The 57179-nt window shown below is 65.6% G+C and carries 50 protein-coding genes (1 of these 50 running past the window's edge); 16 read left to right on the forward strand and 34 right to left on the reverse strand.

What is annotated here, in order from left to right; all coding sequences use genetic code 11:
* Positions 1–609, forward strand: a 609-nt coding sequence (locus ABEA06_RS04255; RefSeq protein ID WP_345310668.1) for a transposase, incomplete at its 5' end; no start/stop codon positions are given.
* Positions 610–769: 160 nt separating this feature from the next.
* Here the strand turns inward: ABEA06_RS04255 and ABEA06_RS04260 are convergent.
* The 4 genes from ABEA06_RS04260 to ABEA06_RS04275 form a co-directional block, all read right to left on the reverse strand.
* A complete protein-coding gene (locus ABEA06_RS04260; RefSeq protein ID WP_303382415.1) occupies positions 770–2020 on the reverse strand; it encodes a phenylacetate--CoA ligase family protein in 1251 nt (416 codons plus the stop codon).
* A 247-nt stretch (positions 2021–2267) separates the two neighbouring features.
* Positions 2268–3662 (reverse strand): phenylacetate--CoA ligase family protein, encoded by a 1395-nt coding sequence (locus ABEA06_RS04265; protein ID WP_345310669.1) that lies wholly within the window; start codon positions 3660–3662, stop codon positions 2268–2270.
* Positions 3663–3864: 202 nt separating this feature from the next.
* Positions 3865–5592, reverse strand: a complete 1728-nt coding sequence (locus tag ABEA06_RS04270; protein WP_345310670.1) for an ABC-ATPase domain-containing protein — start codon at positions 5590–5592, stop codon at positions 3865–3867.
* Positions 5593–5619: 27 nt separating this feature from the next.
* Positions 5620–6837 carry an MFS transporter gene (locus tag ABEA06_RS04275; RefSeq protein ID WP_345310671.1) on the reverse strand — a complete coding sequence of 406 codons (1218 nt, stop codon included), beginning with the start codon at positions 6835–6837 and terminating at the stop codon, positions 5620–5622.
* A 110-nt stretch (positions 6838–6947) separates the two neighbouring features.
* Here ABEA06_RS04275 and ABEA06_RS04280 point away from each other — a divergent pair, with 110 nt between their 5' ends.
* Entirely contained in the window at positions 6948–8033 is a 1086-nt protein-coding gene (locus tag ABEA06_RS04280) for a hypothetical protein (RefSeq protein WP_345310672.1), read from the forward strand.
* 107 nt (positions 8034–8140) lie between these two features.
* Here ABEA06_RS04280 and ABEA06_RS04285 read toward each other — a convergent pair whose 3' ends face one another.
* The 4 genes from ABEA06_RS04285 to ABEA06_RS04300 form a co-directional block, all read right to left on the reverse strand.
* On the reverse strand, positions 8141–11755 hold the full coding sequence (locus tag ABEA06_RS04285) for a bifunctional proline dehydrogenase/L-glutamate gamma-semialdehyde dehydrogenase (RefSeq protein WP_345310673.1): 3615 nt from the start codon (positions 11753–11755) through the stop codon (positions 8141–8143).
* Positions 11756–11907: 152 nt separating this feature from the next.
* Positions 11908–12222, reverse strand: a complete 315-nt coding sequence (locus ABEA06_RS04290; RefSeq protein WP_303382869.1) for an AzlD domain-containing protein — start codon at positions 12220–12222, stop codon at positions 11908–11910.
* Positions 12219–12947 (reverse strand): AzlC family ABC transporter permease, encoded by a 729-nt coding sequence (locus ABEA06_RS04295; RefSeq protein WP_345310674.1) that lies wholly within the window; start codon positions 12945–12947, stop codon positions 12219–12221. Before ABEA06_RS04295 ends, ABEA06_RS04290 begins: the two co-directional genes overlap by 4 nt.
* Positions 12944–14944 (reverse strand): glycoside hydrolase family 15 protein, encoded by a 2001-nt coding sequence (locus tag ABEA06_RS04300; RefSeq protein WP_345310675.1) that lies wholly within the window; start codon positions 14942–14944, stop codon positions 12944–12946. Before ABEA06_RS04300 ends, ABEA06_RS04295 begins: the two co-directional genes overlap by 4 nt.
* Positions 14945–15057: 113 nt before the next feature.
* Here ABEA06_RS04300 and ABEA06_RS04305 point away from each other — a divergent pair, with 113 nt between their 5' ends.
* Genes ABEA06_RS04305 through ABEA06_RS04315 form a run of 3 tightly spaced genes read left to right on the forward strand, consistent with a single transcriptional unit; the run spans position 15058 to position 18024 of the window.
* The gene (locus ABEA06_RS04305; RefSeq protein ID WP_345310676.1) at positions 15058–15393 is read left to right on the forward strand and encodes a metal-sensitive transcriptional regulator; all 336 of its coding nucleotides are present in this window, start codon (positions 15058–15060) and stop codon (positions 15391–15393) included.
* A gap of 29 nt (positions 15394–15422) precedes the next feature.
* Positions 15423–15632 (forward strand): heavy-metal-associated domain-containing protein, encoded by a 210-nt coding sequence (locus tag ABEA06_RS04310; protein WP_345310677.1) that lies wholly within the window; start codon positions 15423–15425, stop codon positions 15630–15632.
* Positions 15625–18024, forward strand: coding sequence for a heavy metal translocating P-type ATPase (locus ABEA06_RS04315; protein ID WP_345310678.1), 2400 nt, complete (start codon positions 15625–15627; stop codon positions 18022–18024). The genes ABEA06_RS04310 and ABEA06_RS04315 overlap by 8 nt, the downstream gene beginning before the upstream one ends.
* Before the next feature lie 81 nt (positions 18025–18105).
* Here the strand turns inward: ABEA06_RS04315 and ABEA06_RS04320 are convergent, their stop codons facing one another.
* The 3 genes from ABEA06_RS04320 to pdxR form a co-directional block, all read right to left on the reverse strand.
* Positions 18106–18546 carry a hypothetical protein gene (locus ABEA06_RS04320; RefSeq protein ID WP_345310679.1) on the reverse strand — a complete coding sequence of 147 codons (441 nt, stop codon included), beginning with the start codon at positions 18544–18546 and terminating at the stop codon, positions 18106–18108.
* A 47-nt stretch (positions 18547–18593) separates the two neighbouring features.
* Positions 18594–19247, reverse strand: coding sequence for a DUF308 domain-containing protein (locus ABEA06_RS04325; RefSeq protein ID WP_345310680.1), 654 nt, complete (start codon positions 19245–19247; stop codon positions 18594–18596).
* Positions 19248–19360: 113 nt separating this feature from the next.
* The gene (gene pdxR, locus ABEA06_RS04330; protein WP_345310681.1) at positions 19361–20869 is read right to left on the reverse strand and encodes a MocR-like pyridoxine biosynthesis transcription factor PdxR; all 1509 of its coding nucleotides are present in this window, start codon (positions 20867–20869) and stop codon (positions 19361–19363) included.
* Positions 20870–20949: 80 nt separating this feature from the next.
* Between pdxR and pdxS the strand changes: the two genes are divergently transcribed.
* Positions 20950–21879, forward strand: coding sequence for a pyridoxal 5'-phosphate synthase lyase subunit PdxS (gene pdxS / locus ABEA06_RS04335; RefSeq protein WP_312396439.1), 930 nt, complete (start codon positions 20950–20952; stop codon positions 21877–21879).
* Positions 21876–22586: a pyridoxal 5'-phosphate synthase glutaminase subunit PdxT gene (gene pdxT / locus ABEA06_RS04340; RefSeq protein WP_345310682.1), complete on the forward strand. Its 711-nt coding sequence runs from the start codon at positions 21876–21878 to the stop codon at positions 22584–22586. The genes pdxS and pdxT overlap by 4 nt, the downstream gene beginning before the upstream one ends.
* A gap of 120 nt (positions 22587–22706) precedes the next feature.
* Here pdxT and ABEA06_RS04345 read toward each other — a convergent pair whose 3' ends face one another.
* From ABEA06_RS04345 to ABEA06_RS04365, 5 genes are all read right to left on the reverse strand, one after another.
* Complete coding sequence (locus tag ABEA06_RS04345) at positions 22707–23720, reverse strand: TPM domain-containing protein (RefSeq protein ID WP_345310683.1); 1014 nt, start codon at positions 23718–23720, stop codon at positions 22707–22709.
* 139 nt (positions 23721–23859) lie between these two features.
* Complete coding sequence (locus tag ABEA06_RS04350; RefSeq protein ID WP_303383690.1) at positions 23860–24750, reverse strand: universal stress protein; 891 nt, start codon at positions 24748–24750, stop codon at positions 23860–23862.
* A gap of 48 nt (positions 24751–24798) precedes the next feature.
* Complete coding sequence (locus ABEA06_RS04355) at positions 24799–25794, reverse strand: universal stress protein (protein WP_345310684.1); 996 nt, start codon at positions 25792–25794, stop codon at positions 24799–24801.
* A 129-nt stretch (positions 25795–25923) separates the two neighbouring features.
* Positions 25924–27309, reverse strand: coding sequence for an MATE family efflux transporter (locus ABEA06_RS04360; protein WP_425559492.1), 1386 nt, complete (start codon positions 27307–27309; stop codon positions 25924–25926).
* Between the two features lie 43 nt (positions 27310–27352).
* A complete protein-coding gene (locus ABEA06_RS04365) occupies positions 27353–27703 on the reverse strand; it encodes a universal stress protein (protein WP_345310685.1) in 351 nt (116 codons plus the stop codon).
* Between the two features lie 197 nt (positions 27704–27900).
* Between ABEA06_RS04365 and ABEA06_RS04370 the strand changes: the two genes are divergently transcribed.
* The 3 genes from ABEA06_RS04370 to ABEA06_RS04380 are packed head-to-tail and all read left to right on the forward strand — an operon-like array spanning position 27901 to position 30971.
* Positions 27901–28902, forward strand: coding sequence for a tripartite tricarboxylate transporter substrate binding protein (locus ABEA06_RS04370; RefSeq protein ID WP_345310686.1), 1002 nt, complete (start codon positions 27901–27903; stop codon positions 28900–28902).
* On the forward strand, positions 28899–29465 hold the full coding sequence (locus tag ABEA06_RS04375; RefSeq protein WP_345310687.1) for a tripartite tricarboxylate transporter TctB family protein: 567 nt from the start codon (positions 28899–28901) through the stop codon (positions 29463–29465). The genes ABEA06_RS04370 and ABEA06_RS04375 overlap by 4 nt, the downstream gene beginning before the upstream one ends.
* Entirely contained in the window at positions 29466–30971 is a 1506-nt protein-coding gene (locus ABEA06_RS04380; RefSeq protein WP_345310688.1) for a tripartite tricarboxylate transporter permease, read from the forward strand.
* A 233-nt stretch (positions 30972–31204) separates the two neighbouring features.
* Here ABEA06_RS04380 and ABEA06_RS04385 read toward each other — a convergent pair whose 3' ends face one another.
* From ABEA06_RS04385 to ABEA06_RS04400, 4 genes are all read right to left on the reverse strand, one after another.
* Positions 31205–31993 (reverse strand): PKD domain-containing protein, encoded by a 789-nt coding sequence (locus ABEA06_RS04385; RefSeq protein WP_345310689.1) that lies wholly within the window; start codon positions 31991–31993, stop codon positions 31205–31207.
* Positions 31994–32295: 302 nt separating this feature from the next.
* The gene (locus ABEA06_RS04390; protein WP_345310690.1) at positions 32296–33036 is read right to left on the reverse strand and encodes a DUF6318 family protein; all 741 of its coding nucleotides are present in this window, start codon (positions 33034–33036) and stop codon (positions 32296–32298) included.
* 223 nt (positions 33037–33259) lie between these two features.
* Complete coding sequence (locus ABEA06_RS04395) at positions 33260–34717, reverse strand: benzaldehyde dehydrogenase (RefSeq protein ID WP_345310691.1); 1458 nt, start codon at positions 34715–34717, stop codon at positions 33260–33262.
* A 144-nt stretch (positions 34718–34861) separates the two neighbouring features.
* On the reverse strand, positions 34862–36133 hold the full coding sequence (locus tag ABEA06_RS04400) for an MFS transporter (RefSeq protein WP_345310692.1): 1272 nt from the start codon (positions 36131–36133) through the stop codon (positions 34862–34864).
* Between the two features lie 101 nt (positions 36134–36234).
* Here ABEA06_RS04400 and ABEA06_RS04405 point away from each other — a divergent pair, with 101 nt between their 5' ends.
* Positions 36235–37440, forward strand: coding sequence for a hypothetical protein (locus ABEA06_RS04405; protein ID WP_345310693.1), 1206 nt, complete (start codon positions 36235–36237; stop codon positions 37438–37440).
* A 12-nt stretch (positions 37441–37452) separates the two neighbouring features.
* On the opposite strand, the gene ABEA06_RS04410 is transcribed toward ABEA06_RS04405, so the two are convergent.
* Both ABEA06_RS04410 and ABEA06_RS04415 read right to left on the reverse strand, forming a co-directional pair.
* Positions 37453–38157 carry a hypothetical protein gene (locus ABEA06_RS04410; protein ID WP_303383807.1) on the reverse strand — a complete coding sequence of 235 codons (705 nt, stop codon included), beginning with the start codon at positions 38155–38157 and terminating at the stop codon, positions 37453–37455.
* Positions 38158–38346: 189 nt separating this feature from the next.
* Positions 38347–38946, reverse strand: coding sequence for a TetR/AcrR family transcriptional regulator (locus tag ABEA06_RS04415; RefSeq protein WP_345310694.1), 600 nt, complete (start codon positions 38944–38946; stop codon positions 38347–38349).
* 70 nt (positions 38947–39016) lie between these two features.
* Between ABEA06_RS04415 and ABEA06_RS04420 the strand changes: the two genes are divergently transcribed.
* The gene (locus ABEA06_RS04420; protein ID WP_345310695.1) at positions 39017–39784 is read left to right on the forward strand and encodes a GAP family protein; all 768 of its coding nucleotides are present in this window, start codon (positions 39017–39019) and stop codon (positions 39782–39784) included.
* Between the two features lie 96 nt (positions 39785–39880).
* On the opposite strand, the gene ABEA06_RS04425 is transcribed toward ABEA06_RS04420, so the two are convergent.
* The 4 genes from ABEA06_RS04425 to ABEA06_RS04440 all read right to left on the reverse strand — a co-directional run bounded on the left by ABEA06_RS04425 (position 39881) and on the right by ABEA06_RS04440 (position 44336).
* Positions 39881–40273 carry an RNA-binding S4 domain-containing protein gene (locus ABEA06_RS04425; RefSeq protein ID WP_345310696.1) on the reverse strand — a complete coding sequence of 131 codons (393 nt, stop codon included), beginning with the start codon at positions 40271–40273 and terminating at the stop codon, positions 39881–39883.
* 102 nt (positions 40274–40375) lie between these two features.
* Positions 40376–41881 carry an APC family permease gene (locus tag ABEA06_RS04430; RefSeq protein WP_345310697.1) on the reverse strand — a complete coding sequence of 502 codons (1506 nt, stop codon included), beginning with the start codon at positions 41879–41881 and terminating at the stop codon, positions 40376–40378.
* Positions 41881–42879: a universal stress protein gene (locus tag ABEA06_RS04435; protein WP_345310698.1), complete on the reverse strand. Its 999-nt coding sequence runs from the start codon at positions 42877–42879 to the stop codon at positions 41881–41883. Before ABEA06_RS04435 ends, ABEA06_RS04430 begins: the two co-directional genes overlap by 1 nt.
* The gene (locus ABEA06_RS04440; protein ID WP_345310699.1) at positions 42876–44336 is read right to left on the reverse strand and encodes a flavin monoamine oxidase family protein; all 1461 of its coding nucleotides are present in this window, start codon (positions 44334–44336) and stop codon (positions 42876–42878) included. Before ABEA06_RS04440 ends, ABEA06_RS04435 begins: the two co-directional genes overlap by 4 nt.
* Positions 44337–44516: 180 nt before the next feature.
* Between ABEA06_RS04440 and ABEA06_RS04445 the strand changes: the two genes are divergently transcribed.
* On the forward strand, positions 44517–45197 hold the full coding sequence (locus ABEA06_RS04445) for a TetR/AcrR family transcriptional regulator (RefSeq protein WP_345310783.1): 681 nt from the start codon (positions 44517–44519) through the stop codon (positions 45195–45197).
* Between the two features lie 10 nt (positions 45198–45207).
* On the opposite strand, the gene ABEA06_RS04450 is transcribed toward ABEA06_RS04445, so the two are convergent.
* Positions 45208–46641: an aminobutyraldehyde dehydrogenase gene (locus tag ABEA06_RS04450; protein ID WP_345310700.1), complete on the reverse strand. Its 1434-nt coding sequence runs from the start codon at positions 46639–46641 to the stop codon at positions 45208–45210.
* Between the two features lie 158 nt (positions 46642–46799).
* Positions 46800–48131 carry a hypothetical protein gene (locus tag ABEA06_RS04455; RefSeq protein ID WP_345310701.1) on the reverse strand — a complete coding sequence of 444 codons (1332 nt, stop codon included), beginning with the start codon at positions 48129–48131 and terminating at the stop codon, positions 46800–46802.
* 222 nt (positions 48132–48353) lie between these two features.
* Between ABEA06_RS04455 and ABEA06_RS04460 the strand changes: the two genes are divergently transcribed.
* The gene (locus tag ABEA06_RS04460; protein WP_345310702.1) at positions 48354–49232 is read left to right on the forward strand and encodes an NAD(P)-dependent oxidoreductase; all 879 of its coding nucleotides are present in this window, start codon (positions 48354–48356) and stop codon (positions 49230–49232) included.
* 34 nt (positions 49233–49266) lie between these two features.
* Here ABEA06_RS04460 and ABEA06_RS04465 read toward each other — a convergent pair whose 3' ends face one another.
* Positions 49267–50490, reverse strand: coding sequence for a glycosyltransferase (locus ABEA06_RS04465; RefSeq protein WP_345310703.1), 1224 nt, complete (start codon positions 50488–50490; stop codon positions 49267–49269).
* 133 nt (positions 50491–50623) lie between these two features.
* Between ABEA06_RS04465 and ABEA06_RS04470 the strand changes: the two genes are divergently transcribed.
* Both ABEA06_RS04470 and ABEA06_RS04475 read left to right on the forward strand, forming a co-directional pair.
* On the forward strand, positions 50624–51490 hold the full coding sequence (locus ABEA06_RS04470) for a UbiA family prenyltransferase (RefSeq protein ID WP_345310704.1): 867 nt from the start codon (positions 50624–50626) through the stop codon (positions 51488–51490).
* Positions 51487–52980: a phytoene desaturase family protein gene (locus ABEA06_RS04475; RefSeq protein ID WP_345310705.1), complete on the forward strand. Its 1494-nt coding sequence runs from the start codon at positions 51487–51489 to the stop codon at positions 52978–52980. Before ABEA06_RS04470 ends, ABEA06_RS04475 begins: the two co-directional genes overlap by 4 nt.
* Positions 52981–53057: 77 nt before the next feature.
* Here ABEA06_RS04475 and ABEA06_RS04480 read toward each other — a convergent pair whose 3' ends face one another.
* The 5 genes from ABEA06_RS04480 to ABEA06_RS04500 form a co-directional block, all read right to left on the reverse strand.
* Positions 53058–53621, reverse strand: coding sequence for a hypothetical protein (locus ABEA06_RS04480; protein ID WP_345310706.1), 564 nt, complete (start codon positions 53619–53621; stop codon positions 53058–53060).
* A 394-nt stretch (positions 53622–54015) separates the two neighbouring features.
* On the reverse strand, positions 54016–54477 hold the full coding sequence (locus tag ABEA06_RS04485; protein WP_345310707.1) for a MaoC family dehydratase: 462 nt from the start codon (positions 54475–54477) through the stop codon (positions 54016–54018).
* A gap of 63 nt (positions 54478–54540) precedes the next feature.
* Positions 54541–55710, reverse strand: coding sequence for an acyl-CoA dehydrogenase family protein (locus tag ABEA06_RS04490; RefSeq protein ID WP_345310708.1), 1170 nt, complete (start codon positions 55708–55710; stop codon positions 54541–54543).
* Positions 55707–56690 carry an amidohydrolase family protein gene (locus ABEA06_RS04495; protein WP_345310709.1) on the reverse strand — a complete coding sequence of 328 codons (984 nt, stop codon included), beginning with the start codon at positions 56688–56690 and terminating at the stop codon, positions 55707–55709. The genes ABEA06_RS04490 and ABEA06_RS04495 overlap by 4 nt, the downstream gene beginning before the upstream one ends.
* 38 nt (positions 56691–56728) lie before the next feature.
* A protein-coding gene (locus tag ABEA06_RS04500; protein ID WP_345310710.1) for an SDR family NAD(P)-dependent oxidoreductase crosses the window boundary here: on the reverse strand, positions 56729–57179 show its 3' end. The gene runs 485 nt beyond the window's last position; 451 of the gene's 936 nt are visible here — the last part of the coding sequence; its start codon lies beyond the right edge, outside the window; its stop codon occupies positions 56729–56731.

The raw sequence follows: 57179 nt of genomic DNA on the forward strand, positions 1-57179 counted from the left end.
GACGAGAAAGCGTGGACCGGCATCAGGTACCCGCAGGCGATCTTCGACGAGGACACCGGCACGTGGATCTCCAAGGCGGAGGTGGCCGAGGTCCCCTTCACCGCGTTCACCTCAAGGAAGAAAACCGAACGGGTCCCCGGTCGACTGGTGGTGCGCCGAATCCCCGAGCTGAACCCCCAGGACACGGACCAGCCGACACTGTTCGACACCCACCGGTTCCACGCCTTCTTCACCACCACCGACCCGGAGGTGCTGGACACGGTGACCGCGGACCAGACCCACCGGGGCCACGCGGTCATCGAGCAGGTCAACGCCGATTTGAAGGACAGCGCCCTGGCCCACCTGCCCTCCGGCCGTTTCGGGGCCAACGGCGCCTGGCTGGTCTGCGCGGTGATGGCCTACAACCTCACCCGCACCGCCGGGATCCTCGCTGCCGGAGAGTTCGCCCGGGCCCGGACCGGGACCATCCGGGCCAGGCTCGTGAATCTGCCAGCCCGGATCGCCTCCAGCGCCCGCAGGATCCGCATCCGCCTGCCCCAGGCATGGCCCTGGCAACAGGGATTCGAGCGGCTCTTCACCGCCGTCCACCCGCCACCGCAACCGGCATAACCACCCGACCACCCGCCGGGCATCGGCACAACCGAAAGAACATCAGTGGAACACCACCGGTAGCGAGGCCGGCCACCACGTCACGCCAAAAAACGGCTCAGTGCCGATCCGGGATATCGGCCGCCGGCCCTAACCTGAGTCGGTGGATCGAGGCTTAGNCCTAGGCCCAGGTGGACGGAGCGTCGGGGATGCGCTGATCCAGCATTACTTCCTTGCCGCTGGCGGTCGGCTCGAACCGGTCGATGACTTCCAATTCGAGTTCCACATGATGCTCGCCACGGAGCGACATTTCTCTGAAGAACTCGGCAATGTCGGACTCGCTGGCGCCCGGCGAGGGCTGAACCTGCAGGACTGCTTTGCCAGGAACCTCTTGTCGGAGCTTGAACCGGCGAATCAACGGGAATTCGTCTCCGTCGAAACCGTAAGACGTGAGCGAGAACATTTTCCCATCCGCTCGGACCAACCCTTCCCGACCCCGCCGGGAGAGAATGTCTTTGAACACCACGGACCCGTTGGGCTCCCGACGGATGAATTCGGCCGAATCACCCGTGTCGTAACGCAACAGCGGCATTCCTCGGCCGTCCAAGCTCGTGGTCACCACACGGCCGCGTTCACCAACTCCCACCGGGGTGCCCTCCGGGTCCACCAGCTCCACGTACCCGTACAGCGGGTACGAGTGGTAGTTATGGTCCCGATCCATTCGTGCGAATGCGGTTTTCTCACTGAGCCCGTAGAACACTGAAATGACAGCCTGCGGGAAAACCCGCCCAAGTATTTCCTCCTGCGCAGCCGTGAACTGCTCCGAAACGGGGAACAGACCTCTGATCTCATGTCGCCATGATGTATCGAAATCGGATTCCTCGATCAATTGCGCCAGATACAGCAATGATGACGCGTAACCATGCAAGAACTGTATTTTTCGCTTCTCGATAAGGTCCCAGAACATGTGAATTGATTCCGGCTGCACGGCCTGGAGTCGAATCAATAATTCCCTGATACTGGGCATCAGAATAAAAGGACGGTTCCGGGACAGCGTTTGGCCCCTGAAGAAAGCACGCCACTGTCCGAGTTCGTAACCGGAATCCGACCAGGCATCCACCACGTACGCCCATTCCCTGGCCCCGCGATTGCGGTCCAGGAAGAACCGGACCGGCTCACCCGATGTCCCGGACGTCCCGGAAATTTCGACCTGGGACTCATCCACCACGAGCATGTCCCTGTTGTGATCGGTGACATCTCGCCTGGTCAAGATGGGAAGTGACCGCAGCCCCTCATGGGCACCCAGCTCTCCCCGAGCTACCCGTTCGAGAACACGGTAGGCGGGGCCCTCGGAGTAGTAGGGGGCCCGCCGCGCGGTGGTCAACGTTTCGCCGAGACGCTTGGTAGCTTCTTGCCTGGACCACCACGGCACGGTGCGCGCTTTCTGGATATCCCTGTATGTGCTTTCGTAAACTGGGCCGTAAAGAACCTTGGGCGGAAGTAATCTTGCCGGGGCAGCCAGAAGCTCCCTTTGTTCGACCGGAAGATGTCCCACATACTCACGGACAGATACCATCACTGCTCCCCCTTATGCGAGTTTAGCTTGAATCACACTACCTTGACCGCCTGGTCACAGGGGAATTGGAAGGGGATCCTGCCCAATTTGCAAACGCTACGGTTCACGCCCACATCGATGGTGCGTTGGGGATTCTCTGGTCCAGCAGCGTGAACTTCCCGTTCAATGTGGCCGGCAGCTCATCCACCAGTTCGAAGTCCAGCTCCACCTGATTCTGCGTTCGGCGGATCATCAGCTGACGGAATTGCTCCAGATCTTCCTCGGTCGCCTTCTGGGAAGGCTGGACGAGCAGCACTGCCTTACCGGGGACCTCTTGACGGATTTTGAACCGGTGCACGCACTCGAACTCATGCCCGTGCACATTGAACGGGGTGGTCGAGAAGGTCTCGCCGTCAGCTTTGACGAGTCCCTCGCGACCTCTGCGAGCCAGGATGTTCTTGAACAGCGGCGTGCCCACGTTGTCATGGCCTACGAGTTCGGCGGAATCGCCCGTGTCATAGCGAATCAGGGGCATACCGCGCCCGTCCAGCGTGGTGGTCACGATGCGCCCGCGCTCCCCCAGCTCCACAGGCTGACCATCCCGGTGCAGTAGCTCCACGTGCCCGTAGAGCGGGTACGGGTGATAGACGAAGTTTTCATCGAGCGTGGCGAAGGCCGATTTTTCGCTCAAACCGTAGAAAACGGCCTGCTTGGCGTTGGGGAACAAACGCTGCAGGAGATCCCTCTGTCCGGTGCTGTACTGCTCCGACACCGGCAACACACCGCGGATACGGTATCGCCATGACGTATCGAAATCAGCGTCCTCAAGGAGCCTGGCCAGGTATATCAGGGTGGAGGGATACCCGTGAAGGTATTCGATACCTCGCTTCTCGATCAGTTCCCAGTACTCCCGGACGGTGTCCGGGCCGAGGGTCTGGATCCGAACCACGATTTCGCCGGTGCTGTTCATCACGAAATACGGCCGGTCCTGCGGCAGGTCCAAGCCGCGGAAGAACACCCGCCATTGACCCAGCTGATACCCGGTGCTCGACCATGAATCCACCACGTAGGCCCACTCCCGCGCACCGCGATCACGGTCCAGCAGGAAGAAGATGGGATCACCCGAGGTACCGGAACTCGCTGAGAGCTCTACCGTCCTCTCGGGGGCCGCAAGCATGTCTCGGCAGTGCGCGGACAAATTCTCACGCGTGAGGATCGGCAACTGCGCCAGGGCCTCCCGCGGGCTCACGTCCCCCGTGGCCACCCTGTTCAGCACGTCGTAATGCTGGCCCTTGCCGTAATAAGGCGTCTTACGCGCAGTACGGAACGTCTCGGCCAGGCGCTCGTCCACGGTGTTTTTCGCCCACGACGGCGCTGTACGCGCCGTATGGATCTCGCGAGCCGTGCGCTCGTAGACCGGCCCGTAACGCATCTTGGCCGGCAGTAACCGCGCCGGCGCAGCCAGAAGTTCGCGCTTGTCAGGTGGCAAATGTGCGACAAACTCACGGACCGAAACCACGAAATCACTCCCCTTTGTTTCACCCTCAATTTCACGGCGCAGCCATGTCTCTCCCCCCGGAGCACAGGGTTGCGCACTCCCTCAGTCTTCCCTTAAGTGACCACAACGTCACGCCGACGCGGCGGAACGTTTCTCATTCGTGACTTATTACCCGATTGCTCTCCGGCCCATGTCCGTCCCGCGCGCCGCCATGACACAGAAGTCACCGCCTCCGGTGATACGCGGCGTGCACCTCCTGTCGGCGCGGCAATGCCAAATGCCCGGGGTGCCCCCGGTGGTGAGCGAGCACGTCCAGTCCGTCGCGCTCCACGTGCGTCATGAGTCGATCCACCAGCTCGTTCAGGCTCTGCTGCCCGACCGCCGTGCGGTCGATTTGATCCAACAGCCGCGCAATCGCCTCGGTCTGTGAGGGGTCCACGAGCTGCGACAGGGCGGACACGTCCACGTCCTCCCGGCCTCGCTGGATTGTCCCCAGACCTCGCCCTCGGGCCGGTTTTTCCCGCAACCCGCCCCGCTCACCACCGCGACCATCCGCGCGGGTGCCGCGAGCGCCGTCGTCCTTCGCCGCCGCCGGGACGTGCTCCCGCAACTCCCCGAAAATCTTGGTGGGCCGGGTCTGCTCCCCGGACGGGAAATCCGCGGACACCTGACGCGCCCGGGCGGTGGCGTCCGAGGCCCGGTAGGCGTCCATGGCGATGACCAGGTCCGCGACGTCCAGGAACGCCCCGGAACCGCCCGTGACAAGCACCGTGGACACGCCCCTGTCCCGATACAGGGCCCGAACCCGCTCGACGAAGGGCGTGATGGGCTCGTGCTCGTCGGGCACCAGGGCGCGCATGCGCTGATCGCGGACCATGAGGTTGGTGGCGCAGGTGTCCTCGTCCAGGAGCAACACCTTTGCTCCGGATTCCACGGCCTCCGTGGTTGAGGCCGCCTGCGACGTGGAACCCGAGGCATTCGTGGTACTGAATTGCTTCGTGTCCGCGCCCGTGGGGAGGTTGGTGATGAACGGGGAAACGTCCGTTCCCGTGACCGCGCGGCCGTCCTCCGCGCGCACGGCCATGGCATCGACCCGAGTGATCACCAGTTCGCGGCCGTCACCGGGCACGTGGTCGTACACCCCGCGCTCGAGTGCCTGCAACAGCGTGGACTTGCCGTGATAGCCCCCGCCCACGATCACGGTCACGCCCTCGGGGATGCCCAGGCCTGAGACCTCCGTACCATTGCTGAGTGTGAGCGTGACCCGCAGGTTGTCGGGTGACTCTAACGGTACGGCGTGATCGGTGAGCGGCTCATCCCGGTGCCCGGACGCGCGAGGGAGCACGGCGCCGTCGGCGACGAAGGCCACCAGAGCCCGCGTGGCGAGCTGCGCACGCACGTGCTCGGCGTCGCGATAGCTGCGCACGTGGAGATCGAACGCCGCGGCGTCCAGGTTGTGGAAAATCAGGGAACGGTCGACGACGCTCGGCAGCACCTCGGTCAGCAACCGTTGCGCGGCGCGGGCCTTGATGCGGCGGCCCGCGGCGGGAAAGGCGATTTCGCAGCGAACCTCGATGGCGGCGTGGTCGATGAGCACCGACGAGCGCTGCAGAATCTCCTGACCCACGCGCACCATGAAGATCCCCCCGGAACCCTTGCCCCCGTCCGGACTGAGATTCCGTGCGGCTCGGCCGAAGGCGCGCGTGAGGAAATCACCGGCGGCAATCCGTCCGGCCGCGGAATCCACAAGATGCTCCGGGATGCCCGCGACCCGCCTCGGCACTCGGATCCGCACCATGGACGGTGGTGCGTACGGATCCGATTGCACGCGATCAACGATCAGTTCGAAGTCGCCCACGCGCCAGTCACCCTTGAGCTGTTTGTAGGCGCCGTAGCTGTTGCCCTCCAGGCGCGTGAGGACGTGTGCGAGGTCTGTGCGTGGGGTGCCCATGCTTCCATAGGACCACACGCGGCAACCTCAGGCCGAACGCTTGTGCAGCCGGCTCAGGATGATCGCGACCACCACACTGGCCACGTACGTGACGCCCACGGCGATCCACCCCGCGGTGAAGCTCCCGGTCAGGTCCACCAGTTGCCCCACGATCAGCGGTCCCGCGCCGAACCCCAGGTACATGCCGGTGGCCACCAGACCCGACGCCGCTCCCACCTTGGCTGCCGGGGCTGCCGCCACCGTGCCGGAATTGATGATCACGTTGGCGGCCAGGGGAAGGGCGGCGTGGAACAGGATGCCCACCCACATCAGCCACCCCTGGTGGAACATCTCGGCGGCGATCAGGAACAGTAACCCGACCACGCCACCCAGGCTCATGATTTGAATGAGTACGGACGGCCGCGCCATTCGGCCGGCCACGCGCCCCCAGCCCACACGGCTCAGGATGCCGAACACGCCGATCACCCCGATGATCATTCCCGCCACGGTCAAGGGGAAATCCAGCGCGCGCACCGCGAACAGCGACGAGTACACGGTGACCCCCTGGGTTCCCACGGCATTGAGGAAAGCAACCAGGGAGAACAGCCAGACCGCCGTCGGCAATTTTCCGCGATCGGGCGCCGCGGACTGGGCGGGAGAGGTCGGGCGGGAGGCGACGTCGCGCTCAACCTTGGTGATGATCAGCCACGCGATCACCAACGCGAGAACGCATGCCGCCGCGCCGATCAGTGCGGAGGTCTGCCAGCCCAGAGCCACACCCAGGAACGGGAACGTGAGCCCCGAGATCAGCAGGCCCATTTGCACCCCGGACTGTTTCCAACCCATCCACCGGGCACGCTGGGTGAAACTGGTGCGCTGGGCAATCAGACGGTTGGTGGCGGGATTCGAGAAGGACTGCGCGACGCCAGCGATCAGAGCAGCGGCCAGCAACACCACAAAGGACTGCCACATTGCGCTCACCAGGAACGCGACCACAATGCCCGAGAAGATCAACGCGATCTGGAAGCGCGGGGTAAGCCTGTCCGCGAGCACCCCGAGGAACGTGGCCGTGAGCCCGGCGGAAAGATACACGGTGGCCAGGATTAACCCGTATTGGCCCTCGGTGATGCCGTACTCGTCCACGATCAGCGCGCTCAGGGACCCCAGCGCGTAATTGAACATCGGCCCGATGGCCATGGCCCCCATCAGCACCACCAGCAGCGCTCCGGGTGCTCCGCTCGACGCATTAGATGTGGGACGTGTCACCCACAGCACATTAGCGGGCCTAACTGAATCGCGACAGGGGCGGTCCGGAGAGCGAGACGCTGCGGGCATCCTCACGTAGGCTCGTAGAACGGACTACGGAGGCGATCGATATGAGTGAAGACCTTGACCCGGACCTTGCCCGCGCCTTGAGCGAGCCCGCCCGGTTCGTGCGTGCGGACCCTGCATTGTTGGAGGTTGTGCACGATGCCGGAGCGCCGGCTCAACGACAATTGCTCACGCAAAGTTCCGAGGCCTCTTCGATCGAAGACCGCTACGCATCGGCGGCCATGCTTGCCGCGCTGTTCAACGACCGCGGACCCCTGGATCAGGCGGCCCGCAGCTACGGTTCCACCCCGCCGCGCGAACTCGTAGCGCTGTCCGAGGTGGAAGCCCTGCGCCCCGCGCTCAAGAAGTCACTGTCCAGCCCCGTACTGACCGGTTTGCTGGAATGGGCCACCAAGCCCAACCCCGCCGATCCCCCGCTCGAACTCGCCATGGCCGCCCGGGATCTGGAACTCCAGGACGCCTCCGTGCTGCGTTCCGTGGCCAGCCGCGCCGAGCAGGTTGCACAGCAGACCACCAAGCGCACTCAACGCGGCCCGCTCGAACGGGTTGCGGAGGTGCTGCGGCAGGCTGCGGATCGTGTGAGCGAAACGGATGGCGCGACGTCTGCGGTTGCGGAACCCGCATCGAAGCCCTCCCCGCATGACCCGGTGAATTCCTCGGGCAGTTCGGAACCGTCCGTGACCACCAGCGGCATTCCCGAGTCGGAGCTGGTCGGCGAGGACGAGCCGGATCCGTTCGCGAATGACGGCTCGCACAAGAACCCGCGCGGCCATGAGTATCCCGGTACCGGCGTACCCGTGCGCGATTCGCTCAATGGTCCGCGCACGGACGCCCAGGATCAGCCCAAGCGGGACAGGATCTTCGACGCCGACCGCTTCTGGCCGATGGGTCCCCGCAAGACCGACGACGCCGCCGGTGCGCCTCCCGCACACCAACCTCCTGCCGAGCCGGTTCCGCCGCGCGAACCCTCCACGTCCGAGCTGTATTACGGCGTGGGCAGTGACCGTTACGCGGACCGGGACCCCAACAGCCAGGAAACCCGCGACAGCGACAAGCATGTGCTGCGCAACTGGGGCATTGTGTTCCTGGTGATCATCGCGATCATTTTCGTGCTGACTCTCGTGCTGTAGGGCCCCCCGAGCCCCATGAACATCTGAGTCCGTAAAACTGCACTTCAGTAGCGCGAAGCGGCGGTTTCACGGACCCAGATGTTTCGGCCGAGAACTGAGAGTCAGGACTACCTGTTGGTCCGGAGCTCCGTGACCACCCGATCCATGGACGGGCTGTGGTTGCCGAAGCGGTGCATGGTGATGGACACGGCCTGCTCTGAGAGCATGTACATCAACTCGATGCGCCCGGTGCCCACCACGTCGTCGGTGATCAGGGCAATGTCCGGGTGCTCGGCACGGACCTCGTAGAGCGGCTTGAGGTCATCGTCGCTGCCGTCCCACGGTTGAATCACACGCACGCGGGCGCCGTGGTCCACGTTTAGAGCGGCGTCGTGGAGGGCCTCCCGGTCGGAGAGCTCCGCGAACGCACCCAGCGAACCCGCACCCAGCGCGTGCGCGAAGTCCACGTCCGACGCCGGGGAGAGCACGGTGGTGAACAGCCGGCCCACCCGCTCCGGCAGTTCCTCCGCCGGGCTGAGGATGACCTCGGACCCGGAACGGGAGGCAGCCAGTCCCACGCGCAGCACATCGGTCAGCGATGCCCTCTCCGCCGCGCGCACAATCACGGTGCGGGGGCGGTAACGGAACAGGTTGGCCTCACTGATCAGCGCCGTGGGGTCCTTGACCTGGCCGAACTCGCGCTGCCACTCGGACTGGTCGGAGAGGGCGGCCCGGCGCAGCCACACCTGATCCTCCTGGTCCACCAGCGGCAGGACGGCGTCCAGCCCACGGTGCACGCGGGGCTCGAGAACCCAGGCGCCGGCGGCTCCGCGGTCCGAACTCGAGGAGGTGAAGCCTTCGCGGCACCAGCGACCCAGCGACGCCAGGTAGTTGGGGCCACCGGCCTTGGCGCCCAGGCCCACGGAGGAACGCTTCCAGCCGCCGAAGGGCTGACGCTGCACGATCGCCCCGGTGATGCCGCGGTTCACATACAGGTTGCCCGCCTGAACCCGGTCCACCCAGTGCAGGATCTCGTCCGCGTCCAGGGAATGAATGCCGGCGGTCAGGCCGTAGTCCACGGCGTTCTGCAGTTCCAGGGCGTGGTCCAGGTCGTCCGCGCGCATCAGGCCCAGCACCGGGCCGAAGCACTCGGTCAAGTGGAAGAACGAGCCGGGTTTCACACCCGCGCGGATACCGGGGCGCCACAGCTTGCCGGAATCGTCCAGCTGCTCGGGCTCGATCAGCCATTCCTCGCCGGGCTCGAGCTCGGTGAGTGCCTTGAGCAGCTTGCCCTGGGGCTTCTCCACGGTGGGGCCCACGGAAGCCTGAAGGTCATCGGGCCACGCGACCACCATGGAGGACGCGGCGTCGATGAGCTGGCGGCGGAACCGATCGGAGGTCGCCACGGAACCGACCAGGATACCCAGCGACGCCGCCGAACATTTCTGGCCCGCATGACCGAACGCGCTGGACACCAGGTCCCACACGGCCTGGTCGCGGTCCGAGCTGGGGGTGATCACCAGGGAGTTCTTACCCGAGGTCTCCGCGGTGAGCGGGCGCTCGGGGAACCAGTTGGCGAAGAGCTGAGCGGTCTCGTACGCACCGGTCAGCACCACGCGCTCCACGTCCGGATGGGAGATGAGTGCCTTACCGGCGTCACCTTCCACGGCGTCCACCAGTTGCAGGACGTCGCGGGGCACACCGGCCTCCCACAGGGCCTCGCACATGGCCGCAGAGCAGCGGCGGGTCTCCGGGGACGGCTTGTGGATCACGGCAGAACCGGTGGCCAGCGGCGCCACGGTGGTGCCGGTGGGAATCGCGATCGGGAAGTTCCACGGCGGGGTCACCACGGTCACGTGATGCGGGATGAACTGACCGCCGTCCACGAATTCCAGCTCCAGGGCGCGGCGCGCGTAGTAGCGGCAGAAATCCACAGCCTCCGAAATTTCCGGGTCGCCCTGTTCGAGCACCTTGCCGGTCTCGGCACCGGCAACGGCCAGGAGGTGACCGCGGCGAGCCGCCAGGATGTCCCCGGCGCGGTTGAGGATCTCGGCGCGTTCACGGGCGGGGGTGGCCGCCCAGGTCTTGCCGGCGGCCTTGGCCCGCGCGACGACGTCGTTCACGGCCTCGACAGCCTCGCTCGAGTCGTCCCCGACGTCCGTGAGTACCTCTGGAACGGGCAGGTTCTCGAACCATTCCTTGTCCGCAATGCGAGCGGCGATCTTCTCGGCCCACGCCTGATTGGCGCGGGTGGAGATGTCCGTGTCCGGCTCGTTCACGAACGGCTCGTCCAGGGGTTGGGTGGGCTCTTCTCCCACGGTCTCCCGCGAGCGGTCCTGCGTGCGGGACGGTGAGATGACCTCCGGCTCGGCTTCCAGATCCTGGAGGGCGGCGCGGAACCGGCTCTCTTCACGCTTGAAGATGCGGTTGTCCGGTGCAAGATCGAAGATCCCGGACATGAAGTTCTCGCTCGCGGAGTTCTCCTCGAGGCGGCGCACCAGGTAGGACACGGCCACGTCGAACTCGGTGGGACGTACCGCCGGAACGTAAAGCAACAGCTGACCCACGTCCGTGGAGACGGCCTCGCTTTGTTCCGTGGCCATGCCCTGGAGCATTTCGAATTCGATGCGCCCGGTCACCCCGCGCTGCTCGGCGAGCAGGTGGGCGAAAGCGATGTCGAACAAGTTGTGTCCGGCCACACCCAAGGCCAGCCCGCTCATGCGCGCCGGGGTGAACAACCAACTCAGCACGCGCTTGTAATTGGTGTCCGTGGCCTGTTTGGAGGCCATGGTGGCGCTGGGCCAGCCGTGCATCTCGGCGTCCACGCGTTCCAGTGCCAGGTTGGCGCCCTTGACCAGGCGGACCTTGATCTGCGCGCCGCCGTCAGCTACGCGCTTGGCGGACCACTCGGAGAGCCGCTCCACGGCACCCAGTGCGTCCGGGAGATAGGCCTGCACCACGATGCCGGCTTCCAGGTTCTTCAGCTGCGGCTTGTCGAGCAGACGCCGGAAGACCTCCATGGTCAGTTCCAGGTCCGAGTAGATCTCCATGTCCAGGTTGATGAACATGGCGCCGGCTTCCTTGGACGCGGCGGCCTCGTACAGCGGCAGCAACCGCTCGACCACGCGATCCGCGGTGCGGTCGAAGCCCCAGTGGGACAGCTGCGGCACCACGGAGGAGACCTTGAGGGAGACGTAGTCCACATCCGGGCGGTGCAGCAGGTCCTTGGCGTCCTGCAGGTGCTTCTCGGCTTCCTGTTCGCCGAGCACCTCTTCGCCCAGGAGGTTGATGTTCAGGCGGTGGCCCTGTTCTTTCATGGTCTTCACGGACTTGCCGAAGGGGCCCGGGCGGGCATCCACCACCATGTGTCCCACCATTTGGCGGAGGCGGGTACGCGCGGCCGGAACCACAATGGATGGGAGCTTGTCCGAGAGCGCGGTACCGGCCTTGATCTGGGCGCGGTCCACCGCGGACATGGACTCCGGGGTCAGCTTGGCGATGTCCTGCAGTGCCTTGGCCGCGGCCTTGGTGTCTTCCGTGCGGACCACACGGTCCACGAAGCCCACGGTGAACTCCAGCCCGTGCGGATCTTGTAACACGGTGGCCAGACGATCTTCGGCGGGGTTCTTCTGAGAACTACGTTTCTTGTTGTCCTTGGCCCGGCCTAGCCACTGGCGTACCAGGTCCACGGATGCATCCGCGAGTTCGCGGGGATCGGTCACAGCGGTGATGTTGCTGGTCATCGCAGCACCTCCAGAATCTCGGCCCGGCTGAGATACCGAGGCATTCCCTCGGCCACCAGCCGAGGTGATCCGGGCCCTGCATGGCTGGTCCATCAACGCTAACGTGTTCAGCGCCCTGATGAGTAGTTGGGAGCACGGGATGACGGCGCCGCTCACACCGCCCAACCGGCCCACCGCAGCAGTGCCGCGGTCAGGGCGCCAAGAATCACCACCGCAAGGAATGGGGCCCGCAGCCACAGGGCCACACCGGCCACGACGAGCGCACCCACGCGGGCGTCCAGAACCAGCTCCGTGCCGGACGCAAACGTGTTCATGACCACGAGTGCGGCGAGGAGGCCCGCGGTGACCAGCCCGGCCAGTCGAGGCACGAGCGGGTGGTCCAGAACGGCGTCGGGAACCAAGTACCCCACGAGCTTGGTGACGTAGGCGATGGCGGCGGCCGTGAGCACCCAGAACCACATGCTCATAAGCGCACCCTCTTGCGTGCGGATCGCGCACCCATCAGACCCCAGGTCAACGCCACCACCGCGGCGACCAGCACCGGAATGCCCGATGGGACCAGCGGAATGCTGATGGCGGTGACCACCCCGCACACCACGGCGACGGCCAGTGGTTCGCGTTCGCGTAACCGCGGCCAGAGCAGCCCCAGGAAAGCGGCCACGGCGGCGCCGTCGAGACCCCACTGACCGGGGTCTCCCACCGCGTCACCCAGGAGAGCGCCGACCGCCGTGAACAAATTCCACAGCAGGAACACACTCACCCCGGCCACCCAGAAACCGCGTTTGCGCTCCAAAGAAGTGGACTGCGCGGAGGCTGCGGCATTGGATTCGTCGATGGTGACCTGGGCGGCCACCACCTTGCGCCACGACCGTGGCCGCAGCAACGCATTCATGGTCATGCCGTACACGGTGTTGCGCACACCCAACAGCGACGCCGCTCCCAGGGCCGCCGCGCCCGTTCCGCCCCCGGAAAGCACCCCGATGAACGCGAACTGGGACCCACCCGTGAACATCAACGCGGACAGCGCCTGCGTTTGCCAGAACGTGAGCCCCGCGGCGATCGAGAGCGCACCGAACGAGATGCCGTACAGCCCCGTGGCGATGCCCAGGGACAGTCCCACGCGCACGGCGGGCGAGGATCGCCAGGGGATGACCGACTCGGAGTCCGCCGTGACCGAAGAGAAACCACTCACGATTGCGCGGCACCCCTGCCCTGCACGACCTTCAGGGTGTCCAGCACACGGATCAGGTTCAAATGCGACTCGGACTGCGGGAAGTTGCCCGTGGCCCGCTGCTCGGACGTGGAATAGGTGGTGGACAGCAGGCCCAGCTCGTTGGCCGTACCGAGCACGGTGTCCAACAGTTTCACGGCCTCTTCCACGCGCTCGCACCGCGCCAACTGATCCGCCAGCTGCAACGTTGCGGACACCGACGGCGCCGCCTGGCCGGCAAAACCGTCCTGACCGATCGAGGACGCGAATGCCTCGACATCATCCAGGTCCGTGAGCTGCGGGAGGTTGCGGTAGCGGTGCAGCAGCCCGGAACGGTCGGTGAGTTCCCTCTGGATCCGGGCGGCGGTGCCCAGCATGCGCTCATCGTCATACGCGACGAAACCGACCTTGGGCAGTTGCAACAGCGCGGCGTCCACGGCGGTGGAACCGTAGTACTGCACGAAGGAACCGACCTCGGGGTCGTAACCGTTGGTCCAGATCTCATGGGCCAACTGGTCACGGTGTTCCTCCCAGGTCTCCACGTCCCCGGGCAGCCCGTGGATGCGCACGGCGTCCACACCGGCCTGCAGCGCGGCCCACATCATCACGCGGGTATAGGTGTAGTACTGGGGCTCACCGCGCATCTCCCACACGCCCTGGTCCTTGTCCTCGTAGTTGGCCACCACGGCGCGCAGCAGACCCTGCTGCAACGGCCAGGACAGGTGATCCTCCTGGACGCCGCGGCGTCGGAGGCCTTCGAAGACCACCAGCACGTGACCGGCCACGTCCGCCTGGTACTGCGAACCGGCGGTGTTGCCCTCGCGCACGGGTCGGGCGCGCTCGTAACCGGGCAGGTCCACGAGCCGCTCGCGGCCCACCACGGAACCGTCCAGGCCGTAGACGTTGGAAGGGTGGTCCACGTCCCCGGCGACCGCGCGCAGCAACCAATTGCGCAGCTGGGCGGCCTCACGGTCGTGGCCGTGGTCGAGCATGATTTCAAGAGCGAATGCGGCGTCGCGAGGCCACGACAAACGGTGGTCCCACGTGCGGTTTCCGCCCAGCACCTCGGGCAGGGAGGTGGTGGGCGAGGCGATCAAACCACCGGTGGCCTGGTGCATCAACCCGCGCACCACCAGCAGGCTGCGGCGAATGATGTCCTCACGGGCGTCCTGGGTGACGGGCAGTTCCACGGCGTGTTCGGCGGGCGTGGGCGCACGCCTGGTCTCTTCCCGTTCTGCGAGCCTGGCCTCGGTGGCGGCGGGATCGTAGAGTCCGGACCATTCCTGCCACAAATTGACCGTGGCGGTGAGCGTCTCGTTGACATTCACGGCTTCCGGTGGCGTGCTGTGGGACGGGAACCAGGTGAGCGAGAAGTCCTTGGTCTGACCCGCAGCCACGGTGAACGTGCCGGCGTGCCGGCGCTTGGAACGGTCCTCGTCCGCTTCGGGCAGGGGATCCCCGCGGAAGACGACGGCGTCCGGGCCGGCCATACCCACCAGCACACCGTCCGTGCGCTCCCCGGACTCATCGTTTTCCGCCACGTCGAAACGGCTCAGCCACGGCACCGATGCGCCAAAGTTGAAGCGCAGACGCACGTCCTGGAAGAGCTCCACCTCGCCGGTGAGACCTTCGACCCGTCGGATCAGCGCGGTGCGGGAGGTCAGCGGCATGAAGTCCGTGACGCGGACGGTTCCGGTCCCGGTGGTCCACACGGTGTGCAGCACAAAGGTGTTCTCCGCGTAGAAACGCTCAACGGCCGTACCTGCCCCGCGGTCAAGGACCACCTCACTGTCCTCGTCCACCGCGCAGACCGGCGCCAGCAACCACCGCCCGTGATCCGGCCCACCCAGCAGTGAGGCGAACATCGCCGGGGAATCAAAGCGGGGAGCGCACCACCAATCGATGGAACCCGTGCGGGACACCAGCGGGCCGCTGCGCATGTTGGACAGCAGCGCGTAATCCTCGATCCATGAAGCCATGGGTCCAGAATTTCATACTCGCCGGGTGGATCCGGCATGCCCGTCCAGCAGCACCGGGGGAAGACATCGCCGGCCGTCTTGATGTATACCCCCGGAGGGTATACATTGACATCATGAGCATCGAGCAACCAGTCCACCCCGACCCTCTCGTGACCCGCGGGTACACCCAGGACAAAGCCGCGTACGGCCGCCGCCTCAAGCGTATCGAGGGTCAGGTGCGCGGTATCCAACGCATGATCGATGAGGACACCTACTGCATTGATGTGCTCACCCAAATTTCCGCCATCCAGTCGGCCCTGAAATCAGTGAGTCTGGGGCTGATGGAGGAACACCTGGGGCATTGCGTGCGCCACGCGGTGGAGCACGCCCATGACACCGGTGACACCACCGAACTGGATACCAAGCTCGCGGAGGCTAACGCCGCCATCGCCCGCCTGGTCAAAAGCTGACCCGCCCCCAAGGACCAAGGAGTATCCCCATGAACACCACCATCACCGTCTCCGGCATGACCTGCGGCCACTGCGTTTCCTCCGTCAAGGAAGAGCTCGCGGAGGTCCCCGGCGTGGAGTCCGTCTCCGTGGACCTCAACACCGGTGGGGTTTCCCCCGTGATCATTGAAAGCACCCGCGAGCTGACCTCAGAGGAGATCGCCGCGGCCGTCGAAGAAGCTGGTTACACAGTTGTCTGATCAATCCACTCAGTCACCCGTCACAGACACCCAGGTTCGCGGGCCGCTGCGTGAACTGGACCTCCAGATCAGCGGGATGACCTGCGCCTCGTGCGTGGGTCGCATTGAGCGCAAGCTGCGCAAGATCGACGGCGTGGATCCCGCGGTCAACCTGGCCCTCGAGTCCGCGTCCGTGAAGGTCCCGGGCAGCGTCTCGGACCACCAGATCGTCGAGACAATCGAGAAAGCCGGTTACGGCGCGAAAATCACGGGCGGGTCCCGTTCCTCGGGTCGCGACGAGTCTGGCGCGACGGCCGACGACGCCGCTGCCTCGAGTTCTAACCGCAGCGACCGCACTGCACCGGCGGATCCGGCACCCGCGGAACGGGAACTGGAACGCACCACCGACTCCACGGACCCCGCCGCCGATTTGTCCCCCGCGGACGAGCGCCGCCGGGACCTGGGGATCCGACTGATCGTGGCCGCGTTCCTCTCCGTGCCCGTATTCGTCATGTCGATGATCCCGGGCGCGCAGTTCCCGCATTGGGGCTGGGTTGCCGCGGCGCTGACCCTGCCGGTCGTGACGTGGAGTGCGTGGCCGTTCCACAGGGCCACCGCCATCAACGCACGGCATTTCTCCTCCACCATGGACACGTTGGTGTCCATGGGCGTGGCCGCCGCCTACCTGTTCTCGCTGTGGCACCTGATCGCGGACCCGGGGGTGACCGCGCACGCGCACCCCGGCCAGGCCATGGACATGTCCAGCCACCAGCTGTACTTCGAATCCGCGGCCATCATCACCACGTTCTTGCTGCTCGGACGCTGGCTCGAGGCCCGCGCAAAGGCTCGCTCCGGTGAAGCGCTGAAGGCGCTGCTGAATCTCGGGGCGCAACAGGCCACCGTGCTCACCGGGGACGGAACCGAGCGTTCCGTCCCCGTGGAACAGCTCACGGTGGGTGATCGATTCGTGGTGCGTCCGGGCGAGAAGATTGCCACGGACTCCGTGGTCGTGACCGGCGAATCCGCCGTGGACGCATCCATGCTGACCGGCGAATCACTGCCCGTGGAGGTCGGCCCGGGTGATGAGCTGACCGGCGCCACCGTGAACACCACCGGGCGACTGGTTGCCGAAGCCACCCGTGTTGGGTCGGACACCGTACTGGCCTCGATGGGTCGCACCGTGGCTCGCGCTCAGGCGACCAAGGCCCCCGTGGCGCGATTGGCAGATCGCATCTCGGCCGTGTTCGTGCCCGTGGTCATTGGTATCGCACTGTTGACCCTGGTGATCTGGTTGCTTGCGACCGGCAACGTGGATCAGGCCTTCGTGGCTGCGGTCTCCGTTCTGGTCATTGCGTGCCCGTGCGCGTTGGGTCTGGCGACCCCCACCGCCCTGCTGACAGGTACGGGGCGCGGTGCTCAAATGGGCATTCTCATCACCTCCGCGGAGGTCCTCGAAGACTCCCGCAACGTGGACACCATCCTGCTGGACAAGACCGGCACCGTGACCCGCGGTGAGCTGGCCGTGACGGCCGTGAACTCGGTGTCCCAGTGGTCAAAGGACCAGGTGCTGGACTTCGCCGCCGCGGTGGAGGATTACTCCGAGCACCCGATCGCCCGAGCCATTGCGGATGCCTCCTCGCAGCGCTTCCAGGTGGCCCGTTTCGAGTCCGCTCCCGGCGGTGGCGTAAAGGCATATGTCGCGGACGGCATGCAGTCCCGCTCCGTGGTGGTGGGTCGTGAGCAGTGGCTGGCGAAGAACGGTATTCGCTTGTCGGATACCGATCGTGAGGCCCTCGAGCACGCCCGCGCGGACGGTTTCACCACCATTCTCGTGGCCGTGGATGGCAACTTGGCGGGCCTGATCGACCTGCAGGACACCGTTAAGGAGGAGTCCGCCCGGGCGATTGCGCAGCTCAAAAAACTGGGCCTGCGCCCCGTGCTGTTGACCGGTGACCACTCCGCCGTGGCACGTTCCGTGGCCGAGCAGGTGGGTATTGCCCCCGGGGACGTGATTTCCGATGTCACCCCGGACGGCAAGGTCCAGGCCGTGACCGACCTGCAGCGGCAGGCTCGCGTGGTGGCCATGGTGGGCGACGGCGTCAACGACGCCCCCGCACTCACCCAAGCCGATCTGGGCATCGCCATGGGCTCCGGAACGGACGCCGCCATGCAGGCCTCGGACATCACCGTGGTCCGTAGCGAACTGACAGCCATTCCCACGGCGATCAAGCTGTCCCGGAAGACCCTGGGGATCATCAAGTCCAACCTGTTCTGGGCTTTCGCCTACAACGTGGTGGCCATCCCGGTGGCCGCGCTGGGCTTCCTGAATCCCATGATCGCCGGTGCTGCCATGGCTTTCAGCTCCGTGTTCGTGGTGCTGAACTCCCTGCGGTTGAAGCGGTTCGGGCGGTAAATCCGCTTATCGCTCGAACACGCAAGAACGCCCTGGACTGTGATTCACGGTCCGGGGCGTTCTTTGTTGCTGAAACGCTGATCAGCGAGCGCTCGAGCCCGGTTCCTCACCCTGGGTGTCGGGGCGGACGCGCTGCCCGTACTGGGGTTCTCCGTTGTCCTGGGCGCCGGCAGCACCGGACGGCGTCGTCCCTGAACCCCCGCCGCGGGCCTGTTCCGCTTGGCGGCGGGCCTTGTTCTCGGCAAACAGCTTGGCCGAGGAACGGTTCACGCCGGTGCCCTGACCGAGTTCGGGTTCGTTGGGCTTTTCCAGGAGCATGAGAGTGGAACACACGATCACGGATGCGATGAAGGCAATGCCCGCGGCGATCAGCCCCAGCCCCACACGGGCGGCGTTATCGGTGCCGCCGGCGGCTGCCACCGAGACCACCACGAAGGCGACGACTGCCAGCACGGCTGAGATGACAAGGGGACCCTTGATATCAGTCTTGCGACGGCCGTTGTGCTCGGTGCGCTGGGCCACGTGAATCCTCCTACGAAAACAAGCGAAATATGGTTGAAATCAACTGGTCAGTCTACGCTCTTCGGCTGGCCGTTATCCGGGGAGCCCGCGCGGTCCGCTGCGAGCGCATCGTGACGCAAGCTCAGGGCGGCAATGAACTGGGTGACGCCAATGATGACGGCCGCGCCACCCACCACACCCAGCTCCGCTTTGGCACCCAGAGCCTCAACGAGCATCATGCCCATACCCGCTCCCACGGTCACCAGACCGCTGAGGGTCCAGTCCCTACCGAGCGGGAAGCTCTGGCGGAAACGCAGTCCCAGGGCGAGTTCCAGGATGCCGCAGAGCCCGAGCACCATGGCGGCCAGCAAGACGAACAGCCAGTTCTGCTGCGCCATGATCGCCATGAGCGCACCGCCCAGGATGTAGAGGATTCCCGCAAGCTGAGGGATATTGGCCAACGACCCGAGGTCGACGTCCTCGCGGGCCTTCATGCGAAAGTGCAGGAAAAGCCACGCGGCACCCGTGCCCACCAGGAACAGGCCCAGGGCCCACGGTGCCGCGTTCTGAGTGGGTTCTTGCCAGAAGATCGTGACCGCGCCGAACACCAGCGCGACCAGGGACCGAACCAGCGTGGGCACCCACAGATCGTGTCGCACATCCGTTCCGCTGCGGTGGCCGCCGGATGCTCCGCCACGGGGGGACGGGATCTGCTGAGACACGCGAAATGCTCCTCGTTGGCGGGGTGGGACCGGGCCAGTCTAGTGGAGACAACTGCGGGCCGTCCGGGAACAGAACTTGGTGTTCGCTGACGTCCGTGCCGGGCCCCGCGTGACTATGAGCCCGGCTTGAGTACGTCCCACAGCACTTGCATTCCTCGCTCAAGGTGCGCGTCCGACGCCGTCAGCCCCAGCACCAGCCCGTCGCGCGGTTCTCTACCGGGCGCGGTGCGTCCGTCTTCTGCCGTGTCCGGCGCATGCGTCATCGCGTGCGTTCTCGCCCGGCTCGCCGACGCCGCCCAGTACTCTCCCAGTCCACTGACCAGTACCCCGCGCCGGGCCGCAGCCGTGACCGCCGCTGCTTCGTCCGGCACTTCGATCACGGCATGCGAACCACCAGCCATGGGCAGCACGGCCACACCGGGAAGGTGTGCGAGCGCGCGGCCGATGAGGGAGCGGCGTCGGCGGTAGGCGCGGCGCATCCGGGCCGTGTGGCGTTGCAAGTGACCCAGGTCCATGAACCGCCCGATCGCCCGCTGCGCCACGGCCGAAACCGGTGACCCCAGCTCCGCGCGCAGGGTGCGCAGCCTGGGAAGCAACTCATCGGGTGCCACCAGGTGCCCCACGCCCACGCCGTTGCCCAGCACTTTGGTGAAGCTGCCGAGGGTGACCACGGTGTCGCGGTCGGTGTCGAGGGCGGCCAGCGCGGGCAGTGGTTGACCGGTGTAGCGCAGTTCGGAGTCGTAGTCGTCCTCGATTACCACGGCGCTGTGCCGGCGAGCCCAGCGCAGCAGTTCCAGCCTGCGGCTCACGGGCATGGTGCCGCCCAGCGGGTATTGATGTCCGGGTGTCACCACCACGACATCCGGAGTTTCGGCCACCTCCCACGTGCCGGTTCCCGCCCACTCGCCGGTGGGCAGGCTGGCCGGATCGAGACCGAACCCGTCCACGGGAATCGGAATTGCCACGTGCCCGGTGGCCTCCACAACCCTTCGCAAGGCGGAGTACCCGGGGTCCTCCACCGCCACGCGTAATCTGCGGCCGCGCAGTGCACCCAGGACTCGCAGGACCAGCTGGAGCCCGTCCCGGGCACCCGCGGTGATGACTATGTCGTCCGGTTCTCTCACCACCCCTCGGTTCAATCGCAAATATTCAGCCAGGTGCTGACGTAACGGCACCGCCCCTTCACCGGCACTCGCGGCATCTCGCCAGGCACCCCGCCAAGCCGGAGTATCCAGTTCCGCGATGATTGCTTTGCCGGGGCGCAGGTCGATCTGTCCCGTCTTCGCAACGCTACGTCGCGTGCGGGAGGAGCGGGGCGGCGTCGTCGACATGGGGAGTTCGCTCGCCGCGGGGACCACGCGAACGTCCGGGGCAATGCGGGTGGCCCCGCGGTCCGCGGTGAGGTATCCCTCGCCCGCGAGCACGTCCCACGCCGTGACCACCGTGCCGCGCGAGACCCCCAGTCGCTCGGCCAAGACCCGGGATGAGGGCAACGGATCTCCCGCACACAAGACACCCCGGGCGACCAGGTCACGGACCTGACCCACCAGTTGCTCGCCGAGCGAGATGCCCGAGGTCCTGTCGACGGACAATGGCACATCCACTACGCGTGCGTGCCGCATGGGTTCCTCCAAAGTGGACTATTCGAATTACTTAATTATGGATCTGTTATCGAACCACTTTGACGCGCAGCATGGTACGTATGACGCAAACCGTGCAATCTCCCGCTGACAACAAGACTCCCGTGACCGGATCCAAGCTGGTCAAGAGCGGGCTGGCCGACATGCTCAAGGGCGGTGTGATCATGGACGTGGTCACCGCCGAGCAGGCCAAGATCGCCGAAGACTCGGGAGCCGTGGCCGTCATGGCCCTCGAACGCGTGCCGGCGGATATCCGCGCTCAGGGTGGCGTGGCCCGCATGAGTGACCCGGACTTGATCGAGCAGATCATCGACACCGTGTCCATTCCGGTGATGGCCAAGGCGCGCATCGGCCACTTCGTGGAGGCGCAGATCCTGGAGCACCTGAAGGTCGACTACATCGACGAGTCCGAGGTGCTCTCCCCCGCTGACTTCGCCAACCACATCGACAAGCACCGCTTCACCGTGCCGTTCGTGTGCGGGGCCACCAACCTGGGTGAGGCCCTGCGCCGGATCACCGAGGGCGCGGCCATGATCCGTTCCAAGGGTGAAGCCGGCACCGGCGACGTCTCCGAGGCCACCCGCCACATCCGCACCATCCGCTCGCAGATCGCCGAGCTGCAGGGCCTCTACAACTCCACCCCCGACGCCCTCTACGTGAAGGCCAAGGAACTGTCCGCCCCGTACGAACTGGTGGTCGAGGTGGCCCGCACCGGCAAACTCCCCGTGGTGCTGTTCACCGCCGGCGGCATTGCCACTCCCGCGGACGCCGCCATGATGATGCAGCTCGGCGCGGACGGCGTGTTCGTGGGTTCCGGTATCTTCAAGTCCGGCAACCCGGCCGAGCGCGCTCGCGCCATCGTGGCCGCAACCGCCTACTACGACGATCCCGCCCGCATCGCCGAAGCCTCCCGCGGCCTGGGCGAAGCCATGGTCGGCATCAACGTGGCCGACCTGGCCGCTCCGCACCGGCTCGCGGAGCGCGGCTGGTGACCCAACCGGTCGTCGGCGTTCTCGCACTGCAAGGCGGGGTGGCCGAACACCTGGCGATACTCGAGTCGCTGGGTGTTCGCGCGGTCCGCGTCCGGTCCGCCTCGGATGTTCTCGGGGACGACGGCGCTGCGGTCATCGACGCGCTCGTCCTCCCCGGGGGTGAGTCCTCCACCATGGATCGACTGTGCCGCACGTTCGGGTTGTTCGATCCGCTGCGGCAGGTCATTTCCGCCGGGCTGCCCGTGCTGGGTACGTGCGCGGGGCTCATCATGCTCGCAACACAGATCGAGGACCCGGCACCCGGCCAGCAATCGCTGGGAGTTCTGGACGTGACCGTGGCCCGAAACGCGTTCGGCTCGCAGGTCGACTCCGCCGAGGTTGCGCTGGAGTGGGCGGGATCCGGGGCTGCATCCGGTCGCAATGACGTGGGTGACCGTGCTGCGGCTGATGCATTGGGGCCGACCGCCGACGCCGCGAACACCCCGAGCGACGTCGTCCGCGTAGCGTTCATCCGCGCGCCCGCGGTGACCCGAGTGGGTGAACGCATGGAGGTGCTGGCCCGGTACCGCGATGCAGTGGTGGCGGTGCGGCAGGGCAACATCCTGGGCATCAGTTTCCACCCCGAGCTCACCGGGGACACCACGGTGCACGAGGAGCTGTTGGGGTTGGTTCGCACGCGGCGGTCCGTGGAAGCGTCGGCCGCCTGACGAATATGGCAGAGGTTCGCAGCGTTTGAACGTCAAACGCTGCGGACCTCTGCCAATTGTTGGCCCGTGCGAAGCTGCGCCCCAGATGTCAGGCGCACCCGCGCTCAATGCGAAATCCAGTCAAAAGCTGCCCGAGGCCCCGCCTCCGCTGAAGCCCCCGCCGCCGCCGAAGGACGAGCCGGCCGAGCCCGATGAACCGCTCGATGCGATTGAGTGGTTGGTGCCGCTGTAGATGGCCGGGTACATGATGTAGAGCGGCAGCCAGCTCTGGAACGTGGAGGCGTACTGCACATCCCGCTCCACCCCGTCCTGGTCCTTGGCTTTGGGCTGCTCCTTGCCCTCCTTGGGCGGTTTGCGGTGATTGGAACGGTACGTGTAGTACCTCTTGCGGACCTTGTCCGAAATCTCCTCGTCCGGGTGCTCGCGCTGATACCGCGCGATCTCACGATCCGCCTGCTCACGGATCTTCTTCTGGTCCCCGCGCCACCACACGAGCGACCCGAGCACCACGGCCACCACCAGCCCGGCAATGCCGAGGAGCACCGCGGTGACAATGTTCCCCTTGCGCTCGCGGTCCGCGGCGGCCTGGGCCGCAGACTCCGGGTTCGCTTGGCCGTACACCGCATCCACGGTCCGGGTGAAGGCCTGGGCGTACTGTTCATCCCGGAAACCGGGCTCCAGGTGGTCCTCCATGATGACTTCCGCGGTGTCATCCGAGAGCACCTGGCGCGCGCCGTCGGCCACTTCGATGCGCAGCTCTCGCTCATCCATGTCCGCGGCAATCAGCACACCGTTGTTCTTCCCCGCATCACCCACGCCCCACTCGGTGGCGGTTTGGCGGGTGAAGTCCTCGAAATCCCCGTCCACCCCGTCGACGGTCAGGATCGCAACGCGAACGTGGTCGTTCTCCCCGTTGAGCTGGCCGATCTGATCGTTGAGCCGCTGCTCATCAGCGTCGGAGAGGATGTCGGCCTGGTCCAGCACCGCCCCGGAATCCGGACGCGGAGGCACCTGGGCGGCCCGGGCGGCGTCGGCGGACCACACCACCAGTGACACCGTCGCGAGAAGCGCAATGAGGGCGAGGACGACCCAGCGCAGGACGCGGCCGGGACGGGGGCTCGTCAGGGTGAGCATGATACCTCCTTGGGTGCGACTGACACCACAATAGGCACCGCATAGCGCTCAACGGATCAACCCGCGGCATGAGAACGGCGCCCCGCCGGTGGAGGACGGGACGCCGACGTCGCACGGGGCCTGCCGCGCGCTACGTTGCCTACTTTTCGCGGTTGGGCACGATCATCAGCGGCGACTCGGTGTCTGCGAGCACGGACTGGGAGACCGAGCCCATGAGCAGACCGCGGAATCCGCCGTAACCGCGCGAACCCATGACCAAGAGGTCAGCGGTGCGGGAAGCATCCACCAGGGCATCCGCCGGACGTCCCTGCAGCACGCGGGTCACGATATTCAGATCCGAGTACTTGGCGCGCAATTCCTCGGCGACCTGGTCGGTGAGCTCCTTGGCCGGGGCCAGCAGTTGCTCCTGCACCGCGCGCTCCAACTCGGAGGAGTTCATGGGCAGGTAGCTTGTGGTCGGAACCACGCTGACCACCGCCAGGGTGAGCCCGTGTGCCCGGGCGTAGTCGGCGGCCACGTGCACCGCTTTGTTCTTGGCGCCGAGCTTGTCCACGCCCACCACCACGGCGCCCTCGAAGGACTCGTCCTCGGAACGGGACTCGCGCTGAGCGGGATTCCAGCTCTCGGGCAGGATCACCACGGGCACGGGCGAGTGGGATGCGGTCGCGGCGGAAACGGACCCCACGCGGCCGCGCACGCCGTGACGGCCGCGCTTACCCATGACCACCAGGGAGGAATCCTTGGCTTCGTACACGATCACGCCGGCGGCGTCACCGCGCTCAATGATCCCTTGCACCTGTACACCGGCGTCCTTGGCCTTGGCCACTGCCGCGCGGGTGAGCTTCTCGGATTCTTCCTGCACCGCGTCCAGGAAGGGGCCGTACAGGGACTGATCCACACCCACGGGGCGACCTGTGGAGACCACGATCTTCAGCGGGATCTCCTGAGCTGCGGCTTCCTGAATGGCCCAGTCCAATGCGCGTTCGCTGTAGTCGGAGCCGTCGTATGCCGCCACGATTCGTTGTGACATCTATTTCGCACCTGTTTCTGTGTGTAGTGATTGGATGCTGTTTCAGGCTCACTTGCCGTTGGGGACCACCATCACGGGTCCGGCGGTCGCGCCGAGCACCGACTGGGAGACCGAACCCAGCAGCAGGCCGGTGAAGCCACCAATGCCGCGTGAGCCGACCACCACGAGGTCTGCGGTGCGGGTTGCCTGGACCAGCACGCGACCGGGGCGACCCAGGAACCCGTGACGGGTGACCTTCAGATCCGGGTTCTGCTCCGTGAGATCCTGAGCGATCTGGTTGAGCTTCCGCACGGACTCATCGAAGTAGTAGGTCTGGTTGTACTGGTCCTGGAACCAGTCCGGGGTACCGGACAGGGCACCGTTGACGGACACGAGGCTCAGCGTGGAACCGTGGGCCTTGGCGTACTCGATGGCCTGGGCCACCGCCGGGTTCTTCTCTCCCGCGGCGTCCACACCGACCACCACGGATCCCGTGAAGTCCATTTCGGAGGCCGGGGTGCGGGTGCCGCCCTGGGACTCCTCATCGGAGACGTGAACGTCCTTGTGGTGGGCGGATTCGCGAGCCGACTCCACATCGGAGCTGTCATCCTCTTCATGCGGGGGAACCACGATCACGGGCACCGGGCTGTGCGCGGCCACTGCTGCGGACACCGAACCCAAGCGGCCTCGCAACGCGCCGCCCTTACCGCGCTTACCCATGACCACCAGGCCGCAGTCCTTGGCGGCCTCAATGATGGCTTTGGCGGCGTCTCCCTCGCCGCTGACGGTGTCTACCGGGACATCGGCTTGCGCCACGCGGTCCTGGGCGGCCTTGAGATTCTGGTCGTTCTCGGCGGTCACTGCTTCACGGAAGCGACGCTCCAGGCCGGGATCTCCCACACCGACCACCGGGAATGCTCCGATGAGGCGCACGCCCACGTTACGGACGCGTGCTTCCTCGGTGGCGCGGTCCAGGGCTCGCAATGCGATTTCGGAACCGTCAATGCCCACCAAGACGGGGCCGTTGACGGATGCGGACTTGGTGTTGGGAACGTCTTTGTTCATGCCTTAAGGATAGTAGATTCACCCGGATAAATAGAGACGTGCACCACTCGTTTCGCCCGTCGGTTCACGGGCATGACGCCCGCAGGAAGGGCGCGAGCGGCGTCGTCGTCGGTCGAAATCGGCATGTGGTCAGGCCATGGCGTACATCCACCGGTCGTTGCGTATCCGCCAGCCCAGCGTGAGCGCCCGGGCGCCGATGTACCCGCCCGCGTATGCGACCCACAGCCACGCCATTCCAGCCGCGCCGCCACCGGCGAACTGCATGACCGCCCACAACAGCGGTGCGTACACCACGATGTTGATTAGGCCGGCCAGCGCCAAATAACGGGCGTCACCGGCGCCGATCAGCACGCCGTCGAGCACGAACACGTACGCCGCGAGGGGCTGGCCCACCGCGACCACGACCAGCGCGATCCCGAACAGGTACTGCACGCTCTCCGACGGCGTGAACAGGAACCCCAGATACGGGCCCGCTGACCCCACCACCAAGCCCGTGACCACGCCGAATCCCAGCCCCCAACGGATGAGCCGGTGCATGAGGTGGCGCACGCCGTCCCGCTCGGTCCGCTGGTCGAGATCACGGGCGCCGAGCTCCCTTCCGAGCAGGGCCTGGGCTGCGATCGCGAGCGCATCGAGCGCGTACGCCAAGAAGTTGAAGATGGTCATGGTCAGCTGGTACGCCGCCAGATTTTCCGCGCCCTGGGCCGTTGCCACCACAACGGTCGCGAGGATCGCCGCGCGCAGCGACAGGGTGCGCAGCATGAGCCAGGACCCCACCGTGAGGTGCCCGCGAATCCCGCGCCAGCCGGTGGTCAGCCGCACGTTCTCACGGGCAAATTGCCGGCCCAGCAGCATCAAATAGGCAATGGCCATCCCCCACTGGGTGATGCTCGTACCCAGTGCCGCACCGGCCACGCCCAGATCCGCACCGTAGACGAGCGCGACGTTCAGTCCCGCGTTCACGGCCGCGCCGATGCCCGCAATGATCAGAGGGGTTTTCGTGTCCTGCAGCCCGCGCAGTACGCCCATCGCGGCCAGCACCACGAGCATGGCCAGCAACCCGGGCATGGACCACACGAAGTACGACGTGGCGTGCTCCAGTACCTCGCCCCGGGCACCGAGCGCTTGCAGCAGGGGCCTGCCGGCGAGGATGCCCGCGGTGGCGAGAAGTACACCGAGACCGGCCGCGGTCCAGAGACCGTCGCGACCGACTTCAAGGGCTTGCTTGAGTCGACCGCCCCCGAGATGTCGCGCTACGGCGGGGGTGGTCGAGTAAGCCAGGAACACCATGAGCCCGACCACGGTCTGCACCACGGTGGCGGAGATGCCCACGCCCGCGAGTTGTGCGGTGCCCAGGTGGCCGATGATCGCCGAGTCCGCCAGCAGGAACAGCGGCTCCGCAATCAGCGCGCCGAACGCAGGGACCGCGAGCGCCAGGATCTGGCGGTTCAGGGACCGGGTGTCACGGGGCGCTGTTGTGGGTTCCGTGGCTGGGGATTCGGGTTCGGGCTGCACCAGTCCAGGGTAGGGGGTGGGTGTGCGGCCGAGCAGCGGAAACTCAGGTTGCGGGTTTGACGGAGATCACCGGTACGGCGGCCTCCAGGATGATCTGCTGGGCGGATGAGCCCAGGAAGATCTTGCCCGCGGGGCTGCGGCGCTTCACACCCACGATCACGGCCTCGACCTCGGAGCGGTTGGTGGCGTCGATGAGGTCCCCCACGGCGTCCTTGCTGCGACCGTCCGCGTTTTCCAAGGTGACGCGGTCATAGCCGAAATCGGAGATGTCCGGTGTGGAGCCGTCCACGGGAAACACGATGAGGTCCGCGCCGCGGCGTCGGGCTTCGTCAATCGCGAAGTCTCGGGCGGCGTGCCCGGCGGGGGTGTCTGCGCTGGCAAGGATGATGGTCATTACTGGAAACTACTCCTCGATCCACGGACTTGGGCAACTCATGGAGCGATATAACTTAGTGTTACCGACATCCTGCGCGACTCCCGAGATTGACTACTTTCTCAGATGAGCTCATGTGTACTCTAGGTCACAATCCTCAGGTCGCCCCCGGGCGGCCAATCCGCCCGCCATCAGTGCATTCGATTCAGGAGACCCGCTTGGTCGAGAAACGTCCGCCGAATCGCCGGCAGTTCATCACGTACGGGATCGGAGGGCTGATTGCGGCCGGTGCCATTGGGACTGCCGTCACCGGGTCCATTACGTCCGCCTCCGGAGGCAGCAACCTTCGCTCAAGCATGACCATCATTGCTCCGGCCGCTGCCGGCGGCGGCTGGGACACCGTTGCCCGCGAGATGCAGCAGGCGCAGCGGGCGAACAACATCATTAACAACACGCAGGTGGTCAACATGCCGGGCGCCGGCGGAACCATTGCGCTGGGTAACTTATCCGTTCTGGACGGCGATGCGAACAACTTGATGGTCGGCGGCACCGGCCAGCTGGCCGCAACCATTCAGTACGATTCCGCCACCACGTACGACGACGTCAGCCCCCTGGCCGTCACGGTCGAGGAGTACGACGTGATCGTGGTTCCCGCCAACTCCCCCTACAAAACTCTTGACGACCTCATGAAGGCCTGGTCGCAGAACCCGGGCGATGTCCCGTGGACCGGCGGCGGCTCTTTCGACCAGCTGGTGGTCACCGAAATGGCCATTGCCGGCGGCATCAAACCGGCGGACATGATTTACGTGTCCTCGGACGGTGGCGGCGAGTCTACGCAGGCGCTGCTCAACGGCACCGTGGCCGCGGCGGCCAGCGGCTACCCGGATTCCATTGACCAGATCGAATCCGGCCGACTCCGCGCGCTCGCGATCGTGGCCGAGGAACCCGTGGAGGGTGTCGACATTCCGACCACCGTCGATCAGGGCTACGACGTGACTCTGGCCAACTGGCGCATCCTGGTGGCTCCCGGCGGCATCACCGACGACGAGAAACACGAGCTGGAGAACATCGTGCTGGAAACGATCGAGACTCCCGAATGGGGCGAAGCCATCAAGCGATACAACTGGAATGAGAACGTGATCACCGGCGACGAGCTCACGCAGTTCATCAAGGACGAAACCGAGCGCATCACCGCCCTGTACAAGGAGTTGGGACTGTGAGTCACGCATCGGTTTCGGGAACCTCGGCGCCCGCGCCCTGGGCGGACCCCGCTCCTCCCTCCGGCCCAAGTTCGCGCTCGGCCGGCTCCCTATTGCGCGCCCTCATCATGCCGCTGGTACTCGCCGCGTTCGCCACGTATTTGCTCGTGGGCATGCTAGTGATGGAAGTCCCGGATTCCGTGGACTTCCCCGGCCCGCGCTTCTTCCCGGCCATCATCACGGGCGTCATGTACGTCTTGGTGGCCGTGCAAGTCATCACCGTTGTCCGCCACTGGTCCAGCGGCACGTTGGGCGACACCGACGACGCCGCTCCCGCCACCTTTTCGTGGCGTTCGCTCATCTGGGTCATCGGCGGGTTCTTGGCCTTCTCCCTACTTCTCGAATTTCTGGGGTGGATCCTCGGAGCGGCGCTGCTGTTCTGGTGCGTGGCCCGCGGGTTCGGATCCAAACAGCCTTTGGTTTCACTGATCGTCGGACTGACGGTGAGCTCCATTGCGTACATTGCATTCGACATGGCACTGGGGCTCTCGCTGCCCTCCGGACTTCTTGGGGGTGGCTTCTAAATGGAGACTCTGTCCTTACTGATGGAGGGCTTCGCAGGAGCCCTCACCTGGCAGAACCTGTTCTGGGTGGTCCTGGGATGTTTCCTGGGCACCGCCGTGGGCGTCATGCCCGGCCTGGGTTCGTCCATGGCCGTGGCACTCCTTCTGCCCGTGACCTTCGCCCTGGAACCCACAGCGGCGTTCATCATGTTCTCCGGCGTGTACTTCGGTGGCTTGTTCGGTGACTCCACCATGGGCATTCTGATGAACACTCCGGGGCAGGCGTCCGCCATTGCCTCAACGTTCGAAGGTCACAAGATGGCCCTGAACGGGCGTGCCCCACAGGCACTGGCCACCGCGGCCATCGGCGCGTTCGTGGGCGGTTTCATTGCCTCCGGCGTGGTGGTGTTCCTGGCGCCGTTCCTTGCGGAATTCTCCACGCAGTTCGGGCCCGCAGAGTTCTTTGCCCTGGCACTGTTCGCGTTCATGGCCACCTCGTCCGTGGTGACGGATTCAGCGGTCAAGGGCTTGCTGTCATTGGCCTTCGGTCTGGGTATCGCGGTGGTGGGTATCGACGGCGTCACGGGTGTCCCACGCTTCACCATGGACTCACCGTTCCTCTTTGACGGCATCTCATTGGTCACCGTGACCGTGGCGGTGCTGGCCCTGGGCGAGGTCATTTACTTTGCGACCATTGCGCGTTTTAAGCGCGAAGGCCAGATGATCCGATCCAAGGGTCGCCCGTGGTTGAGCAAGAAAGAACTCCGTGAAGCCGCACCCGCTTGGGCGCGCGGCACGGCCATCGGCCTCCCCTTCGGAGTGATTCCCGCCGGCGGTTCCGAGATCCCCACGTTCTTGGCTTATGGCGCGGAACGCAAGCTGGATCGACGTCGTCATGACCCGCAGTTCGGTAAGGGCGCCATCCGAGGCTTGGCGGCCCCCGAGGCCGCCGGCAACTCCACGACCGGCATGGCCATGGGTGCCCTGCTCGCTCTGGGCCTGCCGATCTCCGCGACCGCGGCCATCATGCTCGCGGCGTTCCGCCAGTATGGCCTGCAGCCGGGCCCGTTGCTGTTCGAACGCGCTCCGGATTTGGTGTGGGCGCTGTTGGCCAGCTTCTTCATCGCCATGATCGTGCTGCTGATCATCAACCTGCCGTTCGCCATGGTGTGGGCCAAGCTCCTGCTGATTCCGCGCCACTACCTGTACGCCGGCATCACGGTGTTCTGTGGACTGGGCATTTATGCGACGTCCGGCTCGTCATTCGACCTGCTCCTGCTACTGGGCGTGGGCATTGTCGGCTTTTTGATGCGTATGTATGATTACCCGCTGGCGCCGCTCATCATCGGCATGGTGCTGGGGCCGCTGGCTGAGACGAGCCTGCGCGATGCCTTGATCAGCGCCAACGGCGATGCCTCCGTACTCGTGCAGGGTCCGATTGCGCTGACGCTCTACGGCTTGCTGGCGGTCGTGCTGCTGGTGACCCTGCGGAGCAAGATCACCAGCCGGACCAGGCGGGATATCTAAGCGGGTTCCCCGCCGGGCACGGCCTCATGTGAGGAAACTGCAGCCACCAAGTCTCAAGTGATGGAAATGTTCAAATCTCCTCGATTTTGGACACTTCCCTCACATCAGACTTGAGGACTGCAGTTTCCTCACATCTGCCTTCAGCGATGCGGCCTCTGGGTTATGAAACGGGCAGGGCGCCCTACTTCCCCGGCCATTCTTGACGGGTCCGGCAGCAACTGAACTCCCGTTGATCAGTTGGTTCCGGGACAGCCGAAGCTGCGGGGATTCTCGTTGCAGTCATCGGCAACATTTCGGACGGTGGCTTTCCACACGCTGATCGGAACGGGAGCGGAAGCCACTTCGTTGAATCCAGCAACCGGCTGCCAGCCAGTACCCGCCACGTTGTATTCGCCGTAGAAGTAGGTGGTCAACGTGACGCTGTAGTCCCCGGTTTCCGCATAGACGTGCGAGGTGTCCGTGGGGATATCCCAGTCGCCCTCCGACAATGGAGCACCCGTCAGAGGCGTGGGGCCAAGAGTGGCCCCGTCACCATAGTTCCAGGAGTACTGCGTCGGATACGCCCGCACCGCAACGGGAAAGCCACCCAGTTCGGTTTGGAACACCTGGGCATCGGCGGCCGCGAACACATTGGTGTTCATGTTTTTGAGAGTGTCCGGCGCTGGTTCCACAGTCGATAACGCGGGCGCAACGTTCAGGCGCTGGAAATCCTGCAGGGTGAATACGGGGAGCGGGATAACACCCTCATCATCTGCTTCTGCCGCAGCAGTATTGGCCACGCACATTTGGGTTCCGCGCGAGGCTCTGCCATTTTCGCCCGCTTGGCCAACAACCACATCCATGTTGACGCCTTCACCGCCACCATCGACCGTGCATTCTTGTTCTTGGCGACAGTCATCGAAAGCACCACCATCTTCCCCGGCGCATGGGTCCTGCAGGCTGTAAGTGGTTCGAGTCAGCGCCGCGTCCATCTTGGTGGGGTCAAAGAAGATCGAGTCATCGTCGCTCATCAGCTCGTGCATTAACGCTTTTTGATGGTCAGGGTCGTTATCGGGATTCCAACTTTGGCCACCGGATCCTAAACCCCCTACATCCTCCCCCCTGTCAACACTCACCCTGAATTCACCGCCGGAGCCATTCCGAGACATTTCAACCCTGATCGAGTCAGCTCGGGCGCTGGCTTTTGTTTGGCCAGATTGACCAGCGTACGTAAATCCATTTTCTCGTGCTGACTCTGCAGCGACTGAAGGTACACTCATGGTTAATACTCCCCCAACAACCCACAGGAGGAGGCAAACCCCAATCGACACCTTTCGCACTAATTTCACAACTCGCCCCGCGGTGAAGCTGTAACATAAATCCAAGAATCACCTTCCCGGACCAGAGTTACATCAAAGGAATCCGATTCATTAAATGGTTCCTGCTCGAAGGTGACTTTATTTTTTTCGATGATCTTGAGCCCAGTACTATTCACTGAGATCGGCAACGTATACTCACCGGTTGACCGCTGCAGAAAACTTCCGGAATGGACTTCAACCGCCTCGGATCCTCCCACAAACCAATCGCCGTTTCCGTAAACGGAATCGATTTCGTCAAACTCACTCAAACATCTCTCACAATTTTCCGACGAGAGTTCACGTACGAGACCCGTATCACCGGATTGAAATGCGTACCAAGTGGCATCACCGTAATAGTCCAAAAACGCCTGCGCCCCCGCCTCCGTCTCCTGCTTAGCTTCTTCCGGCATCACCGGTTTGGGGACGTTGCGGGCGGGATGCTCGAGGGTGGCCGGTTCGTAATTGTTCGGGAACTCCTGGCCGGTAGCCATCTTGTCCGGCTGCTCGGGCCACCAGTCGCCGCTGGCGGACGGATCCGGTGTCGAAGCTGGCGAGTCGGATGACCCGGCACCGGTCTCACTGGTGCTGGAAGACGCACTACCGTCGGCAGCCGTAGCCATACCGTCCGAATCGGTGCCGTCCGTGTCGCCACAGCCGGCCAGCGTTAGCCCCAACGCCAGCGCGGCCAGGCTCGCCGCGAACTTACTACGCTTCAGCGCATCCCCCATTGGATAGTCCCCTCTAACTCAATGAAGCTCGCGGCCTCCGCCACGGTGCGGCGGCAATTCGAGCTTACAAAATTTCATTTGACACAATCCACCGCAAAGTGAGATCTGTGGATAATTTTTCAATGCAAATACATAATCGCTAGCTACAACCACTTATGTGCGTTTACAAAACAGCAAGGTGGCCGTTTGTTGCACGGCCACCTTGCTGTACTGGTTAGTAAGCTCAGAACGGGTACTGGGGAATGTCCGGGCTGATGGTCACCCACTGGCTTTCGGTAAAGGCCTCGATGTTGGCCGCTGCGCCTCCGAAACGAGCCCCTGTTCCGGAAGCTTTCATGCCTCCCATGGGGGCGGTGGCCTCGTCCATCACGGTCATCTCGTTGATGTGGATCTTGCCCGCGGTGATGCGGTCCGCCACCTTGAGTGCCTCACCGACGTCACCAATGATCGACAACGACAGCGCATACTCCGAATTGTTCGCCAGGTTCACGGCCTCTTTAACGGAAGACACCTTGATCACCGGTGCCACCGGGCCGAAGATCTCCTCGTTCCACGCCGGCATGTCTACGGTGAGATCCGCGAGAACCGTGGGTCGGTAGAACAAGCCGTCATGCGTGGCGCCCGCGCGGATCGAAGCACCCGCAATGACCGAATCCTGGACCTTGGAGTCCACGGACTTCAATTGCTTCTCGTCGATGATCGGCCCCAGGTGGACCTGCCCCTCGGACGGATCACCCACCGTGAGCGCATCAGCCCGCTCCGCCAACTTGGCGACATAGGACTCGTACACATCCTCGTGAACAATGTGCCGCCCCGTGGTCATGCACACCTGCCCCTGGTGGAAGAACGATCCCATGGAACCTACGCCCGCCGCCAAGTCCAGATCGGCAGAGGGCAGCACCACCATTGCGTTGTTGCCACCCAGCTCCAGATGAGTTCGTTTCAAGTGCTTGGCACCAGCGGCCCCCACATGGCGGCCTGCCTGGGTCGACCCGGTGAAGGACACGATCCGCACCTCGGGCGCGTCGACCGCGGCCGCGCCCGCATCACCACCGCCCGGCAAGATCTGCAGGATTCCCTGAGGCAGTCCCGCCTCTTCGAAGATCCGGGCGATCAACACCCCACCGCTGATGGGCGTGCGAGGATCCGGCTTCAACAACACCGCGTTCCCCAAAGCCAATGCCGGGGCCACGGAACGGATGGACAGAATCAAGGGAAAATTGAACGGCGAAATCACCGACACCACACCCGCGGGCACACGCCGGGCAAAGGACCAGTGCGGCTCGTCAGAGGCCAACACCTCGCCGCGAACATGCGTGGGCAGCGCGGATGCCTCGTAGCACTCCTGCGCTGCCACGTTTGCTTCCATCCCCGCCTTGGGCTGGATTGCCCCGGTCTCGCGCACCACCCAGTCGATGATTTCATCCGCGTTCTCCTCGAACAGCTGCCCCGCCTTGCGCAGGATGGCTGCACGTTCGGTCGGCTTGAGCGCGGCCCAGGCGACCTGCGCCTCGGAGGCCTGCCGAGCGGCGTCGTAAACATCGGCCGGTGATGCGGAACCAACTGTTGCCAGGACCTCTTCCGAGGCGGGATTTTGCACGGGGATCGGCTCGCCGGACCCGTCACGCCAGCCGTTGACGTAGAGCTTCCCGTGCCAGCGGTTGTCCTCGAGAATTGCCATTGTTCGCTCCTTTGGGTGGATTACTGTGCGCGGCGCGCAAAGCCCTGCACAGCGCCCGATTTCCTTTTCATTGTGACGTACAAGACATGGATTCGGCTCAAGGGGCTGGCTCTGCGCACCTTGGAACTCACACTGGAGCCACTCCTACGGTTGCGGGTCTCGCGCGTCGTAGCGGTTGAACGCCGGAAACTTCCGCACCAGTACGACCACGAGCACCAGACACACGACAGCACCCACCACGGCGGCCAGACCGGGCCCCGCGAACTCCCCCGCGGTGCCCATGAACGCGTCACCCAGGCGCGGGCCGCCGGCCACCACCACAATGAAAATGCCCTGCAACCGCCCCCGCAGCGCATCCGGTGTGGCGGCCTGCAGGATGGTGGTGCGAAACAGCATGGAGATCGCATCCATTGCCCCGGCCGCCACCAGCACGGCGCACGACGCCGCCAGCGGCCACACGGTCTCGCGCCCCCAGCCCCCGGAGGCCAGCAGAATCACAGCACCGAACGCCATGATGCACACGGCCCACCCGGCCACCGCCATGGCGCACGCCTTGCCGTGCCGATGCAACCGCACCAGCGGCCCGGACAGCAATCCCGCCAACACGGAACCGGCCGCGAGCGCCGCGGTCAACAACCCCACCGTGAACTGGTCACCGCCCAACACCGTGGCACCCAACACCGGGAACAGTGCGCGCGGCATGGCGAAGAACATCGCGGCCATGTCCAGCAGGAACGTCATGCGCAGATTGGGCCTGGTGGCCAGGAACCGGAAGCCCTCGACCACGGAACGGAACCCGGCACGGGGGCCAACTTCGTCGGGTGGAAGGGACGGCAATCGGTACATGGCCCACAGGCTGGCCATGAAGGTCAGGGCATCCACGGTGTAGGCCCATTGGAAACCCAGTCCGGCCACGGTCAATGCACCCAGTAGCGGCCCCACCATGAGCGTGGAGCCCATGGTCAGTTGGTACAGCGCATTGGCCGCGGGCAGCTGTTTCATGGGCACCAGCCGGGGAACGATCGCCCCTCGTACGGGCTGGTTGAGCCCCTGCGCAAAGGAATGCAGGGCCACCAGGGTGTACAGCACGGTCAGGGATGAAATTTGCGCCCACGAGTGCGCGGCCAGCGCGACCGTGACCGCGAAGAGTCCGAACGTGGTCCACAGTCCCAGGGTTCGGCGGTTGTGGGCATCCCCCATGGATCCGCCGTACAACCCCGAGATGATCAGCGGCACCAATGCGGCAACACCCACCATGCCCACGGCAAACGTGGAACGAGTGAGCTCGAAGACTTCCAGGCTGATCGCCACGACCGTGAACTGATTCCCCAGCATGGACATGGTGGAGCCGATCCACAGGCGGCGGAACGCTGGGGATTCACGCAGCGGGGTGATGTCGAGCAGTAAACGGGGCACTGATCGATCCTAGGCCCACAATCCAGCGAACGGCGCCGCCGGAACGGTCGGAACCATTTACCCTGAAAGGAGCCCACTTCCCCGGGATGTCAGGAGTTCTCATGCGCACACGCGAACAACGCTGGGCCGCCCGTTCGGCGCGCGGCTGGCCTCGATTGCGCGTGTTCGCCATCCTCAACGGCATCACGGGTCTGCTGATGGGAGGCGTGATCCTGTGGTTCACCCACGGGGTGCTGCAGTTCGAGAATTTCCCGGCGGCCGGCGTCCCCTGGATTTGGCGCGTCCTGGCCCTGACCATCGCCGTTCTGCTCCCCGGGATCCTGCTGTCCATGGGCGGCTATCTGGTGCTGGCGGGCGCCACGGCATCGAACAGGGCGGCTCTGGCGGCGGGGCGAGCCCGCGACGTCGTCCGCAATGCATCCCCACCGGACGAGCCCCCGGTAGTCGCCCGTAGGCTCGCCGACACCACCCCGCCCGGCGTGAAGATCCGCGCCCACGCGCTCCACGGTTCGGACGCGTCCAACCGGTACACCCGCACCTTGCTCGGCGCGCTGCCGGTACAGACGCCCCTGGCGCTCGCGCCGGTGGGGCTGGGCTTGATTTTGCTGGTGGTTGCCACCGTCTACTATGCGATCGGCTACGGCGTCCCGGCCACGGTCATCCTGCTGGGCGTGGCGTACCTGGCCTGGAAACTCTGGCGCGGCTTCAGCAGCTACCAGGCTTTTTCCGAAGCCGACCGGGCCCCCGCTCGCGCAGACGATGCGGACACCGGCCCCCTCCCCGCGGTCACCATGATGCACGGGAGCGAGGCCACCCAGCCCATTCCCCGGCAACGCGCCACCTACGACGACGCCCCGCCCACCTGCTCGACCTACCGCGCCGATGACGAGCAGGTCGCGTACGAAACCACGGACGAGCTTCCGGTCATCGAACGGATCCGGGACAACTACGGGGACCCCAAGAAGATGAGCGCGTCCCGGCGCAGGCTGGCCGAGCGCGCGGAGCGTGAACGTCTGGTCATGGAACGGCGCCAACGCAATCGTCGCTCCCCGGATGACCTGCCACCTCACACGGTCACTTCCGTGGAACGTCACCCGGACAGCGACGGCCAGGCCGGGGCGGTCGAACAGGAACAGCAACGCCAGCAACAGCGCCGCTACGAACAGTACTTGGACGAACACCAGCGCATGCGCCAGGACCGATTGCGGAATGCGAGCGCCAAGGAACCGGAAGAAGCTCCGTCGTTGCTGGGTTACGCGATGACGCGCTGGAAGAGTAAGCGCAACGGGCCCGCGAACGACCGCTGACTGCCAGCGGAATTACTCCGTGATGGGCACGGGATGAGCCGGGTCGATCACCTGGCCGTGAAGGTACACGCGTTGGATGTCGGCAAGCGGGGCCACCGCGAGGAGGGCTGCGCCCACCATTTCCAAGCCTTCTTCCATGTGGTAGGTCACGCGGTAGAGAAACCAGTGCGCTTCAACGCGGATCAGGTAGTCGGCAATGAACTCGAAACCCACGGCCGCACCCAGGAACGCCACAAAACCGCTCAACAGCAGTCGTCTGGGCGTCCGATGCAGGCGGCGTGAGGCGAAAAACGCCAACAGGATCACCACTACGGCAATCGGGGCGCCCAGCAGCACCCAGGTGAAGGTGAAACCGGTATCCGGGGCGAACCGCTCCACCACCAGGCCGAGCTTCTCGTGGAGCACGGTGGCGTCGTCCAGGGACATCAGCAGGGCAATGACGGCAATGAGCCGCCAGGAGAGTCGGGCGCTTCGGCTGGGAGTGTTGGCCGCGACCAGGAGCATAAGCGTTGCGCCCGCGATCAGCAGGAGCACGTTCCACCACATGGGCAGGTTCACTTCGGAGGTAACTTCAAAATAGTGGTAGATACTCAGATTGGGGGCCCACCACACGGCGAACAGGCTGAGCAGCGTAATGATGAGGGACACGATCACCGAGACCACCAACGGGCCCAACCAGAACGGCGTCTTGCTGCGAAGGGGGGTGGACCGACTCATGGATGCCTCCGGTTCGTCGTGAATTTTGGCTGGAAAGCAACCCACAGTTTATCGGCGCGTACGGCGCCGGGGCGGAACGTTCCCCACACGTGTTACCTCCCGTTCATATCGATCACTCCACGATGAACCGCACTCATGAGATACGCATGTGGGATTGGTGAAAGTTTTCTAATCTCACCGCTGCACTTTCTAAGCGCGACCTGCGGCAATGCCTCGAATTTCATCTTCGAGCAGTTCAGCGGCGCGATCCAAGTCCTTCTGGCCCGCTTGATGCATCAGGTGCAGAGCCAAGCCGTCCGCAAGAGCATGAAGTCGTTGACCGCTCCGCGTGGCGCCCTCGCTCGGCGTCTCTGAGTCCTCCCCGCGCAGAAGCCCGGCCAACCTCACGCATGCGTCGGCTAATTGTTGATGAGCGGAGTCTCGCAGGGCCTTGAGCTCAGGCACCGCCGTTGCCTCCGCAATCAATGCAACGTTGACGTCCATTTCCGCCCGGGTCTGCTCCGTAAAGGGCATCAGGTTCTTGATCACGGCCAGGACGTAATCCTCCGGACTCTCCGTCGGTGGTAGCTGGGCAATACGATTCAGCACCCGCTCCATCATCAGTTTCGCCGAGAACATGAGCAGTTCCGTGCGCGTGGGGAACACGTGCCGCAACGACCCCACAGCCAGGCCCGCTTCTTCCGCCACCGTTCGCACGGACACCGCAGAAACACCCGATCTGAGAATCACCCGCCACGCGGCCTCGGCAAGTTCGGCCTTGCGTCCTTCGCGGTCGATTCTGGAGGGCATAACCCTAAACTAGCACGCTTGTGCTAGTTTGATCTGGCACGCCTGTGCTAGTCCCATTAGGAAGGCCCCCATGGAGACCCTCGGAATTCTTGCGGCTCTCGCCCTGGTCGATTCCACCAGTTTCGGCACCCTGCTCATCCCGATCTGGCTGCTCATGGCGCCCGGCCGCCTGAAGATCGGCCGATTGCTCGTCTACCTGGCCACAGTGGTGGCGGCGTATTTCGTCATCGGTGTGGTGATCATGCTGGGCACCACGGCATTCATCGACAACTTCGGGGATGCCTTGGAATCCCGCACCGCGTACATCATTCAATTAGTGCTGGGAATCTGCCTGGTCACCCTGAGCTACCTCATGGACCCAGGCACTAAGCGGGCCAAGAGCATCGCCGCCGAACGCGCGGCAACCGGCGAGGCGGCGTCGTCGACCGGTGGCCGAATCTCGCGCTGGCGCGGCCGAATCCTGGGCGCCGACGGCGCTCCCACCGATACTCGCGCCGGTGCCGGTTTCCTGGCTGCGCTCATGGGCCTCGCCCTGGTGGGGGTCTCGCTCGAGGTGGCCACCATGGTCCCCTATCTGGCGGGTATCGGCATCATTTCGGCGACCAGCCCGAGCCTAGCGGTTTCGCTGATCATGCTCGCCGGGTACTGCCTGGTGATGATTGCACCGGCGTTGCTCCTGACCCTCGGTCGATTGGTAGCCCGCAATGCGCTGGAGCGCCCGCTGTCCGCGCTGGACCGCTGGCTCTCGAAGAACGCCCAATCCACCACCTCATGGATCATCGGCATTGTGGGCGTGCTGCTGGCCATTAATGCCTTCGGGATGTTGCAGGCGATGTAGCTGAGCTGATGTCGCGGCTCAGATGTCGCGGCTCAGCAGTTGCGTCAAGCTCGGTTCTCACTCTTCACAGGGGTGTTCATGGCGGAGCCCGACGGACTAGCGTGAACCGTCCAAGCCGCGCAGTCGTTCCATTTCGCGGCGGTCCTTCTTGGTGGGCCTACCGGCTCCGCGGTCCCGACGGCCCACGGGAACACTGAGTTCGGCCGGTCGCGGCGGCGAATGGTCGATGTAGCACTGCGCTGCCACCGGGGCACCCACGCGCTTGACGATCAACTTGGTGACCTGGAATTCCTGCTGCCACCCGGGACGCCGCACCGAGACACGATCTCCCACGCGCACCGGTTGCGCCGCCTTCACGGGCGCCGTATTGAGCCGCACGTGACCGGCCCGGCAGGCGGTGGTCGCGGCGGACCGGGTCTTGAACAGGCGGACCGACCACAACCACACGTCCAGGCGCACGCTGGTCAGTTCATTGGCATTCGCGGGCATGCTCCAACGCTACTCGGGGCACCACGGGGCGGAAAATCTGGGGGCATGTGTGGCCGCGTCGAATCCGCCGACCGATACCCCCAAATAGCCAGCGAGAAGGACCTACTCCAGCACGGGTAATTCAGTGGTTTCGAAACGCTGTTGGAAGAACGAGCGGTTACGCAGGTACTGCGTGAACATCACGACCAACCCGAGTAGCAGGATGCCCGCTCCCAGGATGAAGACGAGCCCCACTCCACCGATCTGGGAGCCGGACCCGTAGTCCGGATCCATGGAATCCACCGACGTCTGAACGAAAAAGACCAGCAACAGCACACCACCCAGCAGCGGGGCCAAAAGGTTGGTGAAGAAACTCTTGGTCGACCGGAACCACGAGCGGCGGAAGTACCAGACACATGCCAGGGCGGTGACCCCGTAGTAGAAGCACACCATCATTCCCAGCGCCGTGATGGTGTCCCACAGGACATCCTCACTGACGATCCGCATGAACGTGTAGAACAAGGATGAGATCACGGCGGCCGCCACGGTCGCGAAACCCGGGGACTGGAATTGCGGATTGATCCGGGCGAACGGCTTGGGCAGGGCTCCGTAGTAGCCCATTGCCAGCAAAGTGCGCGCCGGGGACACGAAGGTCGACTGCAAAGAGGCCGCGGAGGATGACAGCACCGCCAACGACAGCAGGATCGCCAAGGGCCCCATGACGGGCCCCGCCAGCGCCGCGAACACGTTTTCTTGGATCTCAGCGTTATTGAGCCCGATTCCCTGATCGGACAGTCCCGCGAAGCTCAGAACCGCCAACCCGATGACCATGTACAGCACCACAATGGAGAAGATGGTGGCCAATGCGGCTTTGCCCGGGGTGGTGGACGAGCCGGTCGTTTCCTCATTGATGGTCAGCACCACGTCCCAGCCCCAGTAAATGAACACGGACAGGGAAACACCGGCAGCAAAGGCGGAGAACGATGGCACCCCGAACGGATTGAACCACTCGGCTTCGATCCGCAGTCCGCCGAACGCGGTGCCGTTGGCCACGTGGACGTAGGCGGATATCGCGAACCACAGGAGCACGATGATTTGGAAGGCCACCAGCACGTACTGGACCTTCTTGGTGGCTTCCATCCCGCGATACGAGATCCAACAGGCGCCGGCCATGAAGACCAGACAGGTGAAGATGTTGATGGGTACGTTCTGTGCGAGGTCAGCCAGTGAGTCGTTGCCGGTGAGCTGCGAGAGCATCAGGTAGAAGAAGTCCACGGCGATGCCCGCAAGGTTGGACAACACCAGGATGGTGGCGGCCAAGAGCCCCCAACCGCCCATCCACCCAACCCACGGTCCGAAAGCCTTGGACGTCCACGTGAACGTGGTGCCGGAATCGGGCATGGCCCGGTTGAGCTGCCTGTAGCCAACGGCCACGAGCAGCATCGGTATGAAACCCACCAGGAAAATGGCGGGCAAATGGGTGCCGACCGCCGCAGCGGTGGGCCCCAGCGCTCCGGACAGCGTGTAGGCGGGGGCGATGCAGGACATACCGATCACCACGGCGCCCAACAGGCCCACGGAGCCCGAACTCAGTCCCTTGCTGGTGTCGCTGCTGGTCGCCTCACTCATCAGCGCACCTCCTCTTCATCCGGTCCGGCGCCACCCATTCCGCGGCCGCCTTCGTGACGGTCATCGGCAGTGGGTGCGCTCGGGTCATTTGCTCCGCGGGGGAGCACAATCATGGGAACGGGCAGGTGCCGCAAGATGCGCGCGGCGGTGCTGCCCAAGAAGATCTGACGATCTCCGGCGAGGCGTGATGACCCCACGAACAGCACGGAACCGGTGTCCCAGTCCATGCGGGTAACGGTCTCCTTGAGGTTTTTTCCCTGAGCGACGGTCACGCTCACGGGGTGGTCGACGCCGATTTCGGCGGCGTTCTCGCGAAGTTTTTCTCGTGCCGCGTCAATGGCCTGTTCCGGCTCCCCGTGGATCTGATCAAGCGGCAAGAAGCTCACCAACACCAGGTCCAGTCCGGTGCGTTGCACGGCGCGCCTGGCCACGTCAATGACCCTTTGGGCTCCTGGTCGCATCCCGACGCCCGCGTACATGCGGGTGATGGGCTCGGTCCCCTTGTAACCGCGGGGCGTCAGGGCCACGGGAACGGTGGCGCGGTGCAGCAGCGTGTCCGTCACGGGTCCCACGGAGAACGTGGCCGTGTACTTTCCACTCGCTGCACCGACCACGATCAGTCCCGCACCGAATTCGGTCACGGCGTCCAGAAGCCCGCCCGCGATCGAGGGTGAGGTGCGGATGTGGGTGCGCGCAGCGACGTCGTCCGGAACGAGCTCGAGACCCTTCCGGAGCCACCCCGAGGCCTGCTGACGCAGCATGGGAGAAATATCACCCACGGGCGGATACACCTGCTGATAGGGATCGTCGGCGCGCAAAACGCACACGATCTCCAGCTGGGCGTTGAAGGCCCTGGCCATGACCGCGGCGAGTTTCACGGCCTCTCTACTGCGCTTGTCGCCGCCGTAGCCCACCACGTAACGCACCGCGGACGACGTCGTTCCCGCCGTCCCGGGGCCCGGCACCTTGGCCCCGGGCTCGTTGCCCTGAGCTGTCATGCCCGATCCCGCGCTTCCACAATGTGGGAGGCCGCAAGAGCGCCCTGACGCAGCGCGCCGTCCACGTGCTGGTAGCCCTCGGCGGCGAGGTCCGAGCAGGCCCACCGAAGGGGACCAACGGGTTCGGACTGGATGGCGCCGTAGCGGGACAGGCCACCCAGGTCGTAGGAGGCCGCGTACGCCCCGCGAGTCCATTCCTCGGATCCGAAGTCGGACTCGTAGTAGACCACCGGGTTCTTGGCTTCTTCACCCAGGTAGTGGGACAGCGATTCCAGGATCTGGCGTTTGCGCTCCTCGGCGGGCAGGCGGAAGAGCTCGTCGGCTTTCTCATCCGACACGAAGCTGACCAGGGTGCCGCGGGTGTCCTTGTGGTTGCTGTTGTCGTAGACCTCCTGGGCGAGCTCGTAGGCTCCGAATCCGGTACCGCACAGGCCTTTCTCACGCCAGAACGGAGTCTCGTACACGGCATGAATCTTGATCACGCTGCCCAGTGACTGGTGCTGGTGCATCTGGTGCTGGAACCGCGGCAGCGGCGGCTCGAAGGAGATGCGCGAATACAGGTTCGGCGGAACGGCAACCACCACGTCCTTGGCCTTGACGCTCACCCTGTCCGAGAAGACGGTCACGGTGTAGTTGGGGTCGTGCTCGTCATAGGTTTCACCCTCACCGGCCCAGTTGATGGTGCGCACCGGGGAGTTGAGGAACACGGAGGCGTCCGAGGGACCGGAGAGGACGTCCGTCCCGTCATCCACGCCCAGCTGCTCGGCCACGGTGATGGACACGGACTGCATACCACCCGTGACACGGCGGTCCAGGATGAAGTCCTCGTCCACGAGGTTCGAGAAGGAGCCCGCGGAGGCGGCCATGAGGATGGCCTGCAACGCGGAGAACGAGTGGGCGGGCTTGGTCAGCATGCCGCCGGCAATGAAGATGCTGATGTTGTTGCATGCTTCCTCGTCCGAGCTGTTCTGACGCAGCCAGTCCTGGAAGGAGACGGTGTCCAGCTCACGGGCCTTCTCGTGAGCCCACGGTTGCCTGGCGCCGATGTCCGCGGCAAGTTCGTCCATGAGCTCGATGAGCTTCTCCATCTCGGCCTGGGTGGTCTCCGAGGCCGGGAACATGTGGCCGGTGTAGGTGTGCCGGGTGCCGTCCGGGGCGATGTACACGGAATCGCCGTCGCGGTAGCGCTGGAAGGTCGACAGGCCCAGCTCCTCCACGAGGGACAGCAACTCGGTCTGGTCCGGGGAGATCCACTGGCCACCGATTTCCAGGAACGCGCCATCGATCACATTGGACCAGGTGCGGCCGCCCACGCGGTCGCGGGCCTCCAGCACGGCCACCGATTTGCCGGCCTGGGACAGTCGGCGGGCCGCCATGAGTCCTGCGGGCCCGGCGCCGACAATGACGACGTCGCGTTCAATCGCTTCGGGGGATCCTACGGTTCGCTGTTCAGACATGGTGTGTTCCTTTCACCTTTATGAATGAAATTCATTTCTTGAAGTCGTGCGCAACGGCACGTCATGTTTACTGTTGTTGTTGTCCATCCCCGCGGGTCACCGCGTGTGGAGCCCGGGGTGTCAGGAGGATCAGTGAGTCAGGACGATCGCGCACGCGGCCGAGGAAGGCCCTTGAGCCCCGTGCTGACCCAGCGCAAGATTGCCTCCGCGGCCGTGACCCTGATCCAGAGCCGGGGGTACCGGGCCCTGACCATGTCCGCGCTGGCTGAGCAGCTGGGAGTCTCCGCCTCCGCCTTGTACAACCATGTGGGCTCCAAACGGGACATCATGATCCTCATCCAGGACCGGGTGAACCAGGACATCGATTGCAGCGCCTTCGAGAGTGAGCCCTGGGACGTGGCCCTGGATCAATGGGCCCGCTCCTACCGCGGCGTCTACATACGCAATATCCCGTTGATTCCCGTGATGGCCGTGCTGCCCGTGGCCAACTCCCCGCACACGCTACGCATGTACGAGAAGGTTGCCACGGGCCTCACGCGAGCCGGCTGGCCCGAGCCCTGGGTGGTCAACACCATCGTGGCGGTCGAGTCCCTGGTCTTCGGTTCCGCCTACGACGCCGTAGCGCCCGAGAACATCTTCGACCCCGGCGAACTCAGTGACATCGCCCCGGTGTTCTCCGCAGCCGTTGCGCACCGTGACCTCCTCCTGGATTCCGTACCGGGCGACGACGCCGCCGACGCGCCCGAGGTGCCCCGGGCGCCGTCGCCGGCCGACGTCGCTTTCGATGTGGGCCTGCGGAGTTTGCTGGCCGGATTCCGCCTGGCTCTGGACGCTCTGCACGACCGCGCCGCTGCCGACTAGATCGCGAGCCTCAGACTTCGAGCGAGTGCATCACGTGCTTGACGCGTGTGTATTCCTCGACCGAGTAGAGGGACAGGTCCTTGCCGTGGCCGGAGTACTTGAAGCCACCGTGGGGCATTTCCGAGACGAGGAGCACGTGGGTGTTGACCCACACGCAACCGAAGTCCAAGTCGCGGCTCACGCGCATCGCCGTGCCGTGATCCGAGGTCCACACGCTGGAGGCCAGAGCGTAGGGGACGCCGTTGGAGAGTTCGACGGCCTCCTCCTCGGATGAGAACGACTGCACGGTCAGCACGGGACCGAAGGTTTCCTCCTGGACGAGCACGTCGTCCTGGTGCACGCCCGAAATCACCGTGGGCTCCACGAAGAAACCTGCTGAGCCGTCAACCGGCTTCCCGCCGGTCACGACGGTTGCGTGAGCCGGAATGTTCTCCAGCTTGCCGCACACGTCCGCGTAGTGGCGCTCGTTGTTGAGCGGACCGTAATCGTTCTGGGAGTCGTCCGCGCTGCCGGTGGCAACTTTCTTGGCTTCCGCCGCCAACAGCTCCACGAACTTGTCGTGAACGCTGTCCTGCACCAGGATCCGGGTGACGGCGGTGCAGTCCTGCCCCGCGTTGAAGGTGCCGAAGCCGATCAGCTGTTCCGCCGCGCGCTCCAGATCCGCGTCCGCGAAAACCACGGCAGGCGCCTTACCGCCCAGCTCCAGGTGGGTGCGCTTGACTCCCGCCCCGGCGCTCTTGGCCACGGCCTGACCCGCCCGCACCGATCCGGTGATGGAGACCATGGCCGGCGCGGGGTGCTCGGTGAGGAGCGCACCGGTTCCGCCATCACCCAGGACCACGTTGAGCACACCCGCCGGGAGAACCTCTCCGGCGATCTTGGCCAGCACCAAGGTGGACTCCGGGGTGGTGTCGCTGGGCTTCATCACGATCGTGTTACCCGCGGCGAGCGCCGGGCCGATCTTCCAAATGGCCATCAACAGCGGGTAGTTCCACGGTGTCACCTGAGCGACCACGCCCACCGGCTCACGGCGAACGTAGGAGGTGTGCTCGCTCATGTATTCGGTGGCTGCCTTGCCCTCGAGAGTTCGGGCCGCACCGGCGAAGAACTTGAGGTTGTCAATGCCCGTGTCCACTTCTTCCACACCGATCTGCTCCTTGGGCTGACCGGTGTTGCGGTGCTGAGCTTCCACGAGTTCGTCGCGGTGTTCCCGGAGGCCCTCGGCGAGGTTGAGCAGCGCGTCCTGGCGTTCGGCCGGAGTGGACCGCTTCCAGGTCTTGGCCGCGGCCGCCGCTGCCTCGAATGCGGCATTGACGTCCTCCTCATCGGAGATGGGAGCCACCGCGACCGTCTGCGCGTTGACGGGGTTCACAATGTCGATGGTGTCCCGCCCGTGGGCCTTCACGAACCGACCGTTGATGTGGTTCTGCAGCACCTCTGCCATGGAAATCCTCCCTGCTGATGAGTGCGTATCACGGTGCCCGTGCCGTCACCGTCAGGTGATGCACGGAAATCTGTGGCCCGCACGTCGAGTTGTGTGGATCACTCTAAATGATCGTCATTCATTTTTGAACCCCCGGGAGAACCGCGCATGACTGACACCTAAGGCTTGCCCGTCACCACGGCCATCTCCACCGGGGTTTCCGGCAGGTCGATGGACGTGGTCACCTCACCCGTGGCCAGGTCGACCACGTGGAGTTTCTTGTTCTCCGCATCGGTCACGTACGCGTTGGAACCGGCCACCGTGATGGCGGGACCGGCCTCCTGCCAGTCCTCCTTTTCCTCCCACGGCTCGATCACGTCGATCTTCTGGGTCACCGTTCCGGTTTTCTCATCGATCACGTTGAGCTTGCCGTCGTAGGTCAGCACCAGGGCCTCGCCCTCGGGGCCGCGAGCCAGCGAACGGAACCAGTAGGACGAATCCAGGTCCACCAGCTGATGCGAATCATCGCGCGTGTCGAAAAGCGCCACGCGGGTGGGCCGCTCCTGCTCGGCGGCCTCGTCCACCTTGTAGTCACCCAGCACGATGGGCGATTCCTCCGAGCCGGCCAGGTTACCCGAGCGCGCATAGGAGTCCGCCACGGCGACCTTGTGGAATTCACCGTCGCGGTAGATCACGGGCCCGTTCTCGCAACCCACCATCACGGTGTCGGTGGTCTTGCCGGGTGCCGCCACAGCCTCCCCGTGCACGCCCGGGCAGTCCGTGGTCTCGGCCTTGACCGAGCCGTCCTCATTGAGCACCTGGACCGTATTGCGCTCCTCCTCGGTGCCCTGGGTCGTGAACAGAGTGCCGTCGGCCAACTCGAGCGCCACTCCGTGGTGCGGGTTCTCGGTTGAGGTTTCCTTCGTCTCCGGCATGCCGTCCTTGAGCGCCTCGGAGTCGAAGGTCGTGATGGAGCCGTCCCCGTCACCGAACAGCGTGGTCTTGCCGTTGTGGACCACCACGTGCCCGGCGTGCGAGGCGTCGAAGGTCACGTCGGTCAGCTCGGGCGCGGATTCACGGTAGTGGTAGTGATCGCCGTGTTCCTGCGCGTCCAGGCCGGTGTCGTGCACCCGGAACACATCGCTGTCGCCGACCATCACGTGGCGACCGTCGCCCGCATTGTTGAGCCGCAGGAAACCCTCGTGCTTCGTGTCGTCGATAACCTCGCCGGATTCGGTGTCCACGGTGAGCAGTCCGCCGTCGTAGGCCACCACGGCGCGCGGGGTCAGGCTCGAGACTTCTTTCGCGGCCACTTCACTCGCGGTTTCGCTGGCACTCGGGGACGACGACGCCGCCCCCGCCTCCCCCTTGCCACCCGCCCCACACGCGGTGAGAGCAAGTGCGGCAATGGCCATTGCGGCCATCGTCATGGGCGCGCGACGGCGCGCCTTGGTGGATCCGGACATGGGCGGTTGAGCCCCTTCGGGGGCGTTGTGCTCGATGGTGTGCATGGGAGCACTTTATCTTAAGTGAGTATCGTTCTCATATAAGCCACTCGGTTAGTCGTGCATCGGCCGGTCTGCCGCCACAGGCGGCTCTCCCTTCGCTCCGAAAATCTCCAAGTTGGGCTCCGAAATTCTCCACGTCGGGGCCACCCAATCCCGTCCCTGGACGCCGACGCCGCCCTTCGAGGCATGATGGAACCAGCCGTCACCGTCGCGAGGAGCCACAACATGAGCCCGTCACCGCACACCGTAGGGATTATCGGTCTCGGATCCATGGGAACGCCCATGGCCGGGCACATCATCGACGCCGGGCACGACGTGGTGGTCCTGCATCGCAGCCTGCACAAGGCTGAGGGGGCACGCGCGGTGGATTCACCGCGGCACATGGCGCGCCAGTGCGACGTCGTGATCCTGCTGGTCCCCGGCGCCCCGGAAATTGACGGTGCGCTCGATGAACTCGTCGAGGGTGCCCTTGAGCGCGATCCCGACCACGACCGCCTGATCCTGGCCGTCAGCTCCACGGTCTCCCCCGTGGACATCACCCGCTGGCACCGGGACACCTCGGGTGTGGAGTTCGTGGACGCTCCCATCAGCGGCGGCGAGGCCGGCGCGATCCGCGGGGACCTGTCCATCATGGTGGGTGGCGACGCCGCCGCCGTCGGTTTGGTCTCGGACGTCCTGTCCTCGTGCGGTCGCCCCGTTCACCTGGGGCCGTTGGGATCGGGGCAGGTGGCCAAGGCCTGCAATCAGTTGATTTGCGCGGCCGAGATCGTGGCGATCTCCGAAACAAGTGTGGTGGCCGAACGCGCCGGCCTTGACCTGGCCAAACTGCTCGACCTGCTCCAAAGCGGCTATGCGGGGTCGGTCATCATGAACGACAAGACCCCCAAACTCGTGGCCCACGACTACTCGGTCTCGGCGCAGGCTGCTTTCGTCCACAAGGACGTGTCCGCCTACCTGGACGCCGCCCGGGCCACCGGAACCACATCGGTGCTGGGCGGACCCCTTGCGAGCGCCGCCCAGCAGCTCATTGACGCGGGGCTGGGCGAACGGGACTCCGCGGTGTTCCAGAAGTGGATCGCGGAGCGCGAAGATCCTCATCACTGACCATTACCGGCGCTGCGTGTTGACCGATGCGGGCTCAAATCCCGGTGAGGACGTCCAAGGCAGTGCGCAGCCCCTGCTCCCGTCGGACCGCAGCGCCCGTGCGCCGCGCCGGCTCCCGGTGGGCAAGAGCTTCGCCCACCGCGGGGGCCAGCGCCTCCGGCGTCAGCTCACGGTACGGGATCGGGGCCGCCGCGACCCCGAGCCGGTGCAACTGCCGGCCCCAGAAGTGCTGGTCGACGAGGAACGGCACCGTCACGGACGGAACGCCGGCGCGGGCCACGGTGTGCGCGGTCCCGGCGCCGCCGTGGTGGACGGCCACGGCGGCGCCGGGCAGCACGACATCCAGCGGCGCGGCCGGTACGGCCAGCACGTCCTCACCCCGGCTGTCCTCCGGCAGCGCCAGCCCGCCCCACCCGGTGAGCAGCAGCGTGCGCAGCCCGTGGGCGCGAGCGCTCGCGACGACCGCCCGCCCCCGAGCACCCGGGTCGCCGGCCGCCATGGAGCCGAAGGACGCCACCAGGTACGGGCCGCCGCGCAGGAAGGCCGCCACGGCAGGGTCCGGCAGCGCCTCGGGTGCCGTCTCGTGCCAGGCCCCGGTCAGGTGCACCCGATCCGGCCAGTCGGCGGGCCGGGGCAGCAGGTGCGGGCTGACCGCCATCAGCGTGGCGCGCGAACCCGCGGCGGGCGACGGCGCCCGGCCGCCGGGCAATTGCGCGCACGCGCGCTCGACGTCGGCCCGGAACAGCCGGGCCCCACCCCGAGGTACCGCATAGGTACTGCGGTTGAACCGCCCGGGATCCGGGGAGACGGCGCCCACGGTGGAGAGCACCGACTCGGGAGTTCCCGGCGCGGAGAATTCCCGGGTGGGCGTGGCCACGGGCACGAACTCGGTCAGCACCCGGGGCACGCCGAGGGCGTCGGCCACCGCCGGCGCGGTGAGCACGAGCGGGTGGTGGACCACCAAGTCGGGGCCGAACGCCAGCGTCTCCCGCACCGCGGCGCGAAGCATCTCGCGCATCCCGGGGCGGATCTCGGTGCGGAAGCGGCGCACTGCCGTCCATGGCGAGAGTCCGTGGGTGCGCACCATTCGGTGCAGGTTCATCCCGAGACCCACGGTGTCGATCCCGGACAGCTCTACCCCGGAGTGTTCCGGCGCCCCCAAGCGGACCCGGTGGCCCCGGGCGGTCGCGTAGCGGGCCAGGGCGGCGAAGGGCTCCACGTCGCCGCGGGTACCGGAGGTCAGCAACATCAGGCGCATTGCTCCAGTGTGCCCCAGCGGCGGACCGGGCACGAACCGCCGGGGCGGGCGCTCGTGCTCATGCGCCCGTGTAGGGTGGAAAGTAGGTGCCCACGACCCCGGGTGCACCCGTGTCTGAGGAGGAGCAACGCCCGTGCCCCAGGCATCATTCGTGCCCGCCGTCCGGCGGGCGGTCCACATCTCCCGGCCGGTGCTGTGGATCAACGCCTTCGGCACAGGCATGCTGGGCATGTGGCTGGCGGGCTCGCTGTGGCGGTGGGAAGCGCTGCCGCTGCTGCTCTGGCTGACTCTGCCGTTCAACCTGCTGATCTACGGCGTCAACGACGTCTTCGACCAGGACACCGACGCCCTCAATCCGCGCAAGGGCTCCCTTGAGGGGGCGCGGATCGACTCCGGCGAGGTGCGCACCATCTGGGCCTGGGTGCTCGCCACTAACGTTCCGTTCGTCATATGGTTCGCGCTCACCCTGCCCCCGGCCGCGCTGGCCTGGATCGCAGTGTACGTCCTGGTCTTCGTGTTCTACTCGACCCCGCCCCTGCGCTTCAAGGCCCGGCCCTGGCTCGACTCGCTGAGCAACGCCGCCTACGCCCTGCCCCTGGTGTTCATGGCCTACGCGCTCGACCGTTTGCCCGTGTGGCCTGCGGCGGTGGGCCTGATGGCGTGGAGCGTAGCCAAGCACGCCTTCGACGCCGTCCAGGACATCGAGGAGGACCGGGCGGCGGCCATCACCACGACGGCCGTGCGGCTGGGCCCGCGCGGCACCGGGATCTGGTGCGGGGGCTGGTGGGCCCTGTCCACCGTGTGCTTCGCGCTGGCCAACGTTCCGGTGGCCGTGGTGAACGCACTCATCGCCGGCGGGCTCGTCGGTTCCCTCCTGCGGGACCCGCGCCCGGCCACCGGGCACCGGCTTTACCGGTACTCCATTGCTTTCCCCTACGTCGCCGGCGCCGTGGCCGGGGTGCAGCTGACGGTCGCGCTGTTCTTCGGGGTGTACCCGTGAGCCGCGTCGTCGTTGTGGGCGCCGGCATCGGCGGGCTGACCTCGGCCGCGCTGCTGGGCCGGGCAGGCCACCACGTGACCCTACTGGAGGCCGCCGACCACGTGGGCGGCAAGAGCCGACGCTTCGAGGCCGCCGGGCAGCGGGTGGATACCGGGCCGTCGCTGTTCACGTTCCCGGGCGTGTGGGAGGAGCTGCTGCGCCGCCTCGACGCGCTCGGCGCGGGATCCGGGACGCGAGGGCCGGGGGCACCGACCGCCGCGCAGACCGCGGCACTGGAGCTGGAGCGGTTACCCGACGTCGGCAGCTACTTCTACCGCGGCGAGCGGTGCGAACTGCCCGTGCCGCCCGGACATCCCTGGCACGAGGCCTGGACCCGCTTCGCGGCCGAGCACGGCGGGCTCGGCCCGGACATCACGCGGCTGCTGACCACGGACGTACTGGACCGGGCAGCCTATCCGGCGCTCGGCAGGCTCGGTCGGCTGTACGGGCGGAAGCTGACCACCCGCGACTACCTTGACGGCCTGACTTGGCTGCCGGAGGGCCTGCGCGAGGTCATCGCCATCCACACCCTCAACGCGGGCGTCGGTCCGCAGCGCACCCCGGCGCTGTACGCGTCCATGCCCGCGGTCATGGCCCACGACGGCGTGTGGCTGCCCCGGGGCGGCGTCTACGAGCTCGTCGAGGCCCTGCGGCGCCTGGCCGTGGCCGCCGGGGTCGAGATCCACACCGGAGAACCGGTGACCTCCGTGACCCGGGGCCGGGTGACCACCGCCCGCAGCACGTACCCGGCCGACGTGGTCGTCAGCGGCATCGACGCCCACCGGCTCGGCGGACTGCTCTCCGGCCGGGCGCCCCGCCGACCCCGCAGGCTCAGTTGCTCGGCGGTCGCGGTCTACGCGGTGTTGGACGCCGAGCTGCCCGGGGGCACACCCCGCCACGGCGTGGTCCTGCCCGACCGCCCCGACGAGCTCTACGCCGCTCTGGAGGCCAGGAACGAGCCGGAGCAAACCATGGCCTTCGCCAACTATTATCCGGCCGACACCGTCCACCCGGGCAGTGAACCCACGCTCGCCCTGCTGCTGACCACCCCGGCCAACGGCAAGGCGTACAACCTGGAGGACCCGTTCGTCGCTCGCGAGATCGAGCGCGTGAGCCGGGTCCTCGGGTGGCCACATCCTGTGTCTGACCGGTTCCGTCACGTGCGGATCCTGGACCCCGCGTACTTCGCCGCCCACGGGTCGGAGGGCGGGGCACTGTACGGCGCGGTGCGCGCTCCGTGGCGGGCCGGACCCTTCCACTCCCCCGCCCACCGGAGCCTGCTGCGGCCGTGGCTGTGGCGGGTGGGGGCCTCCGTCCACCCGGGCGGCGGACTGCCCGCGGTGCTGGGCGGGGCGATGATCTCCACCGGGAAACTGCTCGAGCGCCTGGAGCGGGACCGGTCCCGGGCGCCGGCGGACCGGCGCCCGCGCGGGCTCCGGGGACGCCGATAACCGAGGCGTGCTCCGGCCACCGAATCGCTCGCCGCGCTCTGCACGGACGTTGAGAACAAATCGGTTCAGTACATCGCTTATCGTGTTTTTCCGGCGACGCCGGCGGGCACGCGCGCCGACGTCCCCTCTCTACGTCGTGCCCAGTAGCCCAGGCCCCCGATGACCAGGGAGCCCACGCAACCCGCGGCGAGGTCTCCCATGGTGTCCAAGTAGCCCACCTCCACACGCGGGTCCACGAGGGCGTAGCCCGCGAACTCCACGAACTCCCAGAGCAGGGCCAGCACGGCGCCCAAGCTGGTGATCACCGCCACGTGAGCCACAGCGCTGGGGGCGCGGAGCCGACCCCAGCGTTCAAGGGCCCGTAAAGCGAGCTCGGCCAGCACGGCGGTCGCGGCACAGTGCACCACCAGGTCCCAGTGGGCGAACCGCTCGTAGAGGAGGAAAACCGAGCTCCACGCCGCGACCAGCAGCACCAGGTTCGTGGTCACCTCCAGAACCGCCGGCAGCCGGGCCCGCCACATGATCGTGGTGGCCAGGCACACCAGCATCATCACGGCGGCACCCACGGTGTCGGAGAACAGGACGGTGAGCAGCGCGGACAGCGGCGCGAGCCACCGGACGGCCAGGGCGACCCCCCTCATGCGCACCCCACTCCCGACCGCAGCGAAGCCCGGGTGCAGGGATGGGAGTACGCCTTATCGGCCAATACCGTTTCCGGCCGGGCGAAGGTGCCCGACCCGCTCGCAGGCCTCATCCGTCAGTTCTCCTCTGCCAACCATTCCACCGGTCCAACACATCCCACCGGTCCAACACATCCCGCCGTTCACAGGACATACCCTAGAGCGCCACGGCCGACCAGGCGAAACGTTGTGCCATGGGCAAAGAAGTACAACCCGAGCGAAGGGACCGGCCAGAACCTTCGAACACACTTCAGGGCCCATTAGAACCTCGGCACCACGCGGTGAGGGCTCTACTGAGCCTTCACGTGCAGCGGAGGGTTCTAGCGGGCCCTGAGGCGCAGGACCTGACGAGCGCTTACTTGTAGAAGCGGTTCAGGAAACGCGCCACCACGGCGGGACGTTCTTCACCCTCGATCTCAATGGTCGCATCGGCCACCAGGTGCAGGCCGTTGCCCTTGACCTCGGAGACCTCCGTGATGGTCACGGTCATGCGCACGCGCGAGCCCACCTTCACGGGGGAAGTGAAGCGGACCTTGTCCAGGCCGTAATTGACCTTGGTCTGCACGTCGGACACGTCGAAGAGCTCGGACCACATGGGGATCAACAGCGACAGGGTCAGGAAACCGTGGGCGATCGGCGCACCGAACGGCCCGGACGCGGCCTTTTCCGGATCGGTGTGGATCCACTGGTGATCGTCGGTGGCGTCAGCGAACAGGTTCACCTGGTCCTGCGTGATTTCGCGCCACTCGGAAAAGCCCAGGTCCTTGCCCGCGAGGTCGGCAACTTCGGCAAAGGAAGCAACGGTCTTGTCGGTCATGAAATTCTCCTTGAAATGGTGAGTCAGGCCGCGCGCAACGGTGCGAGCGGCGTCGTCGGCGAATCAGGCGAAAGCTGACTTGCCCGTGATGGACCGGCCGACCACGAGCGCGTTGATCTCGTGGGTGCCTTCGTAGGAATAGACCGCCTCGGCGTCCGCGTGGAAACGGGCGACGTCGGTGGCGAGCGTGATCCCGTTGCCGCCGACCACTTCGCGGGCCAGGGCCACGGTCTCGCGCATGTGCAGTGCGATCCACATCTTGGCGAGCGCGGAATCCTCGTCCCGGTACTCGCCGCGATCCTGTTTCTCGGCGAGGTCGGAGACCATCGAGAGGCTGGCCGTGACGTTGCCCAGCATGCGCGCGAGCTTCTCCTGAACGAGCTGGAAACTGCCCAGTGACTTGCCGAACTGTTCGCGGGACCGCACGTAGCGCAGCGCTGCCTCGTACGCGCCGGCCTGGATGCCTGTTGCGATCCACGCGACGTCCGAGCGCATGACGCGCAGCATGGCCGCGACGTCCTTGAACGAGTTGCAGTTCTGCAGCCGCTGCGCCTCGGGAACCCGCACGTTCTCGAGCGTGATGTCCGCGTTCTGCATCATGCGCAGTGCGGTCTTGCCGTGGATCTTCTCGAGCGTCACCCCGGGCGCCTCGCGATCCACGAGGAACGCCTTGACCTGACCGTCGGCCACGTCGCGGGCGAACACGGCCAGATAATCGGCGGTGAACGCACCACCGATCCAGCGCTTGGCGCCGTTGATGATCCACTCGTCACCCTCCCGTTCGGCCGCGGTGGCCAGCCCGCCGGCAATGTCCGAACCGTGCTCCGGTTCGGTCAGGCAGAACACACCGGTGGTTTCGAACGAGGTGATCTTGGGGTCCAGCTCGGCGAACTGCTCCGGGGACGCTCCCACGCGGCACGTGGTGCGGAACAGGCCCGCCTGCGCCGTGTAGAACGTGGCCATGGAGGCGTCCGTGCGGGCCAGTTCGAAGATCCGGAACCCGTGGTACAGCGAGCGCGGAGCACCTTCGATCTCATCCGGGGTCATCAGGTTCAGCCCGTACAAGGACGGCGCGATCTGGTAGGGGAACTCGCCCTTCTCCCAGTACTCGGCCACCAGCGGCGTGATCTCGTTCTCAAGCACCGTGCGCAACCGCAGGATGGGTGCACGCTCGGCCTCGGTCAGCCGGTCGGCAATGCCGTACGGGTCGCAGTCCGGGTACAGCTCGCTCATGTCCGCTCCACCTTTTGCGCCTGGGCCGCCTTCTCGGTGGCGTACTTCTTGGCCGCGACGACGGCGCCGCCCTCGCTGGGTTCGTAGGGCTCCTGCAGTTCCCCGAGGCCGAAGAGCCGCAGGGCATTGCCCTTGAGGATCTTGGGCTTGACCTGGTCCTTGAAGCGCTGCTGCTCGAAAGCACCCAGCCACTTCTGCGGGGTGATCAGCGGGTAGTCGGTGCCGAAGAGCACCTTGTCCTGAAGCATCGAGTTGGAGGCGCGCACCAGTGACTCCGGGAAGTACTTGGGCGACCAACCGGACAGGTCGATCCACACGTTCGCCTTGTGGGTGGCGATCGAGTTGGCCTCGTCCTGCCACGGCACCGACGGGTGGGCCATGATGACCTGCAGGTTCGGGAAGTCAGCGGCCACCGAATCCAGCAGCAGCGGGTTGGAGTAGCCCAACTTGATCCCGTAACCACCCGGCAGACCGGCACCCATGCCGTTCTGACCGGTGTGGAACAGGGCGGGGACGCCGAGCTCCTGGATGGCCTCATAGATCGGGTAGTGCTTCTCCTCCGAGGGGTCGAAACCCTGCAGCGACGGGTGGAACTTGAAACCCTTGACCCCGAATTCCTCGACCAACTGCCGGGCACGCTCCACGGCCTGCGGAACCTGGAGGGGATCCACGGAACCGAAAGGGATCAGCACGTCGTTGTTGCGCGCTGCACCTTCCGCGATCTCCTCGATCGAGTTGGGCTCATGGCCCAGTGCGGTGGTGGCGTCCACGGTGAACACGACCGCGGCGAGGTTCCACTCACGGTAACGCTCGGCAATGGTGTCCAGCGACGGGGAGCGGTCCTCCGCCTTGAAATACTTGGCGGACGCATCCGTCAGGGCCTGGGGCAGTGACGCGTGGCCGTGGTCCGAGCACTCGATGTGCACGTGCACGTCAATGCCGTCCCGCTGGGCGAGCTCTGCACCGAATTCATAACGCATGGTGATTTCCCTTCAGTTCAACAGGTCCGGAACGTGACTCAGCCCTGCGTGGGCTGAAGTTCCTCGGGCAGCGGGGGCATCTTCTCGCCGCAGGTCTGCAGCTTTCCCTCGAACAAACCGTGGGCCTGCTCGGCCAGGGCTTCGTAGCTCCAGCCGCCCTCCCGGTACTCGGTGACCAGCAGAGTCGGGTGGCTGAACAACTGGAGGCGGTCGCCACCGGCACCAATGGCCTGGCCGGTGACGTCAGCGGCGTCGTCGGAAGCCAACCAGGTGATCAGTCCTGCCACGTCAGCGGCGGTGCCGAAACCCAGGTCGTGTCGGAAGAAGGAGGGCATGGCCTCGCCGCGCTCGTCCGCCTCGACAGCCTTCTGGAAGAACGGGATGGTCTTGGTCATGGCGGTGGCGGCCACGGGAATCACGGCGTTGGCGGTGACCCCGACCTTCTTCATCTCCAGGGCGAAAGTGCGGACCATGCCCACGATGCCCGCC

This window comes from Kocuria gwangalliensis (assembly GCF_039544365.1).
GTDB classification, from domain to species: Bacteria; Actinomycetota; Actinomycetes; order Actinomycetales; family Micrococcaceae; genus Kocuria; species Kocuria gwangalliensis.

What these genes read in the sequence shown, in the direction of transcription:
- ABEA06_RS04270 (WP_345310670.1), bottom strand. Translation starts at nt 5,592, where the DNA reads ATGGGCACCCCACGCACAGACCTCGCACACGTCCTCACGCGCCTGGAG.
- ABEA06_RS04280 (WP_345310672.1), top strand. Translation starts at nt 6,948, where the DNA reads ATGAGTGAAGACCTTGACCCGGACCTTGCCCGCGCCTTGAGCGAGCCC.
- ABEA06_RS04285 (WP_345310673.1), bottom strand. Translation starts at nt 11,755, where the DNA reads ATGACCAGCAACATCACCGCTGTGACCGATCCCCGCGAACTCGCGGAT.
- ABEA06_RS04290 (WP_303382869.1), bottom strand. Translation starts at nt 12,222, where the DNA reads ATGAGCATGTGGTTCTGGGTGCTCACGGCCGCCGCCATCGCCTACGTC.
- ABEA06_RS04300 (WP_345310675.1), bottom strand. Translation starts at nt 14,944, where the DNA reads ATGGCTTCATGGATCGAGGATTACGCGCTGCTGTCCAACATGCGCAGC.
- ABEA06_RS04305 (WP_345310676.1), top strand. Translation starts at nt 15,058, where the DNA reads ATGAGCATCGAGCAACCAGTCCACCCCGACCCTCTCGTGACCCGCGGG.
- ABEA06_RS04310 (WP_345310677.1), top strand. Translation starts at nt 15,423, where the DNA reads ATGAACACCACCATCACCGTCTCCGGCATGACCTGCGGCCACTGCGTT.
- pdxR (WP_345310681.1), bottom strand. Translation starts at nt 20,869, where the DNA reads ATGCGGCACGCACGCGTAGTGGATGTGCCATTGTCCGTCGACAGGACC.
- pdxS (WP_312396439.1), top strand. Translation starts at nt 20,950, where the DNA reads ATGACGCAAACCGTGCAATCTCCCGCTGACAACAAGACTCCCGTGACC.
- ABEA06_RS04345 (WP_345310683.1), bottom strand. Translation starts at nt 23,720, where the DNA reads ATGCTCACCCTGACGAGCCCCCGTCCCGGCCGCGTCCTGCGCTGGGTC.
- ABEA06_RS04350 (WP_303383690.1), bottom strand. Translation starts at nt 24,750, where the DNA reads ATGTCACAACGAATCGTGGCGGCATACGACGGCTCCGACTACAGCGAA.
- ABEA06_RS04355 (WP_345310684.1), bottom strand. Translation starts at nt 25,794, where the DNA reads ATGAACAAAGACGTTCCCAACACCAAGTCCGCATCCGTCAACGGCCCC.
- ABEA06_RS04365 (WP_345310685.1), bottom strand. Translation starts at nt 27,703, where the DNA reads ATGACCATCATCCTTGCCAGCGCAGACACCCCCGCCGGGCACGCCGCC.
- ABEA06_RS04380 (WP_345310688.1), top strand. Translation starts at nt 29,466, where the DNA reads ATGGAGACTCTGTCCTTACTGATGGAGGGCTTCGCAGGAGCCCTCACC.
- ABEA06_RS04385 (WP_345310689.1), bottom strand. Translation starts at nt 31,993, where the DNA reads ATGCACGAGCTGATGAGCGACGATGACTCGATCTTCTTTGACCCCACC.
- ABEA06_RS04390 (WP_345310690.1), bottom strand. Translation starts at nt 33,036, where the DNA reads ATGGGGGATGCGCTGAAGCGTAGTAAGTTCGCGGCGAGCCTGGCCGCG.
- ABEA06_RS04395 (WP_345310691.1), bottom strand. Translation starts at nt 34,717, where the DNA reads ATGGCAATTCTCGAGGACAACCGCTGGCACGGGAAGCTCTACGTCAAC.
- ABEA06_RS04405 (WP_345310693.1), top strand. Translation starts at nt 36,235, where the DNA reads ATGCGCACACGCGAACAACGCTGGGCCGCCCGTTCGGCGCGCGGCTGG.
- ABEA06_RS04410 (WP_303383807.1), bottom strand. Translation starts at nt 38,157, where the DNA reads ATGAGTCGGTCCACCCCCCTTCGCAGCAAGACGCCGTTCTGGTTGGGC.
- ABEA06_RS04415 (WP_345310694.1), bottom strand. Translation starts at nt 38,946, where the DNA reads ATGCCCTCCAGAATCGACCGCGAAGGACGCAAGGCCGAACTTGCCGAG.
- ABEA06_RS04420 (WP_345310695.1), top strand. Translation starts at nt 39,017, where the DNA reads ATGGAGACCCTCGGAATTCTTGCGGCTCTCGCCCTGGTCGATTCCACC.
- ABEA06_RS04425 (WP_345310696.1), bottom strand. Translation starts at nt 40,273, where the DNA reads ATGCCCGCGAATGCCAATGAACTGACCAGCGTGCGCCTGGACGTGTGG.
- ABEA06_RS04430 (WP_345310697.1), bottom strand. Translation starts at nt 41,881, where the DNA reads ATGAGTGAGGCGACCAGCAGCGACACCAGCAAGGGACTGAGTTCGGGC.
- ABEA06_RS04435 (WP_345310698.1), bottom strand. Translation starts at nt 42,879, where the DNA reads ATGACAGCTCAGGGCAACGAGCCCGGGGCCAAGGTGCCGGGCCCCGGG.
- ABEA06_RS04440 (WP_345310699.1), bottom strand. Translation starts at nt 44,336, where the DNA reads ATGTCTGAACAGCGAACCGTAGGATCCCCCGAAGCGATTGAACGCGAC.
- ABEA06_RS04450 (WP_345310700.1), bottom strand. Translation starts at nt 46,641, where the DNA reads ATGGCAGAGGTGCTGCAGAACCACATCAACGGTCGGTTCGTGAAGGCC.
- ABEA06_RS04455 (WP_345310701.1), bottom strand. Translation starts at nt 48,131, where the DNA reads ATGCACACCATCGAGCACAACGCCCCCGAAGGGGCTCAACCGCCCATG.
- ABEA06_RS04460 (WP_345310702.1), top strand. Translation starts at nt 48,354, where the DNA reads ATGAGCCCGTCACCGCACACCGTAGGGATTATCGGTCTCGGATCCATG.
- ABEA06_RS04465 (WP_345310703.1), bottom strand. Translation starts at nt 50,490, where the DNA reads ATGCGCCTGATGTTGCTGACCTCCGGTACCCGCGGCGACGTGGAGCCC.
- ABEA06_RS04480 (WP_345310706.1), bottom strand. Translation starts at nt 53,621, where the DNA reads ATGAGGGGGGTCGCCCTGGCCGTCCGGTGGCTCGCGCCGCTGTCCGCG.
- ABEA06_RS04485 (WP_345310707.1), bottom strand. Translation starts at nt 54,477, where the DNA reads ATGACCGACAAGACCGTTGCTTCCTTTGCCGAAGTTGCCGACCTCGCG.
- ABEA06_RS04490 (WP_345310708.1), bottom strand. Translation starts at nt 55,710, where the DNA reads ATGAGCGAGCTGTACCCGGACTGCGACCCGTACGGCATTGCCGACCGG.
- ABEA06_RS04495 (WP_345310709.1), bottom strand. Translation starts at nt 56,690, where the DNA reads ATGCGTTATGAATTCGGTGCAGAGCTCGCCCAGCGGGACGGCATTGAC.